The organism is Paenarthrobacter sp. TA1.8 (assembly GCF_048595705.1).
Taxonomy (GTDB): Bacteria; Actinomycetota; Actinomycetes; order Actinomycetales; family Micrococcaceae; genus Arthrobacter; species Arthrobacter nitroguajacolicus.
This window is the reverse complement of sequence record NZ_CP184287.1, coordinates 1-56,814: the sequence shown is the minus strand read 5'-3', so window position 1 is coordinate 56,814 and position 56,814 is coordinate 1. Positions and strand designations below refer to the sequence as shown.

Annotated in this window: 53 protein-coding genes and 3 tRNA genes (1 of these 56 only partly in view); 26 read left to right on the top strand and 30 right to left on the bottom strand. The window is 61.7% G+C overall.

Going from position 1 to position 56,814, the window contains the following annotated elements:
- Positions 1-407, bottom strand: partial view of an alpha/beta hydrolase gene (locus tag ACNAOT_RS00280; RefSeq protein ID WP_420179565.1) — the start only. It extends 415 nt beyond the left edge of the window; 407 of the gene's 822 nt are visible here — the first part of the coding sequence; the start codon lies at positions 405-407; the stop codon falls past the left edge of the window.
- Between the two features lie 110 nt (positions 408-517).
- Between ACNAOT_RS00280 and ACNAOT_RS00275 the strand changes: the two genes are divergently transcribed.
- The 3 genes from ACNAOT_RS00275 to ACNAOT_RS00265 all read left to right on the top strand — a co-directional run bounded on the left by ACNAOT_RS00275 (position 518) and on the right by ACNAOT_RS00265 (position 4,290).
- Positions 518-1,624, top strand: a complete 1,107-nt coding sequence (locus ACNAOT_RS00275; RefSeq protein ID WP_091464366.1) for a GTP pyrophosphokinase — start codon at positions 518-520, stop codon at positions 1,622-1,624.
- A 23-nt stretch (positions 1,625-1,647) separates the two neighbouring features.
- Entirely contained in the window at positions 1,648-3,144 is a 1,497-nt protein-coding gene (locus ACNAOT_RS00270; RefSeq protein ID WP_420179564.1) for a SulP family inorganic anion transporter, read from the top strand.
- A 150-nt stretch (positions 3,145-3,294) separates the two neighbouring features.
- The gene (locus tag ACNAOT_RS00265) at positions 3,295-4,290 is read left to right on the top strand and encodes a bile acid:sodium symporter family protein (RefSeq protein WP_420179563.1); all 996 of its coding nucleotides are present in this window, start codon (positions 3,295-3,297) and stop codon (positions 4,288-4,290) included.
- Here the strand turns inward: ACNAOT_RS00265 and ACNAOT_RS00260 are convergent, their stop codons facing one another.
- Entirely contained in the window at positions 4,291-5,295 is a 1,005-nt protein-coding gene (locus ACNAOT_RS00260) for a LacI family DNA-binding transcriptional regulator (protein ID WP_420179562.1), read from the bottom strand.
- Positions 5,296-5,423: 128 nt separating this feature from the next.
- Here ACNAOT_RS00260 and ACNAOT_RS00255 point away from each other — a divergent pair, with 128 nt between their 5' ends.
- Entirely contained in the window at positions 5,424-6,677 is a 1,254-nt protein-coding gene (locus ACNAOT_RS00255) for a D-arabinono-1,4-lactone oxidase (protein ID WP_420179561.1), read from the top strand.
- 2 nt (positions 6,678-6,679) lie between these two features.
- Here ACNAOT_RS00255 and ACNAOT_RS00250 read toward each other — a convergent pair whose 3' ends face one another.
- The 4 genes from ACNAOT_RS00250 to ACNAOT_RS00235 are packed head-to-tail and all read right to left on the bottom strand — an operon-like array spanning position 6,680 to position 12,294.
- Entirely contained in the window at positions 6,680-8,443 is a 1,764-nt protein-coding gene (locus ACNAOT_RS00250; protein WP_091464354.1) for an acetyl/propionyl/methylcrotonyl-CoA carboxylase subunit alpha, read from the bottom strand.
- A gap of 7 nt (positions 8,444-8,450) precedes the next feature.
- Positions 8,451-10,133 carry a 5-oxoprolinase/urea amidolyase family protein gene (locus tag ACNAOT_RS00245; protein ID WP_420179560.1) on the bottom strand — a complete coding sequence of 561 codons (1,683 nt, stop codon included), beginning with the start codon at positions 10,131-10,133 and terminating at the stop codon, positions 8,451-8,453.
- A gap of 6 nt (positions 10,134-10,139) precedes the next feature.
- Complete coding sequence (locus tag ACNAOT_RS00240; RefSeq protein WP_364308615.1) at positions 10,140-11,489, bottom strand: MFS transporter; 1,350 nt, start codon at positions 11,487-11,489, stop codon at positions 10,140-10,142.
- A gap of 46 nt (positions 11,490-11,535) precedes the next feature.
- Positions 11,536-12,294: a LamB/YcsF family protein gene (locus tag ACNAOT_RS00235; RefSeq protein ID WP_420179559.1), complete on the bottom strand. Its 759-nt coding sequence runs from the start codon at positions 12,292-12,294 to the stop codon at positions 11,536-11,538.
- A gap of 109 nt (positions 12,295-12,403) precedes the next feature.
- Between ACNAOT_RS00235 and ACNAOT_RS00230 the strand changes: the two genes are divergently transcribed.
- Positions 12,404-13,102, top strand: a complete 699-nt coding sequence (locus ACNAOT_RS00230; RefSeq protein WP_091464346.1) for a GntR family transcriptional regulator — start codon at positions 12,404-12,406, stop codon at positions 13,100-13,102.
- On the opposite strand, the gene ACNAOT_RS00225 is transcribed toward ACNAOT_RS00230, so the two are convergent.
- The gene (locus ACNAOT_RS00225) at positions 13,103-13,828 is read right to left on the bottom strand and encodes a LysR family substrate-binding domain-containing protein (RefSeq protein ID WP_179018038.1); all 726 of its coding nucleotides are present in this window, start codon (positions 13,826-13,828) and stop codon (positions 13,103-13,105) included. It abuts the gene before it with no gap.
- Between the two features lie 33 nt (positions 13,829-13,861).
- On the opposite strand from ACNAOT_RS00225, the gene ACNAOT_RS00220 reads away from it, so the two are divergent.
- Positions 13,862-14,311, top strand: coding sequence for a DUF5997 family protein (locus tag ACNAOT_RS00220; RefSeq protein ID WP_062072297.1), 450 nt, complete (start codon positions 13,862-13,864; stop codon positions 14,309-14,311).
- Between the two features lie 68 nt (positions 14,312-14,379).
- Here the strand turns inward: ACNAOT_RS00220 and ACNAOT_RS00215 are convergent, their stop codons facing one another.
- Complete coding sequence (locus tag ACNAOT_RS00215) at positions 14,380-14,763, bottom strand: VOC family protein (RefSeq protein WP_420179558.1); 384 nt, start codon at positions 14,761-14,763, stop codon at positions 14,380-14,382.
- A 401-nt stretch (positions 14,764-15,164) separates the two neighbouring features.
- On the opposite strand from ACNAOT_RS00215, the gene ACNAOT_RS00210 reads away from it, so the two are divergent.
- On the top strand, positions 15,165-15,728 hold the full coding sequence (locus tag ACNAOT_RS00210) for a hypothetical protein (protein ID WP_420179557.1): 564 nt from the start codon (positions 15,165-15,167) through the stop codon (positions 15,726-15,728).
- A gap of 68 nt (positions 15,729-15,796) precedes the next feature.
- On the opposite strand, the gene ACNAOT_RS00205 is transcribed toward ACNAOT_RS00210, so the two are convergent.
- The 3 genes from ACNAOT_RS00205 to ACNAOT_RS00195 all read right to left on the bottom strand — a co-directional run bounded on the left by ACNAOT_RS00205 (position 15,797) and on the right by ACNAOT_RS00195 (position 19,647).
- Positions 15,797-17,302, bottom strand: coding sequence for an APC family permease (locus ACNAOT_RS00205; protein WP_364308610.1), 1,506 nt, complete (start codon positions 17,300-17,302; stop codon positions 15,797-15,799).
- Between the two features lie 23 nt (positions 17,303-17,325).
- Positions 17,326-18,186, bottom strand: coding sequence for a universal stress protein (locus tag ACNAOT_RS00200; RefSeq protein WP_420179555.1), 861 nt, complete (start codon positions 18,184-18,186; stop codon positions 17,326-17,328).
- Between the two features lie 84 nt (positions 18,187-18,270).
- Positions 18,271-19,647, bottom strand: coding sequence for a flavin monoamine oxidase family protein (locus ACNAOT_RS00195; RefSeq protein WP_091464333.1), 1,377 nt, complete (start codon positions 19,645-19,647; stop codon positions 18,271-18,273).
- A gap of 106 nt (positions 19,648-19,753) precedes the next feature.
- Here ACNAOT_RS00195 and ACNAOT_RS00190 point away from each other — a divergent pair, with 106 nt between their 5' ends.
- On the top strand, positions 19,754-20,482 hold the full coding sequence (locus ACNAOT_RS00190; protein ID WP_091464330.1) for a TetR/AcrR family transcriptional regulator: 729 nt from the start codon (positions 19,754-19,756) through the stop codon (positions 20,480-20,482).
- A gap of 11 nt (positions 20,483-20,493) precedes the next feature.
- Here ACNAOT_RS00190 and ACNAOT_RS00185 read toward each other — a convergent pair whose 3' ends face one another.
- A complete protein-coding gene (locus tag ACNAOT_RS00185) occupies positions 20,494-21,177 on the bottom strand; it encodes a hypothetical protein (protein WP_420179554.1) in 684 nt (227 codons plus the stop codon).
- Positions 21,178-21,349: 172 nt separating this feature from the next.
- Between ACNAOT_RS00185 and ACNAOT_RS00180 the strand changes: the two genes are divergently transcribed.
- Positions 21,350-22,477 carry an L-talarate/galactarate dehydratase gene (locus ACNAOT_RS00180; RefSeq protein ID WP_420179553.1) on the top strand — a complete coding sequence of 376 codons (1,128 nt, stop codon included), beginning with the start codon at positions 21,350-21,352 and terminating at the stop codon, positions 22,475-22,477.
- A 10-nt stretch (positions 22,478-22,487) separates the two neighbouring features.
- Positions 22,488-23,186, top strand: coding sequence for a FadR/GntR family transcriptional regulator (locus ACNAOT_RS00175; protein ID WP_420179552.1), 699 nt, complete (start codon positions 22,488-22,490; stop codon positions 23,184-23,186).
- Between the two features lie 152 nt (positions 23,187-23,338).
- Here the strand turns inward: ACNAOT_RS00175 and ACNAOT_RS00170 are convergent.
- Positions 23,339-23,421 (bottom strand) — tRNA-Leu (locus tag ACNAOT_RS00170).
- 373 nt (positions 23,422-23,794) lie between these two features.
- Between ACNAOT_RS00170 and ACNAOT_RS00165 the strand changes: the two genes are divergently transcribed.
- Genes ACNAOT_RS00165 through pknB form a run of 7 tightly spaced genes read left to right on the top strand, consistent with a single transcriptional unit; the run spans position 23,795 to position 33,363 of the window.
- On the top strand, positions 23,795-24,544 hold the full coding sequence (locus tag ACNAOT_RS00165; RefSeq protein ID WP_420179551.1) for an FhaA domain-containing protein: 750 nt from the start codon (positions 23,795-23,797) through the stop codon (positions 24,542-24,544).
- Between the two features lie 5 nt (positions 24,545-24,549).
- Positions 24,550-25,029, top strand: coding sequence for an FHA domain-containing protein FhaB/FipA (locus tag ACNAOT_RS00160; protein ID WP_024818875.1), 480 nt, complete (start codon positions 24,550-24,552; stop codon positions 25,027-25,029).
- Between the two features lie 3 nt (positions 25,030-25,032).
- Entirely contained in the window at positions 25,033-26,727 is a 1,695-nt protein-coding gene (locus tag ACNAOT_RS00155) for a PP2C family protein-serine/threonine phosphatase (protein WP_420179550.1), read from the top strand.
- Positions 26,724-28,154: an FtsW/RodA/SpoVE family cell cycle protein gene (locus ACNAOT_RS00150; RefSeq protein WP_420179549.1), complete on the top strand. Its 1,431-nt coding sequence runs from the start codon at positions 26,724-26,726 to the stop codon at positions 28,152-28,154. The genes ACNAOT_RS00155 and ACNAOT_RS00150 overlap by 4 nt, the downstream gene beginning before the upstream one ends.
- The gene (locus tag ACNAOT_RS00145) at positions 28,151-29,608 is read left to right on the top strand and encodes a penicillin-binding transpeptidase domain-containing protein (protein ID WP_420179548.1); all 1,458 of its coding nucleotides are present in this window, start codon (positions 28,151-28,153) and stop codon (positions 29,606-29,608) included. Before ACNAOT_RS00150 ends, ACNAOT_RS00145 begins: the two co-directional genes overlap by 4 nt.
- Entirely contained in the window at positions 29,605-31,446 is a 1,842-nt protein-coding gene (locus tag ACNAOT_RS00140) for a protein kinase domain-containing protein (RefSeq protein ID WP_420179547.1), read from the top strand. Before ACNAOT_RS00145 ends, ACNAOT_RS00140 begins: the two co-directional genes overlap by 4 nt.
- Positions 31,447-31,455: 9 nt before the next feature.
- Entirely contained in the window at positions 31,456-33,363 is a 1,908-nt protein-coding gene (gene pknB / locus ACNAOT_RS00135) for a Stk1 family PASTA domain-containing Ser/Thr kinase (protein ID WP_420179546.1), read from the top strand.
- 98 nt (positions 33,364-33,461) lie between these two features.
- On the opposite strand, the gene ACNAOT_RS00130 is transcribed toward pknB, so the two are convergent.
- The 3 genes from ACNAOT_RS00130 to ACNAOT_RS00120 are packed head-to-tail and all read right to left on the bottom strand — an operon-like array spanning position 33,462 to position 35,101.
- Positions 33,462-34,103 carry an aminodeoxychorismate/anthranilate synthase component II gene (locus ACNAOT_RS00130; RefSeq protein ID WP_054808446.1) on the bottom strand — a complete coding sequence of 214 codons (642 nt, stop codon included), beginning with the start codon at positions 34,101-34,103 and terminating at the stop codon, positions 33,462-33,464.
- Positions 34,100-34,270, bottom strand: coding sequence for a hypothetical protein (locus tag ACNAOT_RS00125; protein ID WP_178994679.1), 171 nt, complete (start codon positions 34,268-34,270; stop codon positions 34,100-34,102). Before ACNAOT_RS00125 ends, ACNAOT_RS00130 begins: the two co-directional genes overlap by 4 nt.
- Positions 34,271-34,273: 3 nt before the next feature.
- Entirely contained in the window at positions 34,274-35,101 is an 828-nt protein-coding gene (locus tag ACNAOT_RS00120) for a class E sortase (RefSeq protein WP_420179545.1), read from the bottom strand.
- Between the two features lie 155 nt (positions 35,102-35,256).
- On the opposite strand from ACNAOT_RS00120, the gene ACNAOT_RS00115 reads away from it, so the two are divergent.
- From ACNAOT_RS00115 to ACNAOT_RS00085, 7 genes are all read left to right on the top strand, one after another.
- A complete protein-coding gene (locus tag ACNAOT_RS00115) occupies positions 35,257-35,511 on the top strand; it encodes a cell division protein CrgA (RefSeq protein WP_017199768.1) in 255 nt (84 codons plus the stop codon).
- A gap of 45 nt (positions 35,512-35,556) precedes the next feature.
- Entirely contained in the window at positions 35,557-36,066 is a 510-nt protein-coding gene (locus ACNAOT_RS00110; RefSeq protein WP_420179544.1) for a methylated-DNA--[protein]-cysteine S-methyltransferase, read from the top strand.
- Positions 36,066-36,593: an RNA polymerase sigma factor gene (locus ACNAOT_RS00105; protein WP_091464299.1), complete on the top strand. Its 528-nt coding sequence runs from the start codon at positions 36,066-36,068 to the stop codon at positions 36,591-36,593. The genes ACNAOT_RS00110 and ACNAOT_RS00105 overlap by 1 nt, the downstream gene beginning before the upstream one ends.
- Positions 36,593-37,222, top strand: a complete 630-nt coding sequence (locus ACNAOT_RS00100) for a methylated-DNA--[protein]-cysteine S-methyltransferase (protein ID WP_420179543.1) — start codon at positions 36,593-36,595, stop codon at positions 37,220-37,222. Before ACNAOT_RS00105 ends, ACNAOT_RS00100 begins: the two co-directional genes overlap by 1 nt.
- Positions 37,219-37,935, top strand: coding sequence for an alpha-ketoglutarate-dependent dioxygenase AlkB family protein (locus tag ACNAOT_RS00095; protein ID WP_420179542.1), 717 nt, complete (start codon positions 37,219-37,221; stop codon positions 37,933-37,935). The genes ACNAOT_RS00100 and ACNAOT_RS00095 overlap by 4 nt, the downstream gene beginning before the upstream one ends.
- Positions 37,936-38,038: 103 nt before the next feature.
- Positions 38,039-38,638 (top strand): DNA-3-methyladenine glycosylase I, encoded by a 600-nt coding sequence (locus ACNAOT_RS00090; RefSeq protein ID WP_091464289.1) that lies wholly within the window; start codon positions 38,039-38,041, stop codon positions 38,636-38,638.
- A gap of 732 nt (positions 38,639-39,370) precedes the next feature.
- Positions 39,371-40,012, top strand: a complete 642-nt coding sequence (locus ACNAOT_RS00085; protein ID WP_420179541.1) for a GyrI-like domain-containing protein — start codon at positions 39,371-39,373, stop codon at positions 40,010-40,012.
- Here the strand turns inward: ACNAOT_RS00085 and ACNAOT_RS00080 are convergent.
- Together ACNAOT_RS00080 and ACNAOT_RS00075 are read right to left on the bottom strand one after the other, a co-directional pair.
- A complete protein-coding gene (locus ACNAOT_RS00080; protein ID WP_091464287.1) occupies positions 39,999-40,853 on the bottom strand; it encodes a rhomboid family intramembrane serine protease in 855 nt (284 codons plus the stop codon). The genes ACNAOT_RS00085 and ACNAOT_RS00080 overlap by 14 nt on opposite strands.
- A 21-nt stretch (positions 40,854-40,874) precedes the next feature.
- Complete coding sequence (locus ACNAOT_RS00075) at positions 40,875-41,417, bottom strand: peptidylprolyl isomerase (protein ID WP_017199760.1); 543 nt, start codon at positions 41,415-41,417, stop codon at positions 40,875-40,877.
- Between the two features lie 154 nt (positions 41,418-41,571).
- On the opposite strand from ACNAOT_RS00075, the gene ACNAOT_RS00070 reads away from it, so the two are divergent.
- Together ACNAOT_RS00070 and ACNAOT_RS00065 are read left to right on the top strand one after the other, a co-directional pair.
- The gene (locus ACNAOT_RS00070; RefSeq protein ID WP_420179540.1) at positions 41,572-42,546 is read left to right on the top strand and encodes a hypothetical protein; all 975 of its coding nucleotides are present in this window, start codon (positions 41,572-41,574) and stop codon (positions 42,544-42,546) included.
- A 143-nt stretch (positions 42,547-42,689) separates the two neighbouring features.
- On the top strand, positions 42,690-43,565 hold the full coding sequence (locus ACNAOT_RS00065; RefSeq protein WP_420179539.1) for a glycosyltransferase: 876 nt from the start codon (positions 42,690-42,692) through the stop codon (positions 43,563-43,565).
- Positions 43,566-43,583: 18 nt separating this feature from the next.
- On the opposite strand, the gene ACNAOT_RS00060 is transcribed toward ACNAOT_RS00065, so the two are convergent.
- The 12 genes from ACNAOT_RS00060 to dnaA form a co-directional block, all read right to left on the bottom strand.
- The gene (locus tag ACNAOT_RS00060; RefSeq protein ID WP_091464279.1) at positions 43,584-44,492 is read right to left on the bottom strand and encodes a DMT family transporter; all 909 of its coding nucleotides are present in this window, start codon (positions 44,490-44,492) and stop codon (positions 43,584-43,586) included.
- 135 nt (positions 44,493-44,627) lie between these two features.
- Positions 44,628-44,703 (bottom strand) — tRNA-Ala (locus ACNAOT_RS00055).
- A 70-nt stretch (positions 44,704-44,773) separates the two neighbouring features.
- Positions 44,774-44,893 (bottom strand): DLW-39 family protein, encoded by a 120-nt coding sequence (locus tag ACNAOT_RS00050; protein WP_217639245.1) that lies wholly within the window; start codon positions 44,891-44,893, stop codon positions 44,774-44,776.
- A 47-nt stretch (positions 44,894-44,940) separates the two neighbouring features.
- Positions 44,941-45,014, bottom strand: a tRNA-Ile gene (locus tag ACNAOT_RS00045).
- Between the two features lie 113 nt (positions 45,015-45,127).
- Positions 45,128-45,844, bottom strand: coding sequence for a DUF3566 domain-containing protein (locus ACNAOT_RS00040; RefSeq protein WP_420179538.1), 717 nt, complete (start codon positions 45,842-45,844; stop codon positions 45,128-45,130).
- On the bottom strand, positions 45,841-48,510 hold the full coding sequence (gene gyrA / locus ACNAOT_RS00035; RefSeq protein ID WP_420179537.1) for a DNA gyrase subunit A: 2,670 nt from the start codon (positions 48,508-48,510) through the stop codon (positions 45,841-45,843). Before gyrA ends, ACNAOT_RS00040 begins: the two co-directional genes overlap by 4 nt.
- A gap of 63 nt (positions 48,511-48,573) precedes the next feature.
- Positions 48,574-50,652, bottom strand: a complete 2,079-nt coding sequence (gyrB, locus tag ACNAOT_RS00030; RefSeq protein WP_091464274.1) for a DNA topoisomerase (ATP-hydrolyzing) subunit B — start codon at positions 50,650-50,652, stop codon at positions 48,574-48,576.
- Positions 50,653-50,988: 336 nt separating this feature from the next.
- Positions 50,989-51,543, bottom strand: a complete 555-nt coding sequence (locus ACNAOT_RS00025; protein WP_054808852.1) for a DUF721 domain-containing protein — start codon at positions 51,541-51,543, stop codon at positions 50,989-50,991.
- On the bottom strand, positions 51,530-52,723 hold the full coding sequence (recF, locus tag ACNAOT_RS00020; RefSeq protein WP_420179536.1) for a DNA replication/repair protein RecF: 1,194 nt from the start codon (positions 52,721-52,723) through the stop codon (positions 51,530-51,532). The genes ACNAOT_RS00025 and recF overlap by 14 nt, the downstream gene beginning before the upstream one ends.
- A gap of 23 nt (positions 52,724-52,746) precedes the next feature.
- Complete coding sequence (gnd, locus tag ACNAOT_RS00015) at positions 52,747-53,631, bottom strand: phosphogluconate dehydrogenase (NAD(+)-dependent, decarboxylating) (RefSeq protein ID WP_091464270.1); 885 nt, start codon at positions 53,629-53,631, stop codon at positions 52,747-52,749.
- Positions 53,632-53,696: 65 nt separating this feature from the next.
- On the bottom strand, positions 53,697-54,821 hold the full coding sequence (gene dnaN / locus ACNAOT_RS00010; protein ID WP_011772783.1) for a DNA polymerase III subunit beta: 1,125 nt from the start codon (positions 54,819-54,821) through the stop codon (positions 53,697-53,699).
- 574 nt (positions 54,822-55,395) lie between these two features.
- Entirely contained in the window at positions 55,396-56,814 is a 1,419-nt protein-coding gene (gene dnaA, locus ACNAOT_RS00005) for a chromosomal replication initiator protein DnaA (RefSeq protein WP_017199749.1), read from the bottom strand.

Below are 56,814 nucleotides of genomic sequence, written 5' to 3'. Positions count from 1 at the left end.
ATATCCGAAAGCCGCTGCCGGCCCGCAGCCCAGACGGCCAAGTGGCCGCCGGCCGAGTGACCGAGCGCCACTACTTTGCCAAGTTGAAGGTCGTGGACACCCGCGATCTCGGACAGATGGTCGATGCCGGCCAGGATGTCCTCGAAAGTATGGGGCCAACCACCACCATTACCGGCCCGCCGGTACTCGAGGTTCCAGGCGGTAATACCGTGCGCTGCGAGGTCGCGCGCCAGGGGCTCACCGAGCTCAGCGCCGTACTGTGAGCGCCAGTATCCGCCATGGATCACAACGGCGATTCCACCGGCGACGCTGGACGCGCCGCGATGGTTTCCGTTGGACGGTTCAGGTATGAAGAGTTCGCCCCACTGACTGGGGTGTTCGCCGTAGCTGTACTTGTGCCGCAACATTGCGCCCTCCTTTGTACTGAGCCTATCGTGACGTTTCGGAAGTTTGGCTAGAGGCACCCCGACGGCGGGTGGCTCAGTTGGGTGTCGGACCCGCCCCGTAAGCTGGGGGCATGGCAAGCAATTGGGACAGCCTGGACCAGGCTCAGCGCGACGCAGTGGATGCGAATGTGGCGCTCTATGAGCGTGTTCGCCCCGCCCTGAAGCGGGTCACGCGCGATGTGCTGCTCACTTTGCGTGACATGTTGAACGACGCAGAGGTCACCCCTTTGTTTGTCACGGGACGGACCAAAACGGTCGAGTCGTTCCGCGAAAAGATTTCCCGTACGGATGACCCCTTGGAGCCGGGTGGGCCTCGTGTGCTCAAGTTTCCGGACCCCTTCCGCACCTTGAACGACATGGTGGGCATCCGCGTCATCACCAAGCTACCCGCGGAAAACGCTGCGGTGGCCAACATCATCAAGCGCCAGCGGCAACTCTTCGATTGCCGTGGCGACCGCGAGAAGGACATTGGTTCCATTGAGTCAGGAACCTATGGCTATTCCAGCCGGCACCTCATTCTGCGCACCATCCAGAACGAGGCCGTGAAGGAATACCAGCACGTCTTCAACCCGGAGATGCCTGCCAATGGCAGCTATTTCTTCGAGTGCCAGATTCGTACCGTGTTTGCGCACGCCTGGAGCGAGATCGAGCACGATATTCGCTTTAAGGCGGAAGACCCGCGGGCCTGGACACCGCATTTCGACCGCCAGTTCACGGCCACCGCGGCCATGTTGGAAACCGTGGAGAGCGCCTTCGCCGATCTTCACGAACGCTACGAGGAAGTCCGCGGCTACTGGGATCTCGAGGGCGATGGCGGCATGCCGTTGACACCCAACCGTGTCCGGGACGTCTGGCGTACGCTTCTGCCGCACGTTGACCGTAAAGTTGATGACGACTGGGGATGGGCTGCCGAACTGCTCGCCGCCCACGGACTCACCAAGACCGTGGAGCTTGCGGGTCTGCTGAGCGCCAACCGCATCACCGAGGTCCGCAAGGCCTTGGACCACCGATACTCCCCCGGTCCGGACCGCCTCTTGGATGACCTCCTGCTGTGGCAGTACGGAACCGAACACATTGATCTCACCGCTGAGGCGCCCGACGTCGTCCCGCACCCGCGGCGCGACAGCCTCCAGCGGCGCCTTAAGCAGATTGAGCGCTACCGACAGACTGCGCCCTAGGACAACTGCACCTGTAAGGACCCATGACTCCCGAGCAACTCATGTCACTACGGGCGACCTTCCGCTCGCCCCGCCGCCTGCTGACCGAATCCCTTGCGGGACTCGTGGTGGCTTTGGCTTTGATCCCCGAGGCGATCGCGTTCTCGGTGATCGCCGGGGTGGATCCGCGCATCGGCCTCTTCGCGTCCTTCACCATGGGCGTAGTCACTGCCATCGTGGGCGGGCGGCCGGCCATGATCTCCGCGGCGACCGGTGCCGTGGCCTTGGTAATCGCACCGGTGATGAAAGAACACGGGCTGGATTATCTGATTGCCACGATCATCCTGGCTGGTATTTTCCAGATCATCCTGGCGGTCCTGGGCGTCACCAAGCTGATGCGCTTCATCCCGAGGTCCGTCATGATCGGCTTCGTGAACGCCTTGGCCATCCTGGTATTTATGTCCCAGATGCCCGAGCTCTTCAACGTGCCGTGGATGGTCTATCCGATTGTCATTGTGGGCTTGGTGATCGTGTTCGGGCTGCCCCGCATCACCACGGCCATTCCTGCACCGTTGGTGGCAATCGTGGCCATCACCCTGGTTACCGTGCTCGGAAATATCGATGTTCCGACAGTCAGCGACAAGGGAGAACTCCCTGATAGCCTGCCCGGATTCTTCCTGCCGAACGTTCCCCTGAACCTGGCGACGTTCCAGATCATTGCGCCCTTCGCCCTGTCCATGGCGCTGGTGGGCCTGCTCGAATCACTGATGACAGCCAAGCTGGTGGACGATATCACGGACACACGTTCCAACAAGACGCGCGTTTCCTGGGGCCAGGGTGCCGCGAACATTGTCACGGGCTTCCTTGGTGGTCTGGGTGGTTGCGCAGTAATCGGCCAAACCATGATCAACGTCAAGGGCTCAGGGGCTCGCAGCCGGCTCTCCACGTTCCTGGCCGGCGTGTTCCTGCTGGTGCTCGTGGTGGTCCTGGGTGATGTTGTGGGCCAGATCCCCATGGCCGCTCTCGTGGCCGTGATGATCTTCGTCTCGCTGATCACCTTCGACTGGCACTCCGTCCGCATCTCAACGCTCAGGCGTCTGCCGAAGTCCGAGACCGCGGTCATGCTCATCACCGTTGCCGCCGTGGTGGCGACGCACAACCTCGCGGTAGGTGTCGGCGTCGGCGTCTTGACCGCCATGGTGCTGTTTGCTCGCCGGGTGGCCCACTTCGCAACTGTGGAGCGGACGGAACTCGAGCTCAACGGCGAAGTTGTCGCGACGTACACGGTGGACGGCGAATTGTTCTTTGCCTCGTCCAATGACCTGTACACGCAGTTCGACTACGCGAAAGATTCCTCAGAAGGCATAGATCGAGTGATCATCGATCTGCATGGCTCACACATCTGGGACGCCTCAACGGTGGCAGTGCTGGATTCCGTGACCGAGAAGTACCGGAATCACGGCCGTGAGGTGGAGTTCATAGGACTCAACGAGGCCAGTATTCGTATGCGCGAACGGCTGGCGGGAAAGCTCAACTCCTAACCCAAGTAGGTCGCAGTTAAGGCCGTTTTGAGCGCTCAAAACGGTCTTAACTGCGACCTACTTGGGTACAAACAGCGGTCATCTGACATATACGCTCCCCTGCAAGTAAAGAATTAGTAGTGCCCACCGTGCGGGTGTGAGCATGGATGAATGCTTGAGGCAACCAATTCACCAACGAAAACCGAAGAACCCACTGCTCCCGTCAATGCAGCGCTTGCAGCTGAAGCCAAGATTGCGCGTATCGCGGTCACAGTGTTCCCGCTGTTGGTGGTGGTTGCAGGCATTCTGGGGTTCCTCATCCCAGACCTCTTCAAACCGATGGGCGTCGCGGTTCCCTACCTGCTTGGCGTCATTATGTTCTGTATGGGCCTCACGCTGACCCCGCCGGACTTCGCTTCGGTGGCCCGGCGTCCGTGGGCTGTGGCCCTCGGCATCGTGGCGCATTATGTGATCATGCCCGGCGCTGGATGGCTCATTGCCGTGCTCCTGCAGTTGCCACCCGAGCTGGCCGTTGGCCTGATTCTGGTCGGCTGCGCGCCCTCCGGCACCGCTTCGAACGTCATGGCATTCCTGGCCAAGGGCGACGTTGCTCTGTCTGTAGCTGTTGCCTCGGTCTCCACATTGATCGCGCCGATCGTGACCCCCGCGCTGACTCTCTTCCTGGCCGGGTCCTTCCTCCACATCGATGCCGGCGCCATGGTGTTGGACATCGTAAAGACCGTGCTGCTGCCGGTGATCGCAGGGCTTGTGGCCCGGCTCTTTCTTTCGAAGCTCGTCGCAAAGGTTCTCCCGGCACTTCCGTGGGCGTCCGCCGTCGTGATTTCACTGATCGTGGCGATCGTCGTGGCCGGTAGCGCCAGCAAGATCGTTGCCGCGGGCGCGATTGTGTTCCTGGCGGTAGTCCTCCACAACGGTTTCGGCCTGGGCCTCGGGTACTTGGCCGGCAAGCTCGGCCGTCTGGACGACAAAGCACGCCGGGCCTTGGCATTCGAGGTGGGAATGCAAAACTCGGGCCTTGCCGCGACGTTGGCCACCGCACACTTCAGCCCCTTGGCAGCGCTGCCGTCGGCCGTGTTCTCGCTGTGGCACAACATCTCGGGGGCGATCGTGGCCGCTTGGCTGGCACGGCGTCCACTGAAGGACTAGCTAGCCCTCCGTCGTGCCGCGGCGGTGCAGCTTCCACGGTGACGCAACCCGGATGCCCTCGGCCGGGGTGGTTCCCGCCAACCGGTCCAGCAGCATCCGGACAACCTGCTCGAAGATCGGGTCCGGCCCAACAGTCGTCAGAGCCGGATCGTAGTCCTGGCCCTCTGTGGAATTCCCGACGCCGACGATCTGGATGTCCTCGGGAACGCGGAGGCCAAGGCGGTAGGCGGCACGGATCGTCTGCAGCGCTTCCATGTCGTCGGTGCAGAGGATGGCCGTGGGTCGATCCGGGAGTTGGAGCAATTCCAGGGCGGACTGATAGGCAGTGGCCGGGCGGTGATGTGAAGTCCTAACCAAGGACGCGTCCAAGGGAATGCCCGCCTTCTCCAGCCCGGCTGCGTAGGCGGCAAAGCGGCTCTTGGGTCGCCCAGCCGGGTCAGCTCTCCGGATGCAGGCAATTCTGCGGTGCGACGCCGTGAGGAATTCCATGCAGTCCGCGAGCCCGGAGTCGGTCTCGGGGGCAAGGACATCGAATCCAGCAGGCTTCATGGTGCCTGAGATGACTACTTGGGCAACGCCGCGGCGGGCCAATTCAGTGACTGCTTCGTCCTCGGACCTTGCTTCAGGGAAGTAGCCAATGATGACGCCGTCGGCGCCCCCGGACATCATGAACTTCCGCCAGTCGTCGCCCAGCAGGATCACCGGTTGATAACCGTGTTGCGGCAGGATGTCGGCCGCGGCAGTGGCGAGTGCGCGATCCCAAGGCCATTCAAGGTTTCCGATTGCCACGGCAACCACGTCCGTTTTGCCGCGACGCATTCCCCGCGCGGCTTGATTGGGCACGTAACCCAGTTCCTTGACCGCTGCCAGAACCCGGTCCTGCGTGGGCTGGCTGATCCGGGTGGTGCCGCCATGACGGCCGGAAAGCACATAGGAGACAGTGGTCAGTGATACGTCCGCCGCCATCGCAACATCCCGGATGGTGGGTTTGGATCCCTTACTCACGTTGCGACTCCTGGTAGACAGCGGATTTCTTGAACTCTATCCGCAACCGCGGTGGACTCCCCTTGACGCAATTAGTTGTGAACGTTAACAATTGCGGGAGTCTACAAATACAAGCGGGAGATCATTCAATGAAGAACTGGGCAGGAAATCTTGAGTATTCGTCTGCGGACGTCCAGCGGCCCACTACTGTGGAGCAACTGCGCGAGCTTGTAGCCCAGGCAACGCGGATCAAGGCCCTGGGTTCCCGGCACTCCTTCAACACGGTCGCCGACACCGACGGTACCCACCTCCTGCTCGATGCCCTCCCCCAGGAAGTTGTTTTGGACGCCGCGAAGGGCACCGTCAAAGTCAGCGGGGGCATCAGCTACGGAGCCCTCGGCCGCGCGCTTGAGGAACAGGGATACGCCATCCACAACCTCGCCTCCCTCCCACACATCTCCGTCGCGGGTGCCATCCAAACCGGCACGCACGGCAGTGGAGTCAACAACCCCTCCCTGGCTGCCGCCGTCGTTAGTGTTGACCTGGTGCGCGCCTCCGGCGAGCTCGTCACCCTCACGGCGGACGACGACGAATTTCTCGCCAGCGTGGTGGGAATGGGCGCACTTGGCATCGTCACAGGGCTGGAGCTCGCTGTCCGGCCGAGCTATGAGGTACGACAGCGCGTGCTCACCAACTTGTCCTGGGAGGGCGCACTGGCGAACTTCCAGGCCATCGCTTCGAGTGCTTACAGTGTCAGCTTCTTCACCGATTACACCGGCGACACCATTCCCCAGGTTTGGCTCAAGGCACTGGACACTGAAGCTCCGCTGCCTGACTTGTTTGGGGCAACCGCTGCAACGGCTGCCATGCATCCCTTGCCGGACATGTCCGCGGAGAACTGCACCGAGCAGCTGGATGTGGCCGGCAAGTGGCTTGACCGTTTGCCGCACTTCCGCCACGAATTCACGCCCAGCAACGGCGAGGAGCTGCAAAGCGAGTTCCTCTTGCCGCTGGAACAGGCGCCGGCCGCGCTGCAGGCTGTCCGGGGACTGGCCGACAAGCTCGCACCGCTCCTGTTCGTCTCCGAAATCCGCACCGTGGCCGCTGATGAGTTCTGGCTTAGCCCCTTCTACCAGCAGCAAAGCGTGGCACTCCACTTCACGTGGAAGCCGCTGCAGGCCGAGGTAGAAGCGGTGCTCCCGGAGCTCGAGGAAGCCCTCCGTCCGTTCGGTGCGCGCCCGCACTGGGGCAAACTGTTCACGCCCAGTCAGTACGACTTCGCTTCTCTCTATCCGCGGTTCGAGGATTTCCGAGCTTTGGTTCAGGCCAATGACCCAAGTGGGAAGTTCCGCAATGAGCTGCTCGACAGCGTGCTGGGAATCTCCGCCGCGACGCACGCCTAGCGCTACTCGATGTGAGCCAGCACGGCGCCGGCAGTGACAACACCGCCGGGCTCTGACAACACCTCGGAGAGAGTGCCTGAACGGTGTGCCGAGACCTGGGTCTCCATCTTCATGGCCTCCAGTACCACCAAAGGATCCCCGGCTGCTACGTCAGTGCCGGGTTCCACCAGCCACTTCACTACGGTCCCGGCCATGCTGGAGACGAGGGCGGATTCTGCGGGAGAGTCGCCGGTGCCTGAGCCGGAACCCGGCGCATCGGTCGGAGTCGTAAAAGCAGGAATGCCCTGCCCCGAACGCGCCCAGCCGTCCAGGAGGTCCGCGGGAAGTCCTACGGCGAGCCGCTTGCCGTCCACATCAACGGTGATGGTGCGTCGCTCCCCTTCCGGGGCGACCACGTTGTATTCGGGGTCCACAGGGATCTGGTCTGCGAAGTCCGTCTCGATCCACCGGGTGTGAACCCGCATTCCGGCAACGGACGTGAAATCTTCGGACTCGAGGACCGCGCGGTGGAACGGCAGGACCGTCGCGAGCCCCCTGATATTGATTTCGGCCAGGGCACGCCGCGAGCGGCGAAGGGCCTGCTGCCGGTCAGCGCCAGTGACGATCAGCTTGGCCAACAAAGAATCGAATTGCGGCGCGACAAACGAGCCCGAACGAACTCCGGTGTCTACACGGATTCCCGGGCCTGTTGGCACCTCAAAGAGTTCCACTGTCCCCGGGGAGGGCAGGAAGCCGCGGCCCACGTCCTCAGCATTGATGCGGAACTCGAAGGAGTGTCCTCGGGCGACGGGATCTTCCGTAATGCTCAGTGGCAAGCCTGCAGCAATTCGGAACTGCTCTTGGACGAGGTCGATCCCTGCAGTTTCCTCAGTGATGGGGTGCTCAACCTGGAGGCGGGTGTTGACCTCAAGGAAGGCCACTGCTCCGTCAGCGGAGACCAGGAACTCCACGGTTCCGGCACCGTAATAGCCGGCTTCACGCACGATTGCTTTCGCACCGTCGTAAATTTGCTGGCGTTGCGTGTCACTGAGGAAGGGTGCGGGAGCCTCTTCCACGAGCTTCTGGTGGCGACGTTGGAGGGAGCAGTCGCGGGTGCCCACCACAACAACGTTGCCGAGCTTGTCCGCGATGATCTGAGCTTCCACATGCCGAGGCCGGTCAAGGTACTGCTCCACGAAGCACTCGCCACGACCAAAGGCAGCCACTGCTTCCCGGACTGCAGAATCGAAGGCCTCTTCCACTTCGGCGAGCTCCCGAACCACCTTCAAACCCCGGCCGCCGCCGCCGAAAGCAGCCTTGATGGCAAGTGGAAGTCCATGTTCCTCCGCGAAGGCCCGGGCTTCCGCAGCCGAGGACACTGGTCCGTCGCTGCCCGCAACCAACGGAGCACCTGCGCGGACAGCGATTTCGCGGGCCGTGATCTTGTTACCCAACTGGCGGATCGATTCCGGTGAGGGACCGATCCACTCAAGTCCGGCGTCGAGCACTGCTTGTGCAAAGTCCGCGTTCTCGGAAAGGAAACCGTACCCGGGGTGGACGGCGTCCGCGCCGGACTCCGCGGCAACGGCAAGCAGCTTCGCGATGTTCAAATAGGTGTCAGCCGGCGAGTTTCCGCCCAGGCTGAAGGCTTCGTCGGCAGCACCAACGTGCATGGCATCGGCATCGATGTCTGCGTAAACGGCGACTGAGAGGATGCCGGCGTCGTCACAGGCTCGGGCGACGCGGACAGCGATTTCGCCGCGGTTCGCGATCAGGACCTTGCGCATCAAATACTCACTTCTCTGGGGTCTTCGTAAAAGGCGTGATGAACTCTGGGGAATCCGGGACGAGCCGGAAGCGGATCTTTCCGCCAATGGGGACCTGCGCGGCGAGATCAAGGTGCTCGTCGCGCACCACGCCGATCACGGGGTATCCGCCGGTGATGGGGTGGTCCGCCAGGAAGAGCACGGGGAGTCCCGCGGGTGGGATCTGGAGCGCTCCCGCCATGGTGCCCTCGCTGGGAAGCTCACCCTGGCGGGTTCGCTTCAGCGGCGTGCCATCCAGTCGCATGCCCACACGGTTGGACTGCGGAGTGACCAGCCATTCCTGGTTGCAGAGGGAATCCAGGGCTTCCTGGTCGAACCAGTCGGCACGCGGCCCGGGAACGATGTCCAGCACCGTGACTCCGTCCCCCGGGAATTCAGGTTGCAACTCAGGACTGCCAACAGCCGTGGATGCCGTAGCGCCACCCACGGCCACGACCTGCCTGACTGCCAATGGTGCCGGCCCGATGCCGGACATCGTGTCCGCCGAGCGACTGCCCAGCACCTCAGGAACGTCCACGCCGCCACGGATCGCCACATAATTCCGGAATCCCGACTCCGGAGCGCCCAAGGTGAGTACCTCGCCGTCGAGCAGCGCGAAGGGTGCGGCCATCGGGGCAGTTCGCTTCGCACCCGGCTGGACGTCGTCGTCGGCCCCGTCACCGGGCTCAAACCACGACGGCGACTCGATAGTCAGCGTGGTCGGCGCACCTGTCACAGCAATCACCTGGTCGCCAACAGCTTCCACCGTGAGCCCGCCACTTACGGATTCGATTGCTGCGGCAGACGAAGCGTTACCGACAAGCCGGTTGGCCCGCCGCAACGATGCCCTGTCCAGCGCACCGGCAGCGGACACCCCCAGTGGACCGTAGCCTCGGCGCCCGAGATCTTGGATCAGGCTCTGCGCACCCGGATTGAGAATCCGAAGACCGGACTCAACGTGATGCTCCCTTTCGGGTTCACGCGCCGGGGCGTCACCGCTCGATGGTGCTTTAGCTGTCACCACTTCGCGGACGGCCCGGTACTGCACGCGATCGCCAGGACGAACCAATGCAGGTTGGGAACGGTCCAGATCCCACATCCGGGCCCCTGTCCGGCCGATCAGCTGCCAACCTCCCGGAGAACGGCGTGGGTAGACGGCGGAGTATTGTCCACCGAGAGCCACGGATCCGGCGGGCACCGCCGTGCGCGGTGAAGAGCGGCGGGGAACCGTGAGGGCCTCATTTTCGCCCACCATGTAGCCAAAACCGGGTGCGAAGCCAGCAAAGGCCACTGTCCAGATTTGTCCCGTGTGCGCGGCTATGACGCCGTCCACGCTCAGCCCGGTGAGCTCCGCAACATCGGCGAGGTCGTCGCCGTCGTACACGGTATCGATGACCACAAGACCAGAGTCGCTGGCGATCAGCGGAGCAAGCTCCAACTCCAGGAGCCGCGCGCCAATGGCACGGGTTGCAGCCGCCGACTCGCCGACCACCATGACAGTTTCCGCGGCGGCCAGAACGTCCACTTGGCCGGGAAGCGGGGACTTGTAGAGCATGTCCTGAAGGGCAAGGACATCCTGCAGGCTGTTCAGTTCGGCCAGGACGGCACGGGTGCCGACGGGCCTGACAGAGCGAACCCTTTTCGCGGTGGCGGTTTGCATCACGGTTTCCATCTTTCGCTACGCCGCCGGCTGAGCGTGCGTCCCCTGCACCAAACGGACATCTTCTTCCGGCTTGGGGTCACGGCCGAGGAGCATGCCCACGATCGTGACAACAGCTGCGACGAGGATGTATACGGCGATCAGGTACCAGCCGCCGCCAGCGGCACCGTAGAGCGCTGTGAAGATGATGGGAGCAACGGCTCCACCGATCACACCAGCCAGGGTGTATGCCAAGGAACTGCCGGCGTAGCGAAGGCGGGCCGGGAACTGCTCGGTGATGAATGCGGCCTGCGGGCCATACATGAAGGCGTGGAGTGCCAAGCCAATGACGGTACCGATGGTCAGCATGGCTACGGACTTGCCCTGAATCATCAGGAAGAACAGCGGGATATAGGCGGCGGTAGCTGCTGCCGCGATGCCGTAGACCCAGCGACGGTTGAAGCGGTCCGTCAGTGCACCTGCCGCCGGGATCAGGAACAGCTGGAAAGCCGAGCCGATCAGGATGGCGGACAGCACGTTGCCGGTGGTCATGCCCAGTTCTTTGGTGGCATAAACAGCGACGAACACCGTGAACAGGGCGTAAAGGATATCCGGGCAAACACGTGAGAGCGCTGCTGCGACCAAGGCCTTGGGCTGGGTGGTGAAGACTTCCTTGATGGGAGCCTTGGGACGATCTCCGTGGGCCTGGATGGCCTTGAAGACCGGCGTTTCCTCAAGCTTGAGTCGGATGATCAGGCCGAAGACCACCAAGAGTGCAGAGGCCAGGAAGGCTACGCGCCAGCCCCAGGAGAGGAAGGCCTCTTCGCTGAGGGAAGCGGCAAGAATGGCAAGAACGCCGTTGGCCATGAGGTTGCCGGCGGGCGGGCCGATCTGGGCCGCGGAGGACCAGAATCCGCGCTTGTTGGGGTCACCGAATTCGCTGGAAAGCAGCACTGCGCCGCCCCATTCGCCGCCAACGCCAATGCCCTGCGCCAATCGCAGCAGCACAAGGATGGTGGGTGCTGCGACTCCAATCACTGAGTAGTCAGGCAGTGCACCGATGAGGACCGTAGCCACGCCGATCAGGACGAGGGTGAAGACCAGAACGTATTTACGGCCGATCTTGTCGCCCAGGCGGCCGAAGATGACGCCACCAATCGGTCGGGCCAGGTAACCAACCGCGAAGGCCGAGAAGGACAGCAGCAACGCGACGAATTCGTCATTGCCCGGGAAGAAGATCTTGGGGAACACGAGGGCCGAGGCCACCGAGTAAATAGCGAAGTCGTAGTACTCAAGCGACGTGCCGGTGAGGCTGGCGACGTACGCCTTGATGGCACCGGGCGGCGGCTTCCTTGTCGCTGCCTTGGGTGCATTGTTGGTGCTGGTCATGATGTCCTCCGGGGGGATGAGGGATGGTGCGGGGAGCCCAAGTGGGCTAGAGGAACGAGCCGACTCCGACGCCGGCATCGCTCAGAGCAGACTTCACAGCGGTGGCCATCGCGACGGCACCGGGTGAGTCACCATGCACGCAGATACTCTCTGCGCGGATTTTTAGGAGGGAACCGTCGATGGTTCTGACGGCTTGTTCAGTGGCCATTCGCAGGACGTGCTCTGCTACTTCGGCTGGATCGTGCAACACGGCCCCGGCTTGGGAGCGCGAGACGAGCGTTCCGTCCGGGTTGTAAGCGCGGTCCGCGAATGCTTCGGAAACGCCCCGAAGGCCTGCTTCCTCCGCGAGGCGCAGGACCTCGGAACCGGGGAGGCCAAGAATCGGAAGGTTGGGGTCAACCGATTTCACGGCCTCCACCACAGCGCGGGCCTGGGCAGTGTGCTTGACGATCGCGTTGTAAAGGCCGCCGTGCGGTTTCACGTACTGAACGCTGGCTCCCGAGGTGGCCGCCAACGCCTGCAGCGCGCCAATCTGATAAACCACGTCATCAGCCAGTTCCATGGGGTCGATGTCCATGAAGCGGCGGCCGAATCCAGCGAGGTCGCGGTAGCCGACATGGGCGCCAATAACGACGCCGGCCTTGGCCGCCTTTTCGCAGGTGCTGCGGATGACGCTGGGGTCGCCAGCATGGAATCCGCACGCAACGTTGGCACTGGAGACGGACTCGAACATGGCTTCGTCATCGCCGAGTGTCCAGCGCCCGAAGGACTCGCCGACGTCGCTGTTCAAATCGATGATTGCCATGATGTGATCCCTGCCTCGTGATGTGCGTTACATCCAGCATGCACCATTTTGCCGGATTGTTCAACGATCCAGCGATCCTGGTTTTCGGCAATCGTGTATTTTTGGTGTCATGGCCAGTGCAGATCAGGGAAGAAACGAACATGTTGGCCTTGATAGCGCGCGGGCCCGGGTACGGATGAAAGTTCCGTCCGTTGCCGAGAGGGTCGCCGAAGAACTGCGCTACCAGCTGGCCGAAGGTTTCCTTGTCCCGGGCGCCAAGCTGACGGAAGCCACCATTGCTGAGGATCTGGGCGTCTCCCGGAACACGGTCCGCGAAGCATTCGCCGAGCTGGCTGGGGAGCGGTTACTTCTCCGCCAGCCCAATAAGGGCGTTTTTGTAGCCACCCTCGAAGCAGGCGATATCCACGACGTCTACACGGTTCGCCGCGCCATAGAGGTCAGTTCTATCCGAGCGGGCGGTTCCCCGGAGCGCATTGCCGCCGTCAGGGCCGCCGTCGAAGAAGGTAAGCGCGCGGCTGCAGCCAACGACAACGAGGGCCTGGGCAGCGCCAACCAGCATTTCCACGGGGCCATCGTCGCCTTGGCCGAGAGCAACCGGTTGAACACGATCATGGCGCAGATCCTGGCCGAAATGCGGCTCTACTTCCACAAGGCCACAATGAACGCCCACTTCTACAGCGATTGGCTGAAGGAAAATGAGCAGATCTGCTCAGCATTGGAAGCGGGCGAGCTGGAGCGTGCCGGGGACCTTCTACTGGCCTACCTCAACCGTTCAGAGCAGCAACAAAGCGCCATCCACGGCGAGTAGTCAGCGTTTGCCCTTCTTGCGTGAACCCTTGCCGCGACCTTTGTCCGGGTTCGGGGCGTAGCGCTGCGCAACCGCGGGCTTCTTGGGGCCACCGCCACGACGATCAGGCTTGGGCTCCTTCTTGGGCTTTTCCTGCTGAGCCGAGGGTTGGCGAGAACTCTGGGCTGTCCGCCCGCGCACTATTCCGATGAACTCTTCGATCACCGGGCTGTCGGTTCCAACCAGCCAGGCCAGGCCGATCTGCGTCCCCGGAGCCCCTGTCAGACGACGCATGACCGTGTCCTTGACGTTCAGGTGCCGCGCAACGGACATCGGCAGGATCGCCAACCCGGCGCCGGATGCGACCACCTGGAGGGCCATGTCCGGCCCGCCCATTTCGTCAATATCCAGGAAGTTCTCCTCGGCGAGGTCGTCCAGTGCAACTTCCTCAAACACCGAAATCTCGTGTCCTTTGGGAGCGACCACCACGGGCTGCTCTTCATACAAAGGGATAACGTTCAGGCCTTCGCGGTCCACGGGCAACCGAACGAAGCTAAGGTCAGCGGAACCGTCACGCAACACCGAAACCTGAGCGGCGTCGTCGGACATGAATGAGTGCAACGGGAAGTTGGGCATCCGTTCTTCCCACCGCCGGATCCATTTCCCAGGAGTCACACCGGCAACATAGGCGAAGCGGAGGCCGGCAAGGGGTTCGGTTGTTTCGGCGGAATCTTCAGCGTCTGGCACACACTCACAGTACCGGCCAGATACCCTTGAAGCATGACGTCCTCGAACTCCCAGTCCATGAAGCCGGCAACAGTTGCCAAGAAACTCGGCATCTACCTGCCCGCAACACCCCAGGAGTTCCAGGATTCGTCCATCTCCCGCGAGGAATTCGCCGAACTTCAGGCCAACCCGCCGGAGTGGCTCGCCGAACTGCGCCGCAACGGCCCCCACCCGCGCCCGGTCGTCGCGCACAAGCTCAACATCTCCATCAGCGGCCTCGCCCGCGGCGGCGTAGAGGATGCGCTCACGACGGCGGAAATCACCGAGCTGCTGCAGGCACCGCCGCAGTGGCTGGTCACCGAACGCGCCACACACGCTGCTGTCCGCTCCGAAGCGCAGCGCGTCAAGGACGAAGCTGCCAAGAAGGCCGCCACCAAGGAAGCAAGGGACAACGCTGCCGCAAAGCGTGATGCTCCGAAGACCTCCAAGCGCGATCACGCGTAGTTTTCACGAGCTGTGGCCGGGACCTGCGTCCCGGCCACAGTTGTTTAAGGCCGGGTGCCTAAGCCGGGCTAGTCCTGGTGCAGCTGGATGAAGTTGCCACAGCCGTCGTCGAAGACTGCGCTGACGCCTGAAGGATCCTCGGAGGGTTCACCTTGGAACGTCACACCCGCGGCAAGCAAACGCTCGTACTCGGCCTGGACATCGGGTACGCCGAAGGTGATCGCGGCCAGGCCGGACTCGTGCAGGGCGTTCATGTAATTCGAGGCGATGGGGTTATCGCTGGGCTCCAGCAGCAGCCCTGGCGAATTGCTGTTGTCCGCGCCGGGATCCTTGATGATGAAAAGGTTGTACTCGGGCATGGCCATCAAGGTCTCGAAGCCGAGCGTCTCCGTGTAGAAGACGTGGGCTGCTGCGGGGTCCTTGACGTGGATGCTGCACATTTTCAGTCTCATGCTGCCAAGGCTACGCCCGGGGGTCCGACATCGAAGCACCTCGGGACGACGGCCACGGACAAGCCCGCGACCGTCGTCGAGACATGCTGCACCCCCTCACTGAGGAAGGGTGCGATCGCGGTCAGAGTGCTTGCACCCCGCCCGCGAAGGGGCATACTCTTGAGGCGTGAGCATCAAGGAGTAAGCCCTTGAATCGCACCAAAGAGCGCATCGCGCTGAACAAAGACCCGATTGCAGTCGGGTCTTTTGTTTGTTAACAATGCGGCAGGCTCTTGCCCACTGGCACAGAGTCTACCGAGAGTTGGCTATCCGTTTTTCAAGCACTCCCATTGCCCCTCGCGCCCAAGCAGACACTGCCGCATACTGAATTCAAAGCAGCGAATTCGCCTGGAGGTGGTCCGATGCCCGCCATGATGCTCCTGTGGGGTGTAGCTCTGGTTCTCGCAACCACAGCAACCGCGTATGTCCTGCACAGGAAACTGACACACGGCCGCGGCCAGGAGCCGGACGGGCTCTTCTGGGACGTGTTCGGCGGGTTCGTTGTCATAGCGCCCGCCATTCTCGTCCCTGCCGTGCAATGGGCACCGGCCGGGCTCATCATGGTTTTCGTCGGCATCGCCACTGCGGCAGGAACGCTGTTAAGCATCCGCAAAGTGGAGCGCATCCACGCAGCTGAGCCCCGCCGTCGTGCTGGTTTCCCGGACGACGCAGCCCGCCACGAAAGGATCCTGGAGCAGTGGCGCCAGTACGAGCTCGATCCTGCGCGGACCATCGATTTTCCGGCCATGACCGACGTCAGGACTGCCGAAACAGCGGCTCTTACGCGGGCCATGCGCGAGGCGGATTACTGCAAGGTGACAGCAGGAACTGACTACCGTGCCGCCGTCGAGCGACTCGCGGAAGCCCTCACGGCAGCCGAACGGGCAGCGGGCGTCCCAACGGCCGCCCTCCCCTCGCCCAGATGACACTTAATGACCATCCCAGCGAGCAACATTGGTATTAAATGCCACCTCGGCGGGAGGTCGGGAGAAAACTACAGAACCTTGCCCTTGAAGAACTCAGGACGCAGGCGATACATCACCAACATGACCACCACGCCGAGCAAGATCACGCCCATTCCCAGCACGAACACCAGGCCCACACCGCCAACGGACGAGCCCGAGCCATACTCCGGGTCCATCGAGTCCATGGCGGTCTTCACGAACATGACCAGCAGGATCACGCCTCCCAACAAAGGGGCCAGGAACTTGAAGAAGAACGCCCGGACGCCACTAAACGCTGATGCCCGGAAGAACCAGACGCAGGCCAGGGCGGTGATGCCGTAGTAGAAGCAGATCATCATTCCCAAGGCGGTGATGGTGTCCCACAGCGCGTTCTCCGACACGGTCCGGGTGATCACGTAGAAACCGGCGGCAGCGATCGCAGCCGCGATCGTCGCGAAGCTGGGCGATTTGTAGGTGGGGCTGATACGGCCAAAGCGCGGCGAGATGGCGCGGTAGTGACCCATGGCCAGCATGGTGCGGGCGGGTGAAACGAACGTCGACTGCAGGGACGCCGCCGAGCTGCTCAGGATGGCCAACGACATGAGGATGGCGAACGGACCCATCACGGGACCGGCAAGCACGGCGAAGATACTGGACTGGTTCTCCGGGTTGCCGGCACCCAATCCGGTCTCCCCCACGCCCGCGAAGGAGAGCGTAGCCAGTGCAATGGTCATGTAGATGATCACGATGACCAGCACAGTGATGGTCGCTGCCCGGCCCGGGGTCTTCTCGGGGTTCTTCGTCTCCTCGTTCATGGTGAGGGTGACGTCCCACCCCCAGTAAATGAAGATCGAGAGTGACACACCCGCGGCGAACGAGGAGAAGGAGTCCACGGCAAACGGGTTGAACCAGTCGGGCGAAATTGCGGTGGCGTCGAACGCCGTCCCGTTGGATACGTGCACAAACGCTGAGACGGCAAACCAGCCGAGGACCAGTAGTTGGAAGGCCACCAGCACGTACTGGACGCCTTTGGTGGTCTCCATGCCGCGGTAGGAAATCCAGCACGCCAAGGCAATGAAAACCAGCGTGGTGGCGATGTTCAGCGGCAGGATCTTGCTGAGCTCCCCTAGTTCCGGGTTACTGAAAATCTGCGCGAGCATCAGGTAGAAGAAGTCCACGGCGACGGCGGCGAGGTTGGATAGCACGATGATGGTTGCCGCGATCAGCCCCCAGCCACCCATCCAGCCGATCCATGGACCAAAGGCGCGCGTCGCCCACGTAAAGGAGGTGCCGGCGTCGGGCATTGCGTTGTTCAGTTCGCGATAGCCAAGCGCTACCAGCAGCATGGGGATGAAGCCCACCAGGAAGATGGCCGGCAGATGGACGCCAACCTCGGACACGGTGGGGCCCAAGGCAGCTGTAAGCGTGTAAGCGGGTGCGATGCAGGAAACACCAATCACGACGGCGCCGATCAGGCCCACCGATCCGGCTTTCAGCCCCTTTTCACTCAGGGATGGTGTTTCTTTCGACTGGACCGTCTTTGGTGCAGTTGACATGGGTTTTGCCTCTCAGGCGATTGCTAGGAGCTTTGTCGCGTGTAGTCGCGGGGGACCACGATCATGGGGACGGGGAGGGCACGCAGGATCCGGTTGGCGGTGGTGCCAAGGAATGTGGCCCGGTGCTGGGCCAGGCGGCTGGAGCCGATCAACAGGATTTCGCCGTCTTCCCAGTCGAGTCGGTCAACGGCTTCTTCGATGGTGCGGCCCTGCGCGACGACGATCTCAGGTTCCGGCGTCTCCACAGCAGAACCTCCGACGGCGGCAAGCCGCTCTGCGGCATGCATCCAGGCCGCGTCGGCCAACCCAGGCGAGTTACCGCCGTCGAGCGCCAACAGCGAGACGAGCCGCAACGGAAGGCCACGGTCGCGAGCGGACTCGACCGCGACGTCGAGCAGTTCATCAGCGCCCGGACGCGTCCCAAAACCGCAACTCAAACGGGTGATCGGCTCCGTCCGCTGGTAACCGTGGGGGGCCAAAACGACCGGAACCGGCGAAGAATGGAGCAGCGAACCCGCAACGGAGCCGATGGTGAACCGCTTGAACAGGCCACCGTTGGTTGCGCCGATGACCAGGGCCGCGGCGTCCATCTCCACGGCAGCGTCGATCAACGCCTGCGCTTCGGAGTCGCCGCGCCTGATGTGGGCACGGGCGGTGACGTCGGCTGGAACCAGCGCAAGGCCTTCGTCCAACCAGCGCTGCGCCTGCTCGTTGAGGATGTCGTTGTAGCCGGCCTCAGGCGGGTAGACCGCATTGAAGGGGGAATCCTGCGGGATCACCAGGACCAAGTCCAGGCTGACGTCGTGGTTCCTGGCCAGCGCAACGGCAAGGTGAACGGCGTCGTGCCCCCTCGCGTTGGCGGTATAACCCACTACGTAGCGCATGGTGGTCCCTTTCTCGTCTTAAACAGTGGAGCCGGCAGGCCGGGGATGGTGCTCCCCCAGCCTGCCGGTTTAGTGCTGTATGCCTTAGGCGACAGGCACCGCGGCGAGCCTGTTGGCCTCGACGATGCGGGCGGCCGTTGCCTGGCCCATGCGGACGGCGCCATCCACGTGCTGGTAGCCCTCGGCTGCCAAGTCGGATGAGGACCAGTAAATCGGTCCGACGTTCGCGTGCTGGTCTTTGCCGTAGCGGTGCAGGCCACCGAGGTCGTAGCTGGAGGCGTACGCGCCGCGGGTCCACTCTTCGGAGCCCCAGTCGGACTCGTAGTAGACCTCGGGGGTGAGCGCCTTGTCGCCGAGGAAGCCGGCGATGGACTCGAGGATGGCCTTCTTGCGGTCTTCGGCGCTGAGCTCGAACACGGCGTCAGCCTTTTCGTCGGACACGAAGCCCACCAGGGTGCCGCGGGTGTCGCCGTGGTTGGTGTTGTCGTAGACCTCCTGGACCAGCGCGCCTGCGCTGAAGCCCGTGCCGGATAGCCCTTCTTCGCGCCAGAACGGTGTGTCGTACACGGCGTGGACCTTGATGACCAGGCCCAGCGACTGGTGCTGGTGCATCTGGTGCTGGCGGCGCGGCAGCGGCGGCTCAAACGAGACGCGGGAGTACAGATTCGGCGGCACTGCCATGATCACGAACCGCGCATTGACGGTTGCCTGTTCAGACACGACAGTCACGTTGTTGTCGTCCCACTTGATGGTGCGAACCGGGCTGTTAAGTACGACGTCGTCACCCAGCTCTGCTGCCTGCAGCAGCGAGACCTGCTGCATGCCTCCGATGACGCGCTTGTCCAGGATGAAGTCTTCGTCCGTCAGGTGGCTGAAGGACCCGGCTGAGGCTGCCATGAGGACTGCCTGCAGTGCGGAGAAAGCGTGAGCCGGCTTGGTCAGCATGCCACCGGCGATGAAGAGGCCGATGTTGTTGCAGGCTTCCTCGTCGTTGGAGTTCTGGCGGAGCCAGTGGTGGAAGGAGATGGTGTCCAGCTCGCGTGCCTTGGGGTGTGCCCAGGGCTCGGTGGGACCGATCTCGGCGGCGAGGCCGTCCAAAATGGCAACAAGCTTGTCCATCTCGGCCTTGGTGGTTTCGTTCACGGGGAACGTGTCACCGGTGTACTGGGTGCGCTTGCCATCTTCGCCGATGTAGACGGATTCACCGTCGCGGTAGCGCGAGTACATTTTCAGGCCGAGCTCGTCCAGCAGTTCCATGAGCACTGTCTGGTCGGGGGAAACCCACTGGCCGCCGATCTCCAGCATGGCGCCGTCAATGGTGTCGGTCCAGGTGCGGCCGCCCACCCGGTCGCGTGCTTCGAGCACGGCAACGCTGAGTCCGGCCTTCTTCAATTCACGTGCCGCCGTCAGCCCTGACGGTCCGGCACCGACGATCACAACGTCGCGGTCAAGATTCTGCATGATGTCCTCTCCGTGGCCGTCCGTGGTGGCTGACCAATAAATGAATGACGTTCATTTAGTTCCATACTAGCGTTGGAGTCGGCCGCTGTGAAGCCCCGGTGGAATAATGCTGGGGACACAGGCAGCAGAAAGGCCTCCGATGCCCGCACCGACTCCCGCTCCTTCCGCCCTCCCGGCCGGCTCTGTGCGCCGCCGCGCCGGTCGACCGACGGCGGCGGTCCTGGACCAGGACGGGATCACGACGGCGGCGCTTGAGTTGATCAGCAGCAAGGGTTACAACGGGCTCACCATGGCCGCCCTGGCACGCTCCCTTGGCGTCGCACCGTCTGCGCTGTACAACCACGTGGGCTCCAAGGACGACGTATTACTGCTGGTGGAAGACCATTTGGCGGCGATGGTGGATGTCTCCGCTTTTGGCTCGGAACCATGGGATGTGGCAGTGCGTCGTTGGGCATGGTCCTACCGCGACGTATTCTCGGAACATACGCCGCTGATACCCGTGATTGCAGTGCTTCCCGTGGCAAATGCCCCCAAAACCCTGGCGATGTACGAGGCCGTGACTGCGGGCTTCCGCGATGCCGGGTTCCCTGAAGAGAAGATCATCTCGGCGATTGTGGCTTTGGAGGCGTTCGTTTTCGGTGCCGCTTATGACGTCACCGCGCCGGAGGACATCTTCGACGCCGGCAGCCTCGCCGAGCAGGTCCCCAACTTCACCGCCGCCGTGGACCGGCTGGCTGCCGAGGAGCACGCTCGGCCGACCGACGTCGCATTCAACCTGGGACTTGAGGCTCTGATTACGGGGTTCGGGGCACTGCGGGAAGCCGTTTCTGACTGACGCGGGGGTACTCAGCCACCCAGAGGGCTGACGCGAATGCTTATGACGGACGGATCCGGGAACTCATAGGCGATGTCGTAGGTGACCGCCAGGCCGGTGGACGTGCCGGGACCCAGGCTGTGATTGAACAGATCGACTGAGCTGCTGGTCTTGTTGACGTTTTGGAGCCAATATTCTGCGTCGTCGGCGTCCAACCCGTAACGGGAAACCGCGTCACGAACGTCCTTTTCCAGGTCCTCCCATGTGTCGAACCGATGGTAGAAAGTGACCTCCTTAAAGTCTGAACGCGCGGGGTCCGTTACAAATTTGAGGGTGTCAGAGCTTCCAGTAACGGTTCCTTTGGGACCGGCGATGTCGATCTGAATCTCGCGGCCGTCCTGAGCAAAGATCAGGGGGCCTTTCGCAGCGTCCACAGGTAGACCCACGGCCTCCTTTTCGAGTTTCCCCTTTGTCATATCCAGCTTCGCTGTCCCCTGTGACGTTATACGTTCGGCCCCATCGGACGTCAGGATGTCGAATTGGCCGGCATCCGGTGCGGTCGCTTGATTGCCGGAGGCGCCCCCCGAGCAGGCGGACAGGGCAAGGGATAGCGCGAGAGCGGCAATGGCTGCTTTCAGGCTCTTCCGGGCCTTGCCCATGGCGACCGCCTTCCCCGCTGGATACTTGCCCCGCAGATCCTTGTGATAGCCGGCCACTCTTTTTCCTGTTTTTCGTTCTGACACACAGGGAGTCTACGAGCACAGGCGCAGACCGCGCGCAACGTGAACCGCACACTGCGGGTCTTTTAGCGGGCAACCCTCTTGTAGTACAAGTTTTAAACTTGTATCCTAAGTGGCAGGCAAGGATGCCGTCCCCACTAGGAGAACCATGAGCACCGTAGATCTCATCCGTCACGTCAAGCTATCCACCGCAAGGTTGCCCCTCACTGTGCCCATCAGCGATGCCAAAGTCTTCACCGGCCGCCAAAAGCCCATGACCGAAGTGGTGTTCCTGTTCGCCGAGATCACCACGGAACAGGGCCATAGCGGCCTCGGATTCAGTTACTCCAAGCGCGCAGGCGGCCCGGCACAATATGCCCACGCCAAGGAGGTCGCAGAGGGCATCATCGGCGAGGACCCCAACGACATTGGAAAGATCTACACCAAGCTTCTTTGGGCTGGCGCCTCCGTGGGGCGATCCGGTGTGGCAACGCAAGCCCTGGCCGCAATAGACATTGCGCTCTACGACCTCAAGGCGAAGCGCGCCGGGCTCCCCCTTGCCAAGCTCCTGGGCTCTTACCGCGACTCGGTCCAGACCTACAACACGTCCGGCGGCTTCCTCAACGCCACCTTGGATGAGGTCAAGGAACGCGCCACTCGGTCCATCGACGAGGGGATTGGCGGAATCAAGACCAAGGTCGGCCTGCCGGACTCCAAGGAAGATCTCCGCCGCGTCGCCGGAGTTCGCGAGCACATCGGTTGGGACGTCCCGCTCATGGTGGACGCGAATCAGCAATGGGACCGCGCCACCGCCTTGCGCATGGGCCGCCAACTCGAAGAATTCAATCTCATCTGGATCGAAGAACCACTGGACGCGTATGACTTCGAAGGCCACGCGCACCTTGCACAGGTCTTGGACACACCCATCGCAACCGGTGAAATGCTGGCGTCCGTCGCGGAGCACAAGGGCCTCATCAATGCCAACAGCTGCGACATCATCCAACCCGATGCTCCCCGCGTTGGCGGCATCACCCAGTTCCTGCGCCTCGCGGCGTTGGCTGATGAAAGAGGGCTGGGCCTCGCCCCGCACTTTGCCATGGAAATCCACCTGCACTTGGCCGCTGCCTACCCGCGCGAGCCTTGGGTGGAGCACTTCGACTGGCTTGACCCGCTGTTCGAGGAGCGCCTGGAAACCAAGAATGGCCGCATGATCGTTCCAGACCGCCCTGGATTGGGTGTTACCTTGAGCGCGCAGGCGCGGGCATGGACCACCGAATCAGTGGAATTCGGCGCGTAATCTTGAACCCATGAGCCGAAACCTGACCGCGGATCTCGCCGCCGACCTTCGCAACCGCATCGTCGACGGCGTCATCCAGCCAGGTGAGAAGCTCCCCAGCGAAAACACCCTCATCAGCGAGTTCGGGGTGAGCCGGACCGTTGTCCGTTCCGCCCTCACCCGTTTGCAGGCCGAGGGGCTTGTAGAAACCGAACGTGGGCGGGGCAGCTTCGCGCTGACCCCGCCCGCAGACGGACCCACGCCTGCACCAGGAACGCGGGCAGTCGGCAGCATGGAAGAGCGACTGCAGATGCTCGACTTCCGGATCGGCGTCGAGACAGAAGCCGCAGCACTTGCCGCCCGGAACCACACAGAACACCAGCTGAAGGCTACGCACGGCGCCTTGGAGCAGTTCGTTGCGAGCTCAGGCCACCCGGCCCATTCAATGAAGGCCGATTTCGAGTTCCACCGGGCAGTCGCGGCGGCCACCGGCAACCCCTTCTATACGGACTGCATCTCCGCCCTGGGCCAAACCATGATCACCATGCCCCGCCCACGCCTCGTTTCAGGCGATGAGCAAGATTCCCGTAGACGCTTCGAGCAAGTGGTCCACGAACACTCCTCTATATATGCAGCCATCGCGGAGGGCGACCCAGTAGCTGCCGCGGCCGCCATGCGCCTGCACCTAAGCAATTCACGACGCCGCTTCACGGGTTCCGTGGGCAACTGACCTTCCGCCCGCCCGGGACCCGCTTGGTCACCCAGTCCCTGGCTTGTTCGAATCCCCCGCCCTACCACGGTGAGCGGAGCGAACAAGGGCGGGAGTCGCGCCCAAGACAGCAAAAGAGCCCCGGTCCTAAGACCGGGGCTCTTTCAATTGCGTGCGCGAGGGGGGATTTGAACCCCCACACCCTTTCGGATACTGGCACCTGAAGCCAGCGCGTCTGCCGTTCCGCCACTCGCGCGCAACTTCTTTTTCCGGACTCCACTGGTCTCCCAGCTTCGTTTCCTTCAAAAGCAGCGAGATCAAGCATAACGGACATCCTGAGCAAAACACCAATCGGCCGGGAGGCAGAGCCCCCGTCGAGCCTGGCAGAACCCCAACAACAGCTGAACTGAACGAAAATTTCAATCCCCGCCTCCCGCGCCAACAAGGGCCGGGAACGAACTTTTCCGGGTCGCAAGGCGTTGTGGATTAAGGCCATTCCCAGTCAGTCCCAGTAGTATCGGGAAGTGGAAGGGCCGTCAGGCGCATACTTCGCCGTGTGCGCAGACGGAGGAATGGACGGACTATCGGACCAGGCACAACGGGTGCCGCGGCAAGGAAAGGAGAAGGACATGGGTTTGCTGGACAAAGTCGAGCGCGGCATTGAAAAGGCCGTCCGCAACGTCTTCTCCACGGGGTCGCGGGCACGTGTTGAACCAGTGGAGATTGCAAGCAAGCTGAGGCGCGAGTTGGACAACAAGTCCATCACCATCGCAGCCGGGCGGACGCTCGCTCCCAATGTTTTCGACGTCCTGCTCAGCGATGAAGACTTCGCCCGGGCACAGGAATGGGGAACACCCCTCGCCGAGGAACTATGCGACGTCGTTATCCAGCACGTCCGCAGCCAGGGCTACACGCTCCAAGGCGCTGTCCGTATCTCGTTCCGTCGCAGTGACGAAGAACGCGCAGGACATTTCGAAATAAACTCCCGGACCGAGAAATCGTCCGATGACGCTGCTCCTGCTCCACAAGCTCCACGTGCCCATGTTCCTGCTGCCCCGGCACGGCAACCCACCCGCCTCCAGCCCGTGCTGGACATTGGTGGCCAGCGGTATTCCCTCAACGCCCACTCCGTGGTGCTGGGCCGCTCATCCGAGGCCGACATCCTTGTAGATGACACAGGCGTTTCACGGAAACACCTCGAGGTCCGCACGGAGAACGGCGGCACTTGGGCCGTTGACCTCGGCTCCACTAATGGCAGTTACGTCAACGGGCATAAAGTGAACGGCAGCGTGGAGCTGACAGACGGCTCAACCATCACGATGGGACGTACCAAGATTATTTTCCGCCTACTCCCCCAAGCCCCGGGTGGCCACGCGTGAACGACATCAGCGAACTGACCATCACAGCGCTTCGCTTCGGGTTCCTCCTTTTGTTGTGGGTCCTGATCTTCAGCATTGTGACCACCATGCGCCGCGACTTCCAGATTGGCCGCAAGGCCGTAACTGGTGTTCCCACCGCACGCGAAGTCCGGAAGCACCCTGAGCTGGCAGCTTCTCCGCCGCCGGCAATCCAGCATGCGCGCACACTGGTAGTCACGGAGGGCCCCCTCAAGGGCACCACGGTTCCCTTGGCCGCCAGCCCCATCCTGCTCGGCCGCGCACAGGAAGCCACGCTTGTCCTGGAAGATGATTACGCTTCCGGGCGGCATGCGCGCCTGTTCCCGCAGGGCAGCCGCTGGTTCATCGAAGACCTCGGATCCACCAACGGCACCTACCTGGCCGATCAACAGCTCACCCGCGCCTTGCCGGTTGAGCTTGGCGTCCCCGTGAGAATCGGCAAGACGGTCATTGAATTGAGGCCGTAGTCCATGGCCTTTTCCGAGACCCCCAAAGGCCAGGAAAAGCCTGCGGAGCGCCCGCTCATCATGCGCTACGCGGCGCGTTCCGACGTCGGACGGATCCGTTCCAAGAATGACGACTCCGCTTATGTGGGCCGCCATCTTGCAGTGGTGGCCGATGGCATGGGCGGTCATGCCGGCGGCGATGTCGCTTCCGCCTCAACGGTCTTGGACATGATCCACCTTGATCATGACGATTACCCGGAGGGCGCGGACACCGTCCTGGCTGACGAGATCCAGACCGCAAATTCCCTGCTCTCCGAGCTTGTCCACCAGAATCCCAAGCTCTCGGGCATGGGCACCACGGTCACGGCGCTGCTCTTGGAGGGACGCAAGCTCCACTTTGCCCACATTGGCGATTCCCGTGCCTACCGGTTGCGCAACAAGAAGTTTGAGCAGGTCAGCATTGACCACACCTTCGTGCAGCGCCTCATTGACGAAGGCCGCCTCCGCCCGGAGGAAGCGGAAACGCATCCGCACAAGAACGTCCTCATGCGCGTCCTGGGCGACGTCGATGCCAGCCCTGAGCTGGACTTGGATGTCCTGGACGTCGAACCGGGCGAACGCTGGCTGCTGTGCTCCGACGGGCTCAACTACGTAGCTGGCCACGTAGTGGAGCGCATGGTCCGCGAGACCAAGGACCTGCGCGAATGTGCTGAGATCCTGGTGGATCTGACGCTGGAAGCCGGCGCCCCGGACAACGTCACCGTGGTGATGCTGGAGATTGCGGAGGAGACCGACGACGACGTCAACACGGCCGCCGTCGACGTCGTTCCGGCAGCAGCGCTTGCCGCGGTTAACGAGCCCGAGGCAGTCACGGCTACCAAGTCAGCTGATGACCTGGCCGCGGACAAGGCGGAAAAGGACAGCAAGACCGAGTCCCATGCCAAAGCCGCGCGGAATGCCGACGCTGGATCTTCCTTCAGCGCAGGAGATCCGGACGACAAAGAGGACGAGGCTGGATCGTCAGAAGAGTCCACTGAGCCACCCACCTCCACCGACCCACATCTTGGTGAGCATTTGTCGGCTGAAGTACTGCGCGAGGAATTGGCCAGTCGCCCCCACGAACTTGTTGGCGCTGCCGCCACTGCTGCTGAAACGGGCTCCATTCCCACCGTCGCCGGCCGCACCGTCGCACGCAGGGCAGCAACGGTCCTCACGCATAAAGCAGAACAAGACCGTGTTGAGATCGAAGAGCCGGCCCGTCGCCGTGTGCGTTGGCTCATGCCTGCTGTCGCGGCCGTTGTGGTCCTGGGCGTCGTGGTGGGCCTGTGGCTTGGCTATGCCTGGACGCAGACACGCTATTACGTGGGCGAATACGACCAGCGGGTCGCTATCTTCAACGGGATCTCTCAGAGGCTCGGACCCATTCAGCTTTCCCGGCTTGAGGCCGTTACCGATATCAGGGTGGATTCATTGCCGGAATACGGCCAGCAGAGCGTACGCCAGACAGTTCCGGCGGGTGACCTCGACAGCGCACAGGGCATTGTGGAGAACCTGAGGAACACTGGCAGCGCTTCAGCCAACTGCCCGAGCACCCCCGCGGCCACAGCTTCGGGATCCGCTACGCCGACCCCGTCGGCCACTGTGCCCATACCCAGTACGGCTGCCGTTGCCAGCCCCACTCCTTCACCCGTCCCGACTCCCTGTGAGGCGGCCAAATGATGCAGACTGAGATAGCACCCAAACCCCGCCGCAATGTCGAGCTGGTTCTCATCGTTCTGGCCCTTGCCGTCGGCATCGGCGCAAGTGCGTTGGTGAGCATCAACTCGGAGGTCGGGCTGGACAGCGACTTCTGGTTCCAGTCGAGCCTCCTGGCGGTTGCAGCTTTCGCATTCCACATAGTGCTACGACTCCGGGCGAAATATGCCGATCCAGTAATACTTCCGATCGTTGTAGCTCTCAACGGACTTGGGCTTGCCCTGATACACCGTATGGACGGTCCCGCGGACGATACGGGCAACAATCAGCTGCGGTGGACACTCATTGCCATGGCGGTCTCGATTGCCGTGATCTGGTTCCTCAAGGACCACCGCATCCTTCGCCGCTTTACATACATCTCCTTGGCGGCCAGTGCTTTCCTCCTGGTCCTTCCATTGATTCCGGGAATCTCCGCCGGCGAAATCCTGGGTGCGCGCGTGTGGATCCGAGTGGGTCCCATGACGTTCCAGCCCGGTGAAATCGCCAAGATCACTCTCGCCATATTCTTTGCCGGCTATCTATCCTCCAACCGGGACCTGATTCTGTTGGCTGGCCGGAAGATCGGCCCTATGCAGTTCCCCCGGTTCAAGGACCTCGGCCCCATGATCACCGCGTGGCTGGTGAGCATCGGTGTTCTCGTCTTCCAGCGTGACCTTGGATCCTCCATCCTCTTCTTCGGCCTGTTCATCGTGATGATCTACGTGGCTACAAGCCGGATCTCGTGGGTGGTCATCGGCTTGCTGCTGATTCTGGGCGGCGGCTTCATTGCCTCCCAGATCTTCTCCCACGTGGCGTTCCGCATCGACAGCTGGATCAATGCGTTCACGCCTGAGGTCTTCGGCAGGTCTCCCGGAGGTAGCGGGCAAATCGTAGAGGGCTTGTTCGGGATGGCCGACGGCGGACTGGTTGGCACCGGCCTTGGCCAAGGCAGGCCGGACCTGGTGCCCTTTGCCAACAGCGACATGATCGTTGCCCTTATCGGTGAGGAGCTTGGCCTCATTGGCCTCTTCGCCGTGGTGATGCTTTATCTGTTGCTGTTCACTCGAGGCTTCCGTGCAGCCTTGGGCACCCGGGATGCGTTCGGAAAGCTCCTGGCGTGCGGTTTGTCCTTTGCGATTGCCCTGCAGTGCTTCGTCGTCATCGGTGGAGTTACCCGGCTCATCCCATTGACCGGCCTCACGACTCCGTTCCTTGCCGCTGGTGGTTCTTCGCTTCTGGCCAACTGGATAATCGTTGGCCTGCTGCTCATGATTTCCAACACGGCCCGCGGCCCGGTGGACACCACTCCCATGGTCAACAAGCCCCCGGCAAGCAGTAGCACGTCGGGAACACGTAAACCGGCCACGGGCCAGACACCTAGCGCACCAACAGAGGCGGTGAAGCAGCAATGAACCAGGCTATTCGCAGCAGCTGGATGGCTGCCGTCGCCATGTTCGCGTTGATCTTCGGCGCCATCAGCTACGTTCAGGTCATTGGCGCTGATGACCTCAACGCCAATCCTTGGAACCAGCGCGCCGTTCTGGCGTCTTTTTGCAATGAGCGTGGCTCCATCATTGTGGGTGGAAAACCTGTAGCTGAATCAGTCACGGGAACAGAATCCTGCGCATTCCAGCGTCAGTACAACCAGCCGGAGCTTTACGCCGGCATCACCGGATACTTCTCCAAGTTCTTTGGTTCCACCGGCCTGGAGCAATCCATGGGGGAAACCCTGGCCGGAAACTCCGACCAGTTGTTCCTGGATCGCATGAGCCAGATGTTCCTGGGCAAGGAACCAAAGGGCGCATCTGTGGAACTGACCTTGGACCCTGCCATCCAGCAACTGGCCTACGACCTCATTCCCGAGGGGCAGCGCGGTTCCATTGTGGTCACCAACCCCAATACCGGCGCTATCCTCGCGATGGTTTCCAAGCCGTCATATAACCCCAACTTGATTGCCTCGCATGACCGCACCACGGCTGAGGCCAACTATGCTCAGCTGAACCAGATTCCGGGCATCAACCTGAACCAAAACGTCAGCGGCCCTACGGGTAACCTGCTCTCGCCCGGATCGGTCTTCAAGCTCATTGATACCGCGGCTGCGTTGAACTCGGGCAAGTACAACAAGGACAGCGAGCTGCCGAACCCCAGCAGCCTGCCCTTGCCTGGCAGCAGTGCCAGCCTCCCCAACTACGCCGGCGGTAACTGCAACGTTCGCGAAACAGCGTCCTTCGCCTTTGCCTTGGAGCAGTCGTGTAATACTCCGTTTGCCAGCATCGCACTGGACCTCGGCCAGGATGCCATCCGGGAGCAAGCGCAGAAGTTCGGCTTCGGCGAAAACTTTGGCGACCAGCTTAAGCTCCAGCAGGCCACCAGCGTCTTCCCGGAGGACCTGGACCAGGCCCAGTTGGCCCAGTCGTCGGTGGGTCAACGCGACGTGAAAGCCACACCGCTGCAGATCAACCTGATGACGGCGGCCATCGCCAACGGCGGCGTGCAGATGAAGCCCAACCTGGTTGAGGCCATCCGTGCACCCGATCTGCGCGTTATCAACGAACCCAAGCCTGAGGCGCTCCGCACCAGCACCACGCAGCCCATCGCGACCCAGATCACCGAGTGGATGACCAGCGCCGTGGATAACGGTATCGCCCGGGGCGCAGCCGTTCCCGGCGTCAAGGTGGCCGGTAAGACCGGCACGGCCGAGCTCGGTGATTCAGGTTTGAACAACTCATGGTTTACCGGGTTCGCCCCGGCAAACGACCCGCAAGTAGCCGTCACCATTGTCATGGAGAGTGTTGACGTGCAAACCGGGGCCCAGCTAACCAGTCCGAACGCAAAGAAGATTTTTGAGGCGGTGTTGAATAAGTGAGGCCTACTTCGGGAATCACACTCGGCGGCAGGTTCCAGCTGACCAGTCGCATTGCGATTGGCGGCATGGGCGAGGTCTGGAAGGCCAAGGACCAGATCCTCGGCCGGATCGTTGCCATCAAGGTGCTCAAGGAGGAATACACGGGTGACCCCGGGTTCCTTCAGCGGTTCCGTGCCGAGGCGCGTCACACCGCCCTCCTCAACCACGTGGGCATCGCCAACGTCTTCGATTACGGCGAGGAAGCCGGTTCGGCCTACCTGGTCATGGAACTCGTTCCCGGACACCCCCTGAGCGGCATCCTCGAACGGGAGCAGGTGCTCTCGCCGGACATGACGCTCTCCATCATCTCGCAGACAGCGCGTGCCCTTGCCGTTGCGCACGCACAGGGCCTCGTCCACCGCGACATCAAGCCGGGCAACCTGCTGATCACGCCCGACAACCGCGTCAAGGTCACCGACTTCGGCATTGCCAGGTTGGCTGACCAGGTGCCGCTCACACAGACCGGCCAGGTCATGGGCACCGCCCAGTATCTGGCGCCTGAGCAGGCAACCGGCCAGACCGCCACGGGTTCTTCGGACATTTATTCGCTCGGCGTCATCGGCTACGAGTGCCTCACCGGGCACCGTCCGTTCTCCGGCGAATCCCAGATTGCCATTGCCCTGGCCCAGGTGAATGACGCACCGCCGCCCCTTCCGGAGACGCTGCCCACCCCCGTGCGGGCACTGCTGATGTCCATGCTGGCCAAGGATCCGAAGAACCGTCCGGCCAACGCCATCAAGCTGGCCGAAGCCGCGGAAGCCATCCGCAACGGTGACATCGCCACCGCCCACGCCGCCGTGCCCGGCATGCTGTTGTTCGAATCCAATACCGGACCCATCACTGCGCCGGTGGACACCGCAACGGCACCCACCGGCGTCGTTACCTCGCCTTACGGCAAGGAACAGTCGACGACGGCGACGTCCGCACTGCCGGTGCTCGGCGCCGGGGCTGCAGGGGCTGCTCTTGGAGCCGCCGCCGCGTCTTCGGATAACCCCCTGACGCGTGCAAACGCGCTGGAGGCCGAACGTCAGCTCAACGACGACGAAGTGGTCTACACCGAAGAAGAGAACTTCGACGATGCTGAACCCGAGCGCAAGAAGCGCAGCCCCTGGACCTGGCCCCTTGTTGCCCTGATTCTCCTGGTTCTGTTTGCTTTGGTTGGTTTCCTGATTTCGCAGTCAGGTTTCTTCTCGCCGAGCCCCGCGCCCACCGAGTCAACCACCACGAGCCCCAGCCGGAGCGCGAGTCCTACCTCCACGTCAGCTACACCTACGCCGCGGCCCACAGAGACCTCAGAGGCACCGCAGCCCACGCAGTCGGTTCCCCAGAAGATCAACATCATTCCCGAGCAGTACGTTGGCCAACCCTTCGAGACTGTCAGCGCGCAACTTCGGGCATTGGGCTTTGGAGTGAACGGCCAGGAGGTCTTCGACGACACAGCCGAGGCAGGAATCGTGACGACTCTCAATCCCACCGGACCTCGTGAACCTGGCGAAACCATCACCGTCACCTACTCCAAGGGCCCCGAATTGGTCGCTGTCCCCGCTATCGGAGTCGGGGTTGACGAATCGCGGATTCGCCAAGCCATCGAAGGAGCCGGTCTTTTGTGGGTTGCCGGAGAACCCGTGAACGGTGCCATCGGGCAGCAGCCGGGAACGTTCGTCCGTTCCTCACCGGCGGCTGGAACCCAGGTCCCGGCAGGCTCCACAGTCACTTATTACCTGTCCAAGGCACTGGTTCCGGTTGATCCCGGCTCGTCGAGTGCCACCCCCAGCGGCTCCGGCAGCCCGAGCGACTAAGTAAACGCCATGTCAACGTCACGTCCAGGTCCTGCGCATCGAGAGGAGAGCACACCTGTGTCCTCCCAGCGCATCCTCAATTCCCGCTATGAACTTGGCGAGCTGATCGGTCGTGGCGGCATGGCGGACGTCTACCGGGGAACGGACACCCTGCTGGGACGGACCATCGCCGTGAAGGTGCTGCGCGCGGACCTTGCGCGGGATCCCCAGTTCCAGGCCCGTTTCAAACGCGAAGCCCAGGCTGTAGCGGCGTTGAACCATCCCTCCATCGTGGCCATCTTCGATACCGGAGAATACTCGGTTCCGGGAGGTCCGGGCGAGGACGTACGTGTCCCTTACATCGTCATGGAGTACGTGGCCGGACGCACCCTGCGGGACATGATCAAGGCGAACGAGCTTGGGGTGGAGGACTCCATCGGCTTCACTTTGGGGGTCCTTGGCGCTCTTGAGTACAGCCACCGGGCCGGCATCGTCCACCGGGATATCAAACCAGCCAATGTGATGGTGTGTACCGACACCGGCGAGGTGAAGGTCATGGACTTCGGCATCGCGCGTGCCATGGCCGATTCCGCCGCCACCATGACGCAAACACAAGCCGTGGTGGGCACAGCGCAATACCTTTCGCCGGAGCAGGCCCGTGGTGAAACGGTGGATGCGCGCAGTGACCTCTACTCGGCCGGTTGTCTTCTTTTCGAACTGCTGACAAGCCGGCCTCCGTTCATCGGCGACAGCCCCGTATCAGTTGCCTACCAGCACGTCCGCGAGACCCCGGACCTGCCCAGTGCCCACAACCCGGAAGTCACAGAAGCCTTGGACTCAGTCCTGGTAAAGGCACTGCAGAAGAGCCGGACAGATCGCTTCCAGGACGCTGCCGCCTTCCGCCGTGCGCTGCGCGCGGCCAGCAACGGCATTCCCGTGCCGGCAGTGGCGGCCAGCGAGGCCCCTACCGACCCCAACGACCTCGTGGAACCCGAAGACCCGGCAACAGAGCTTTTGAGCACCACGGCCGTGGGCTTCCTCGATGCCGGGCAGTTCAAGGACGAGCCAGTTGATCAGCCCCAGGAAGAGTCTCTTCCCTTGGGCCTCCCACCCGAACGTGAGCTGCCGGCGCGCCAGAAGTCCCGCCGTCGTGCCTGGGTTGCCACCTTGGTGATTTTCACCATTCTGGTGCTGGCAGGGGGTGGCTTCTGGCTCTACAGCCTCATGAACATGCAACCGCCGCCCCCGGCGAGAATAGCCGTACCGGTAGTGACCAACATGTCGGAAAGCCAAGCAATTCAGGAACTGTTCACGGCCAAACTGAAACCCAAGTCCGTGCGTGAGCCCAGCGACACCGTGGCCAAGGACATGACCATCGGAACGACGCCGATTGCCGGCGCAATGTTGGAACAGGATGCTGAAGTCATCCTCAAAATTTCCAGCGGTCCCAGCTCAGTGACCATCCCGGCGGACATCGTGGGGCGCACTGAACCCGACGCACGGGAAGCTTTGCGCAGGCTTGGCATCACCGGTGAAGTGGTGACCGCTTTGACCCACAGCCCCACGGTCCCCGCAGGCGTTGTGATCAGCACGGCTCCCGCCCCTGGTGGCGCCATAGCCGTGGATTCCAAGGTGGAGCTGCAGGTTTCAACGGGCAAGGTCCTCATGCCCCAGTTGATCGCGTTGCCCTTGGCTGAAGCCGAAGCGGCGCTCAAAGCCAACGGACTCACCATGGCAGTGGTGGAGCAAGAGAACTCTCAAGTTGCGGCGGGAACAGTCACAGCTCAGAGCGACGCGTTCAACACTGAGGTGGCCCAGGGCAAGGTGGTAACTGTCACGGTGGCCAAGGCCCCGGCACCACCGCCCACACCCACCCCGACGCCAACAGAGACCGAAAAACCGACCCCGACGCCGAAGCCCACGGCAAGCAAGAAGTAAGGGGGCTTCGGCTGTCGCCGCTGGCACCCGGAAGCGGGCGTCTAAGCGAGGAACGAGCGAGCCCGCAGAGGGTGTCAGCGGCGGCAGAACTGCCTCACCTACTGCTTGATCAGCGGGCTCAGCTTCGATGCACGTGCGGCTGCTCCGGTCATGCCCAGGGACTCCAACCAGTTGCCCAGCATCTGATACCCGCCTTCGGTGAGCACCGATTCCGGGTGGAACTGGACGCCGCATAGGGGCGCGGTCTTGTGCTGCAGGCCCATCACCACTCCGTTGGTGGTCTCGGCGGTGATTTCCAAGACGTCGGGGATGGAGTCCCGTACTGCTGCGAGTGAGTGGTAGCGCGTCGCTGTCACTGGCGAGGGCAGGCCGGCAAAAACGCTCTTCCCTTCGTGCCGGACGGGCGAAGTCTTGCCGTGCATAAGCTCCGGCGCGTGAGTCACCACACCGCCATAGGCCTCGGCGAGGGCCTGGTGTCCCAGGCAAACACCGAACATGGGCTTGGCGGCCTCGCCACACCATTTGATGAGCTCAATGCAGACGCCCGCTTCTGCAGGGGTTCCCGGGCCAGGGGAGACCAGCACACCGTCGCGGCTTGCTGCGAGCTCGGTGGCCTCGGCAAGTGTCACGTCGTCGTTGCGGACCACCGTTGTCTCGGCACCGAGTTCCTGGAGGTATCCCACCAGTGTGTAGACGAAGCTGTCGTAGTTATCCACTACAAGGATTTTTGTTGTGCTCATGGCTGCTGCACTAAACCAATCGTTGAGTCGGTCAATGTGGTGAATTGGGAGAACCACGGGAAGAGGAATTCGACCATCAGTACCAGGGCTACGCCCACCAGCACCAAGGATGTCAGGATCCGCACCCACAGGGGGCCAGGCAAATGACGAAAGATCCACGCGTACATCCGTTACCCCTTTCCGTGAGCCCGGGCTACTTGGGCGGCGATTTCCGACGGCGGTCCGGCTGAGGCGGGTTGCCAATCATCCAGCATGGAGTAAGCAATGATGCGTTCCTGTGCCCCAAAGCGCGGGTTGCAACTCGTCATGGTGAGGATACTTTCCGTGGGCTGGACACCCGGTTCGGTGGGAACGGGCATCAAAACGTCCGTCCGGTCCGGGAGGACGATCTGGTTGTTACGGAAGACGTAGGTGTAGTAGCCGTCTGCGGTCTGGATGTAGATTTTGTCGCCGGGAACCAGGGTGTGGATGTTGTCCAGTACGGCACCGTGGGTTTGACGGTGTCCGGCCACAGCGAAGTTCCCGGGCGCGCCTGGCATGGAGGTGCTTCCGTAGTGTCCAAGTCCCAGGGTGTCCAGGACGTCCGAACCGGTGCCCTCAATGATGGGGCGAGTGTAGTCGGGGCCGAAGCGGGGGATGTACATAATCCCGATCATTCCGGCGTAGGCAGGTGCCGGCGCGACCACAGGCGGTCCATAATCCACAGGTGCGGCAGGTGCTGCCGGAGTTACGGGGCCGGAGAACTCCTGTGCGAAACTCTTGACCGCCTCAGTTTGCTTTGCGTCCGCTTGAACGTTGGTCCACCACAGTTCCCAACCCACAAAGAGCAGAAGAACAATGCCTGCAGTGATGAGGAGTTCGCCCAGGATCTGGCTGATTTTTCGGATGACGTCCGATGCCCGGAGACGCTTCCGCGGGCGCAGTTCCTGTCCTTGGCGGGCGGACGGCATGGCTGAAGCCGCCGTCTGCTGCTGATGCGCCACAGGGTCTCCTTGCATAGGGCGCGGGCGGCACGGGCGGACCCAGGTTGCGGCTAGACTTGACAGCTAGAACCAACCCGGAACGCCGTGTGGCCGTTAACCGCTGGAAATTTCCTTCCTGCAGGATATCAAGGCTGGCGGAACGGGGATTAACCGAACAGCCAGGAGGATCCGTGCCCGAGTCCAAGCCCCGCAAGCGGCCTGCCCGTCAGGCCCAGCAAACTTCCGCAGCGCAGCAGTACAAACCGAACCCGGTCTGGTACAAGGCTGTTATGTTCGGCCTGATGATTCTCGGCCTTATCTGGATCATCACGTTCTATATCACTGAGGGCCAGCTCCCAATCCGCGAGTGGGCCTCGTGGAACATCGTGGCAGGCTTCGGGATCGCCATCATCGGCTTCCTTATGACCACTCGCTGGCGCTCCTAGGAATTCAGCACCTCACATTTCCGTGCCCGTGAACGTCTACAGGATATGAACAGCCGGCACACCACCTTGGATTCCCCGTTGGGGCAGTTAACGCTGACTGCCCGCGGGGAATTTTTGACGGGCATCTTCTACGAGGGTCACTGGCATATGCCCCCGCCGGACTACTTCGGAGATCCCGCAGGAATCAAGGACCCGGTTTTCGCGCGGGCCCAAACCGAGCTCGGCGAGTATTTGAACGGTCATCGGACAGTTTTCGACGTCCCTTTCGAAGCCTCTGGCAACCCCTTCCAGGAGAAGGTCTGGGATCGACTCAAACATATTCCCTTCGGCGAAACCGTCAGTTACGGGGAGTTGGCGTCGGAGTTGGGGGATCCTCATCTTGCCCAAGCTGTTGGGTCCGCCGTTGGACGCAACCCCATAAGCATCATCATTCCTTGTCATCGGGTGGTGGGACGCAACGGACAACTCACCGGCTACGCGGGTGGCCTTCGCAACAAGCGCTTCCTCTTGGAATTGGAAGAGCCGGCAGAAGTGCGGGAGGGCAAGCTTTTCTAATGAAGCCAGGGCAAATGGGCAACAAGAAGCCGTTCGAAGCAGTGGTCCGGGAACAAGGTGCCACTGTGCTTCGGGTGTGCCGTGCAGTTCTCGGTGTGCATGACGCCGATGACGCGTGGTCAGACACATTTCTGGCCGCCCTGCAGGCCTACCCCACCCTCCCTGCAGGGGCGAACGTTGAAGCCTGGCTGGTCACCATCGCCCATCGCAAGTGCATCGACCATGTGCGTGCCGGTACCCGCCGCGCCCTTCCGGTGGACCACCCACCCGAACAACATTCCAGCCTCGGCATTCCCGGTGACGGGCATGAGGAATTGCTCGACGCAATATCGAGCCTTCCGCCGAAGCAACGACAGGCCGTCGCTTATCACTACCTTGCCGGCCTTCCCTATAACGATGTTGCTGCCCTGTTGGGGGGCACCGCCGAGGCTGCCCGCCGTGCCGGGGCTGACGGTGTTAAATCACTCCGCTCCGCTCTTGCGGCACATCAGTCGCTGGCTCACACATCCTCGAAAGGCGATATCTGATGACCCTCGAACTCAGCCCCGATCACGCCGAGGTAGTTTCGCTCCTGCACCCCCTGGATGCAGGACTCGAACCAGCCATCGCCAGCCTCCACGCCCGGTTGGCCCTGGATGCTCAACTCACCCACACCCTGGACATCGCTTACAGGGTTGTGGACTCTCCTGTGGGGAAGCTGCTCCTGGCCGCGACAGATCGGGGAATCGTCCGCGTCGCGTTCGAGCTTGAAGACCACGACTCCGTCCTGCAGCTCCTGGCCAACACTGTGAGCCCGCGCATCCTTCAGGCACCAGCCCGATTGGACGATGCCGCCCGGGAACTCGACGAGTATTTCAAAGGCACCAGGACCGAGTTCGATCTCACGCTGGATTTCCGTTTGTGCCGGGGTTTCCGCCTCAACGTCCTGCGCCACCTGCCTCGGATCCCTTACGGCAGCACAGCCAGCTATGCCCAGGTGGCCCAGGCAGCTGGCAGCCCCAACGCGGTCCGGGCAGTCGGAACCGCTTGCGCCACCAACCCTTTGCCCCTCATTGTGCCGTGCCACCGGGTAGTGAAGTCTGATGGCAGTTTCGGCGGCTACCTTGGTGGAAGCGAGGCCAAACGCGCACTGCTCCGCCTTGAGGCAGCGGCATGAGTGACGACGCCCTGTTTCCGCTGGAACTTCTGCAGCCGGAAGGGCACGACGCCGGTCCGCGCCTCGTCGCACCCGGCGCCGTCCATGTGCCTGGTTGGCTCACGCTTGAACAACAACGGTGGATCGTGGCGCGCTTTGGTGAGTGGACGCAAGGACCGGTTCCCCTGCGTGCCGCCACCCTCCCTGGCGGACACCAGATGTCGGTAAGGACTGTGTGCCTTGGTTGGCACTGGCAGCCTTACCGGTACACAAGGGAAGCCACGGACGTCAACGGCCGCCCCGTGCTCGATTTTCCGGACTGGATGGTGCGTTTGGGGCGGCAGGCAGTGGAAGCGGCCTACGCCTCCGGGGTTGAAGATGACGAAGCCCTGATCAAGCTGGCCAAGGATTACACACCCGATGCCGCGCTGGTGAATTTTTACGACGACGGTGCTGCCATGGGCATGCACCAGGACAAGGACGAGCGCTCCAACGAACCCGTGGTTTCTCTCAGCATCGGGGAGTCCTGCCTCTTTCGCTTTGGCAACACTCGGACACGGACCAAGCCATATACGGATGTTGAACTTCGCTCCGGAGACCTCTTCGTCTTTGGAGGACCATCACGTTTCGCGTATCACGGCATTCCCAAAGTCCTCCCAGGAACGGCACCGGATGGTTGTGGCCTCTCACAGGGACGGATCAACATCACCATGCGAGTTACGGGCTTGTCCTGATGCCGCGGAGCCATCACAAGAATGTCAGAGGCACCGGGCACACTAGCCCTGAAGCTGAATTACCGTCCCACCGCCTTGGCGGTGCGGCTGCAGAGGAGCATGCATGAGCCCGGATAACGGCACCATCGTTGGTCAGGATGGGCTGGCGCGCCCCCTATGGGCCTCCTCGGATCCCCTCCTGCAGGCGTATTACGACCACGAGTGGGGAATGCCCGTCCGCGATGAGCAGGGCATGTATGAGCGCATCAGCCTCGAAGCCTTCCAAGCCGGTCTCTCCTGGGCCACCATTCTTCGGAAACGGGACGCTTTCAGGAAGGCCTTCCTGCACTTCCATCCGGAAAGTGTCGCCGCCTTCACCGAGGCTGACGTGGAGCGCCTCATGCTTGACGCCGGGATTGTGCGCAACAGGCTAAAGATCAATGCCGCGATCACCAACGCCAAGGCCACCATTGCCCTGCGCGAAGAGGGGGGCCTGGTCGAATTCGTGTGGTCGTTCCAACCCGAGAGTACGCCGGCTCCCAGCTCCATGGCGGACATCCCCACCACATCCCCTGAATCGATCGCGTTATCCAAGGCACTCAGAAAGAAGGGCTTCGCTTTCGTGGGCCCAACCACCATGTATGCGCTCATGGAAGCCGTGGGCATCATCGACACTCATTTGGTGGATAGCCACCGTCGCGGCACCTCGGGAGTTTGGGCCTGAGCCTCCGCCTGCCTCCGAGGTGAACGTCTTGAGCTAGTCCACAGCTCTTGTCCACAGAAGTGCGAAACTTTATCCACAGGCGTGGATAACTTCTGTGGACATCCACGCACCTAAGGGATAAATCAGCGCCAACCCGCCAATCCGGGCCAAAAGTCTGAACGGCCATACTTTTACCCACTGTGCACGACGCTGTGGATAGTGCCCCAATCTTCACCCAGAGTTCAACGATCAGGGATTGCCCGATTTGCCGCGGATAGTTTGAGCGAGCGTTGAACCTGCCCCACCCGGGTCGGGAGCTCCACAGTCCGAGCGTAGACGTTGAATAACTTACCCACTTAACAACAGCCCCGTACCCACAAGTTATCCACAGATGGGGATAAGGAGTGGGTATCCACTCTTGGATCGCTGGTTTGCCGGGCTTTGGAGCCCTTTCTGCAGTCTGAACTACAGCTGTGTAAGTTATTAACACTGTTGATAAGCCTGTTGATATTCGCCTCCCCACGAGCTCATTAACAGGTTTATCCACAGCCGTCACGAAAATGCCCAGTTTGTCCACATATCTTCACCCAACGGGGACAAAGTTATCCACAGGTGTGGAGAAATGCATGCCTTTCGGGGGATATCTACCGCTTTGGCGAGCGTGCGGACGATTAAAGGGGGTAACTACACTCATGTAAGTTACGCACAGTGTGGATAAAAGCTGTGGATAACTGCTGGGAGTACCGTGAAACCATGAAGAGCGACTTCAAGAAGCAGATCCCCAGCTACACGGCCAAGCACGGCCAGTTCTCGGTAGTCACAGTGCCCACCTTGCAGTTTTTGATGATCGACGGTCACGGGGACCCCAACACGGCACAGTCTTATAGGGACAGCCTGGCTACGCTGTATCCCGTTGCCTACAAGCTCAAGTTCTTCAGCAAGAGTGAACTCGGTCGGGACTATACGGTGATGCCACTCGAGGCTCTGTGGTGGTCGGATGACATGAAGTCATTCACCAGTGCCAGGGATAAGTCACGCTGGGACTGGACGCTGATGAACATGGTCCCCGACTGGATCACCCAGGAGCACCTGGACATGGCGCTGGAGATAGTCGCCAGGAAGGGCGAGGCTCCGCTTCTGAAGGCGCTTCGCCTAGAGCCGGTCCATGAAGGTTTGAGCGTACAAACGCTACACATAGGCCCTTATGACGATGAGGGACCAGTGCTCGAGGAGATGCACAACAAATTCATACCCGAGAAATCGCTGACTATGATCGGCAGGCACCATGAAATCTACCTCGGCGATCCCCGCCGTACCGCACCGGAGAAACTTAGGACCATCCTGCGACAGCCGGTCAAAAGAATGACGGAAAAGTGGCTCGCTAGCCAGCGGTGACGCGGAACCAGGTGGCCACGGCCAAGAGGCCTGCCACCAGAACCAGCCCACCGGTCTGCAGCAGCGCCTGGTTCTTACCTCGAGGGGCGTAGGCAATGGCGGCGGCTGCGAGGCCGCCGGTGATCAGTCCGCCCAGGTGTGCTTGCCAGGCGATGCTGGGCACGAAGAAGCCGATGGCGCCATTAATGGCGATCAAGACCCACAGTTGCTTGGTCTCTCCACCTCGATGGCGCTGCACAACAAGCATGGCACCGAACAGGCCGAAGATGGCCCCGGACGCACCAACGACCCCCACAAGGGGCCTGTCCGGAGTCAGCAACAGGAAGCCCACTGAGCCACCAATTGCGGAAATCAAGTAGACAGCCAGGAACCGGATCCGCCCGAGCAAAGGCTCAAGGGCTTGTCCGAAGATCCACAGCGTGTACATGTTCAGGACTATATGAAGCAGGAAGCCTTGGGAATGCAGGAACGCTGCCGTGACCATGCGCCAGGGCTCACTGACTGCAAAGATGTTGGCGAACGCGAAGTTTTCGAAGACCGCGTCGCCGGGCACCATCCACTGAAGGACATAAACCAGGGCGCATAGGCCAATGATCACGTACGTCACCAAAGGCCGGCCCACTGCCAAGGCTCCGCCATACGGGGAGCGGTATGTCGGCGTCGTACGTTTTTGTTCGTTGACGCAGTCAACGCATTGGAATCCGACGGCGGCCGCCCGCTGGCACTCGGGGCACGCAGGGCGCCCGCAGCGCTGGCACCGCACATAGGAGGGCCTGTCCGGGTGCCTGGGGCACACCGGAATATCAGCGGACGGCTCTGCCGACGGAATTCCGTAACTCATGGGCTCAGGTTCAGCGTGCGGCTAGAGCTGTTCGATGTCGATGCTGTTGATGACAACGTCCTCAACCGGTCGGTCACCCATGCCGGTGCGGACGGACTCGATTGCATCCACAACCTTGCGGGATTCCTCATCCGAGACTTCGCCGAAGATGCTGTGCTTGCCGAACAGCCAATCGGTGTTCACAGTGGTGATGAAGAACTGTGACCCGTTGGTGCCCTTGCCCATCTGAATGCCTGCGTTGGCCATAGCAAGCTTGTACGGAGCGTTGAAGGTCAGTTCAGGGTGGATTTCGTCGTCGAACTGGTAGCCCGGGCCACCCACGCCGCGTCCAAGGGGATCGCCGGCCTGAATCATGAAGTCCTTGATGATCCGGTGGAAAATGGTGCCGTTGTAAAGGGGCGTACCGGTCTTGTCTTCGCCGGTTTCCGGGTGGTTCCAGGACTTTTCGCCCGTGGCCAGGCCAACGAAGTTGGCGACCGTCTTGGGGGCGTGGTTGCCGAAGAGGTCAACCTTGATGTCGCCGAGGCTCGTGTGGATCGTTGCTTTTGCGGTTGCGATGGTCATGGGAACATTCTTCCATGCAGGGTCAACGGCCGTCGGGCTGTAAAGCCGGTTCCGCGCTCGGTGAAATCCGGGACGAACTCGAACAGATGAATAGCCGGTGTTCCACAAGCGACGTAGGCTAGCAACAAACGAGCATGTGTATCGGGAGGTAGTTGTGAAGAAATCAGACCGTATTGCCCGCGAACTCGAACAATCAGTCACGGCCGGTGTGGATAACGCCCGCGACTGGGCTGCACCGCGTGTGGAAGCAGCCGTCAATTGGGCTGTTCCGCGTATCCAGCACGGCATTGACACCGCTTCCCCCAAGATCCAAGAGGGGCTGAAGTCCGCTGCGCACAACCTCGCCGACGGCGTTGCAGTTGTTACGCCGCGGATCCAGGACGGGTTGGCGCACCTCGCGCCGAAGATCCATGACGTAGTTGAAGATGCGACACCCAGGATTCAGGAGACGCTCAACAAGGCCACCCCTGCTCTTGGTCATGCAAGGGACAAAGTGGTGGTGGAATATTTGCCCAAGCTCTCGGAGCAGTTGGGCCAAGCTTCCGTAGCTGTCCATCACGTTCTCGAGAACGCTCCCGCACAGGTTGACGCCGTGGCGCAGAAGCTGGTTGATTCCGGTGTTGTCCACAGCGTCCAGGAGCAGGCTCAGGCCACCGGCAAGCAGATCAAGGCAGTTACTGACCAGGCCAGCAAGGCGGTTTCCACCGCGCTAGCCAAGGAACAGCCCAAACCCAAGAAGCGCGGATGGTTGATCGTCACGGTCATTGCTGCCGCGGCGGCCGCAGGCGTTGCTGCTTGGAAGGCTTCCAAGCCGGTTGAGGATCCGTGGAAGACGCCTTCACCGGTCACACCCACGCCCGCTCCTGTTCCTGCAACGAGCACCACTCCGTCCCCGGCCGATGCCTCTGCGTCGGTCACAGCCACAGTTGCTGAGCCCAAGGCTTCGGACATCACGCCCGAGGAAGCCAAAGCTGAAGTAGAGCAGGCAACCAAGGACGCTTTCAAGAACGTTGAGGATTCCACCGACAAGGTGGCAACCGATGCCAAGACTGCCGTCAAGAACATTGCGGCCAGCCTCCATAAGGACACTGATGGCAAGGACTCCGACGCCAAAGGTGCACAAAACTAAGACCTGACCTACAGCCTCACACAAGGGCTTGCAAGTCAATCATCTGAAGGGATCCGGGCAGTTGCCTGGGTCCCTTCAGTGTTTGCCGGCTCGTAACCAAAGCCTCCATCGGACCTACCGCCCCGGGTGTTAGATTTGAGGTGATGTCAGCCGATAGACCCTTTGCGGGTGCCCTCCAGGATGTCCCGGAACCGCCGGGAGTGTCCATCGTCATCCCGGCGTATAACGAGGAAAGCGTCATTCGCCAGTGCCTCATCGCGGCCATCTACCAGTCAGTTCCAGCCGAAGAGATCATCGTGGTGGATAACCTCTCCACGGATCGCACGGCCAGGATCGTGCGCCAGATGCAGCAGGAATATCCCGAGAGCCCCATCATCCTCCTGCGGCAGGGAGACACCCAAGGCTTGATCCCGACACGTAACCATGGCCTGAACAACGCCACAGGTGACGTGGTGGGCCGCATCGACGCTGACTCCGTTCTTGAACCGGACTGGGTGGAACAGGTCCAGAAGGCTTTCATTGACCCGTCCGTCGCGGCAGCCACGGGTCCGGTGGTCTACTACGACATGCCCATGCGCCGGTTCGGGCTAAAAGCCGACGACAAGATGCGGCAGCTAATGCTCCGCTTGGCCAAGCACCAGTACCACTTCCTCTTTGGCTCCAACATGGCACTACGCCGCACCGCATGGGAAACCATCCGTGATGAGGCCTGTCTGGACCCCAAGGACGAGATGCACGAGGACATCGATCTTTCGCTGCACTTGTTCGAGCACGACCTCAAAGTGCAGTACCTTCCGCAGATGGTGTCCGGCATGTCTGCCCGGCGGCTTGAGGACTCGCCGCGGGACTACCGCTACTACGTCCAGCGTTTTGATCGGACGTACAAGGCCCACAACGTCAAGAAGATGGCTCTGAAGGCGCCTATGGTGGTGTTCTTCTCGGTGTACTTCCCGGCCAAGTTACTGCGTGCCATCCACACGGCCAACTCTGCGCAAGGGGCCCGCCGCGGCGGTGCTTAAACGCCCGACGCCGGTACCTCAGTCTGTGCCAAGCCCGGCTAGGCGCTGGTCCGGTTCCGGCCGCCCGCGCCGCTGACCGGCAACCACTACGGCCAGTCCCACCAGGATAAGCGACAAACCCGCATATGTGCCGGCCGGCAGGGTCTCGTTCAGGAAGACGGCTGCCAGGAAGGCAGCACCTGGAATCTCCAACAGGATGATCATGGACACCAGTAACGGGCTCATGGTGGCTAGCAGGTGGTTGAACGCCGTGTGCCCCACCAGCTGCGCACATACGGTGATGGCAATAATGCCAAGCCAACCGCCGGCGTCGAATCCTGTGAGCGGCTGAGCGCTGAACAAAGCCAGCACGGCCACTATCCCCGCGCACATTCCGTAGCACAGGGTGGTGTACGTCCCCGTACCCATGGACTGGCGCGCCTTGCCGCCCGCCAGCGTGTAGAGACCGGCCAAGGCGCCGCCAGCGAGTGCCAGGAGGTCGCCCAGCAGCGCTTCCGGGGATGAACCCATGTCGAAGCCGGTAATGGCCACAACACCGCCGAAAGCGATGCCCAAGCCCACGAGGACCGGCCACCTGTGCCGCGTACCCCGGAACAACTGGAAAACGGCGATCCACCCCGACTGCAGGCACACCAACGCGGTGGCGGCGGCAACGGACGTCAGCTGCAGCGCGGTAATGAAGCACGCAAAGTGGAACGCAAGAGCCACGGCCGCTACAGCCGACCAGCCGAATTCACGCCGCGTGATCTTCCCGAATGCTTTCGGCTCCCGGATGACAACCGGGCCCGCCATCACCACGGCACCGATAGCGTTGCGCCAGAACGCGATGGCCAAGGCTGTCACTGAAGTGGCACCGAGCGTGCCCGCTATGAGTGGTCCGGAGGACGCCACGCCAAGGACACCGAGCGCAGCAATGAGAAGGTTCACGGATCTACCCTAGTGCGGCGGGCAGGCTCGGCAGTTCCCGGGCAGTCAGTGCATTTCCCGTTGGTGTATGACACGCATATGGGGACGGCCCCTAAATGCAAAAGTCCCGGTCATTTCTGACCGGGACTTTTCTTATGGTGGAGGCACGGGGACTCGAACCCCGAACCCCCTGCTTGCAAAGCAGGTGCGCTACCAATTGCGCCATGCCCCCATAAGAAGCAACCCGTCAATCATACCCCATGTCCGGACTGGTATTTACCAATCCGTACCGGGCTCCTCGGCTAGTCCACCGTATCGGTCGACTTGCTCCAGACATCCTTCCGGGCTTCGGATTCCTGCGCCTTTTTATAGACCAGGACACCTGCGATTGCCGCTGCCACTACTACCAGCAACTTCTTCACAAGCACCTCATTCCGGTTCAGTTTTACCTGAACCTCTTTCGGTTCCGTGGGCGTACCAGGACTTGAACCTGGGACCTCTTCGTTATCAGCGAAGCGCTCTAACCGCCTGAGCTATACGCCCCGATGCCTCATCGGGCCGAGATATGACTGTACAGCACATCCCGGCCCGATCTCAAATCGAGGCATTTCCCCGGATGATTTCCGCCATTTTCGGCGTATTTCCGGGGATTTTCGTTAGTCGTCGGTCAGGGTGACGCCAACGCCACCAACCAACGTTGCGGAAATGTTATACAGCACGGCCGAAAGCATGGACAGTGCAGTCAACAGGACCACGTTCACCACGGCGATGATGGTGGCAAACGATGCCACTTGGCCAAGCGAAGCAATCTTCTTCAGTTCGAATCCACTGCCTTCGGAGCCTGCCAAAGTGCCAAGAAGGCTATCCACCTGATTGAAGATGCCTGTGAGATCCAGCACAGTCCAGAGGACGATCGCTGCAACGACAGTAACGATGCCCAACGCAACAGAGAGCAGGAATGCCATCTTCAGCACCGACCAGGGGTCAACCTTGCTGACAAGGAGGCGCGCGCGGCGGACCTTTGCTTTCGGGGCCGGCTTCACAAGTCCGGGACCACCCTGGGCAGGGCGCTGGGCAGGCGTGCCTGCAGGGCGCTGCCCGGGAGCACCGGTAGGCCGCTGGCCTGGAGCACCTGCGGGACGCTGAGCGCCGGTGGCGGGACGCTGGCCGGAAGCACCGGGAGCACCGGTAGGCCGCTGGGTGGAGTTGGTGCCGCCTGCGGGACGTGCTCCGGCTGCGCCGGCGCCGGAAGAACCGGTTCCGGGACGCTGCTGGGGCCGTGCAGGTGTTCCTGCCTGTGCGCTGCCCGAGGGCTGCCGGAGTCCGCCGGGGACACCTGTGCTCGGCTTGGGATATGAGTCGGAATTACTCACTCGTTACCTCCGGTATTGTCTTCGTTCAGCTCCGCGCCCGTTTCGATTTCCGGGTCTGCGTCGTTTTCCGTTTCGTCCGTCACGGTCGCCTCGGAGGCGCCGTCGTTTGCAGCCAACGTTACGTCATCGTCGAGTCCGTCCTCTGACTCTTCTACTTCCAAGCCGCGTTCGCTGTTGCGCGCAACCTCGATAATGCGATCATTCTTGTCCGGCTTGGCAAAGATGACGCCCATGGTGTCGCGGCCCTTGGCGGGGACGCCGGTCACGGCCGAGCGCACCACCTTGCCACCCTCCATGACCACCAGGACCTCGTCCTCTTCCTGCACGATCAGTGCGCCAACGAGGTCACCGCGGTCTTCAGCAAGCTTGGCCACCTTGATGCCCAAGCCGCCACGGCCCTGCAGACGGTATTCGTCCACTGCGGTCCGCTTGGCGTAGCCGCCCTCGGTCACGATGAACACGAAGGATCCGTCCTGGACTACGTCTGCGGCGAGCAGTTCGTCGTCTTCACGGAACTTCATACCGGTCACACCGGACGTGGCGCGGCCCATGGGACGCAAAGCATCATCGGTGGCCGTGAAGCGGATGGACTGGCCCTTGCGTGACACCAGGAGCAGGTCATCGGTTTCGCTGACCAGCTGGGCCGAGACAAGTTCGTCCTCATCGCGCAGGTTAATGGCGATGACGCCGGCCGTACGGTTGGTGTCATAGTCCTCCAACCGTGTCTTCTTGACCAAACCGTTCTTGGTGGCCAGCACCAAGTAGGGAGCCTGCTGGTAGTCCCGCAGGTCAAGGACCTGGGCGATATGCTCATCCGGCTGGAACGCCAGCAAGTTGGCAACGTGCTGGCCCTTGGCATCGCGGCCGGCTTCTGCCAGCTCGTAAGCCTTTGCCCGGTACACGCGTCCAAGATTGGTAAAGAACAGCAACCAGTGGTGCGTGGTAGTGACGAAGAAGTGCTCCACAACGTCGTCACCACGCAACTGCGCACCCTTTATGCCCTTGCCGCCACGCTGCTGCGAACGGTAGTTGTCGCTGCGGGTGCGCTTTACGTAGCCGCCACGGGTGATGGTGACAACCATTTCCTCTTCGGGGATCAAGTCCTCCATGGACATGTCGCCGTCGAAACCCATCAGGATGTGGGTGCGGCGGTCGTCGCCGTGCTTGGCCACAATCTCTGCGAGTTCTTCACTGATGATCTGGCGCTGCCGCTCCTCCGAAGCAAGGATCGAGTTGTATTCCTCGATCATCGACTCGAGCTCAGAGTGACGGTCCTGGATCTTCTGGCGTTCCAGTGCGGCCAGACGGCGCAGCTGCATGTCCAGGATTGCGCGGGCCTGGAGTTCGTCGATCTCCAAGAGTTCCATGAGGCCTTCACGGGCAGCCTCTGTGGTGTTGGACGCGCGGATGAGGGCAATGACCTCGTCCAGCATGTCCAGTGCCTTGAGGAGTGCGCGCAGGATGTGCGCCTCTTCCTCGGCCTTGCGCAGACGGTAGCGGGTGCGGCGTGCAATGACGTCCATCTGGTGCGCAACCCAGTGTCGGATGAAGGCGTCAAGGCTCAAGGTGCGCGGAACGCCGTCGACAATTGCCAGCATGTTCGCCGAGAAGTTGTCCTGCAACTGCGTGTGCTTATAAAGGTTGTTGAGTACAACCTTGGCCACGGCATCGCGCTTCAGCACAATTACCAGGCGCTGGCCGGTACGGCCGGAGGTTTCATCGCGGAGGTCGGCAATGCCGGAAATCTTGCCGTCCTTGACCAGTTCGGCAATCTTGATGGCCAGGTTGTCCGGGTTGGCCTGGTACGGGAGCTCGGTTACCACCAGGCACGTGCGGCCTTGGAGTTCCTCCACGTTGACCACGGCCCGCATGGTGATGGAGCCTCGGCCGGTTCGGTACGCGTCTTCGATGCCCTTGTGGCCAAGAATGGTGGCGCCCGTGGGGAAGTCGGGGCCCTTTATCCGCAGCAGCAGCGCTTCGAGGAGCTCTTCGCGCGTGGCGGTGGGGTTTTCAAGCGCCCACTGGACGCCTTCGGCAACCTCGCGGAGGTTATGCGGCGGAATGTTGGTGGCCATACCGACGGCGATACCTGAGGAGCCGTTGACCAACAGGTTGGGGAAACGCGCCGGCAGGATGGTGGGTTCCTGGTTCTTGCCGTCGTAGTTGTCCTGGAAGTCGACGGTTTCCTCGTCGATGTCGCGGACCATTTCCATCGCCAGCTGGGCCATCTTGGTTTCGGTGTAACGCGGTGCAGCAGCACCGTCGTTGCCGGGCGAACCAAAGTTGCCTTGGCCGAGTGCCAGCGGGTAGCGCATGGTCCAGTCCTGGATCAAGCGGACCAGGGCATCGTAGATCGCCATGTCGCCGTGCGGGTGGTACGTACCCATAACGTCGCCCACAACGCGGGCGCACTTGTTGAAAGAGCGGTCGGGGCGGTATCCGCCGTCGAACATTGCGTACAGAACGCGGCGGTGCACCGGCTTAAGGCCGTCACGGACATCCGGGAGGGCGCGGCCGACGATAACGGCCATGGCGTAGTCCAAGTAGGACCGCTGCATTTCCGTCTGCAGGTCCACCTGTTCCACGCGGTCGGTCAGCACATCGCCCTCGAGGATGACGTCGTCAGCGTTGGATTCCGCCGGGACTTCGGGAGTTTCGTCACTCATAATCTAAGGTTTCCGTTTCAGGTATATGTCAGTTCTGGAATATTCAGTTGCCCTTGTGGGCCCCTAGATATCGAGGAATCTGACGTCCTTGGCGTTCTGCTGAATGAAGTTACGGCGCGATTCGACGTCCTCGCCCATCAGGACGGAGAAGGTTTGATCGGCGGCCAGTGCGTCATCCATGGTGACCTGCAGCAGGGTGCGCCGATCCGGGTCCATGGTGGTGTCCCACAGCTCCGTGTAGTCCATCTCGCCCAGGCCCTTGTAGCGCTGGATGCCGTTGTCCTTGGGCAGTCGCTTGTTCATGCTGGCACCCTTGCGGATGGTTTCATCGCGTTCGCGGTCGCTGTAGACGTAGTCGTGGGCGGCGTTGGACCACTTGATCCTGTACAGCGGCGGCTGGGCCAGGTACACGTAGCCATTCTCGATGAGCGGACGCATGTAGCGGAACAGCAGCGTCATCAGCAGCGTGGTGATGTGCTGGCCATCTACGTCTGCATCTGCCATCAGGACGATCTTGTGATAGCGAAGCTTGGAGATGTCGAAGTCCTCGCCGATACCCGTTCCGAAGGCGGTGATCATTGACTGGACTTCAGCGTTGCCCAGCGCCTTGTCCAGGCGGGCACGCTCAACGTTCAGGATCTTGCCTCGCAGCGGCAGGATAGCCTGGGTCTCAGGGTTACGCCCACGCTTGGCAGAACCACCGGCCGAGTCACCCTCCACAAGGTAGACCTCGCAACGTGAGGGATCCTTGGAAGAGCAGTCAGAGAGCTTGCCGGGCATGCCGAAGGACTCCAGCGGGCTCTTCCGGCGGGCGTTATCACGGGCCTTGCGGGCAGCCATGCGTGCCTGGGCAGCCGAAATGGCCTTACGGATGACATCGCGGGCGGGTCCGGGATTCCGCTCCAGCCAATCACCCAGCTGGTCCGTGACAACGCGCTGTACAAAGCCCTTTACCTCGGAGTTGCCCAGTTTGGTCTTGGTCTGGCCTTCGAACTGCGGCTCGGAAAGCTTCACCGAGATAACGGCCGTCAAACCTTCACGGATGTCATCGCCGGTAAGGTTGTCTTCCTTTTCCTTGATGATGCTCTTCTCCCGCGCATAGCGGTTGATGAGCGAGGTCATCGCGGCGCGGAAGCCTTCTTCGTGCGTTCCACCCTCATGGGTGTTGATCGTGTTTGCGTAGGTATGGACACTTTCCGAGTAAGCGGTGGTCCACTGCATGGCAACCTCGACGGCGATGTGCCGCTCAGTGTCTTCGGTTTCGAAAGCGATAACGTCCTCGTGGACGATTTCAACCTTCTTGCTCGAGTTCAGGTGCTTGACGTAGTCCAACAGCCCGTCCGGGTATTGGTAAACGACTGTGCGGTGCTCGGCTGCGACTTCGCCTTCCGTTGCCACGGCATCCAGATCGAGATCGTCGTCCCCGTCACGGTTAACCGGGCGCTCATCCGTCAGCGTGATCCGCAGGCCCTTGTTGAGGAAGGCCATCTGCTGGAAACGTGCACGCAGCGTCTCGAAGTCGAACTCGGTGGACTCGAAGATGGTGCCGTCCGGGTAGAACGTCTGGGACGTCCCCGTAACGTCAGTAGCCTCGCCCTTGACGAGTTCGCCCTGCGGCTTGCCGCCGTCGGCAAAGGTCATACGCCAAACGTGACCCTGGCGGCGGACTTCCGTGTCAACCCGGCGCGACAGGGCGTTGACCACGGAAATACCAACACCGTGAAGACCACCGGAAACGGCATAGCCGCCGCCCCCGAACTTGCCGCCGGCGTGCAGGATGGTCATGACCACTTCAACGGTGGGCTTGCCCTCGGTCGGGTGAATGTCCACGGGGATGCCGCGGCCATCGTCCACAACGCGGACTCCACCATCAGCGCGGAGCGTGATTTCGATGTGACTGCAGTAACCAGCCAAGGCCTCGTCAACAGAGTTGTCCACCACTTCATAGACCAAGTGGTGCAGGCCGCGGGGACCGGTTGAGCCGATGTACATGCCGGGGCGTTTGCGCACGGCTTCGAGACCTTCCAGCACGGTGATATCGCTGGCACCGTACTCCCTGGGCGCCTCCGCGGGCGTGTCAGGCTTGGGAACAGTCTCCTCTTCGGGCTCTACTGCCAAGGTCTCTGCATTGTCGTTAGCCACAGGCGCTTTCGACTCCTCTGTACTCGATGTCGGCCGTTCCCGGAGCTGCCCACGGCGAACCGCGGCCGCCAACGGGCACGTGACTGATTGCGCCGATTAGTCCGACGAAGGGGTCCCCAATGCCACAGGAGTGGATTCAGGACCCGACGACGTTTCACCGGCGCTCAGTGATCTACGCCAATTCTATCGTGGAAACGCGTGAATCCTTGCAAATACGGGGGCAGCCGAGAGCTGAATATGGCCGTAGGAGACCGCTGGCCCTATCTTCAGTGGCCCTATGGTGGTCCCGACGGGGGCCTATACGACTCTGGGGCGTTGAAACGCCCTGCACGCCGTTTAGCCGTAAGTGTCCCTCGGTCCGCGACCGTTAACGCTGCGTCCGCCTTTTCGCCAACTTGGAGCTGAAGGTCCAAGCACCTGAATGCTCGTTACCACTCCTTCTCCCAGTTCATTGCGGAACATCTCCAGGAGGCTGGTGCTCAGCAGCCGCAGTTGTGTAGCCCAGGCCGTGGAGTCGCAACGAACGTGGAGCGTGGTGTCGGTGAAACTCTCGGGCGTGCAGTGAGCGGAGATGTCCGGCCCAACCAGAGTCTCCCACTCCGCCATGACCGAGCCGACGGCCACAGGAGATGTCCAACCGCGTTCGGCCACCAAACGACCTACTACTTTTCCAAGTCCCAAGGGATCACGGCCGCTGCCGTGGAATTGGGTGAAGCCCCTGGTATCCCGCAGCCCTTTGCGTTTCGGAGCGGATCCAGGCCTCGGCGCGCGTTGCCGTACTTCACCACGGGCAGCTGCGGCTTCGCGCATCCGGTTCAAGGCCGCTTGGGCAGCGTCAATCTCATCCGGCTCACGGCCGGGCTGAAGTCCGTCGTGGCTATCCTTCGCCATCGATGCCTCCCGGAACAACGGTTACGCGCCGTCCGGCCAGCTCCTCGGGGATATCGGCATCGACGGCGGCAGTCACCAGTACTTGCTCAGCACCGGCGACGATTGCTGCCAGTTTACGCCGCCGGTGGACATCGAGTTCGGCGAAAACATCGTCCAGGATGAGGATGGGCGCAGTGCCACCGGTCCGGGCGTCATCCAGCATCACATAGTAGGAGGCCAGGCGCAGTGACAGGCACATGGACCACGTTTCACCATGGGACGCATAGCCCTTGGCGGGGGCCTGCCCCAGCACGAGTTCCAGTTCGTCGCGGTGCGGACCTACCAAGGAGATACCGCGTTCGAGTTCCTTTTTCCTGGAGGCTGCGAAGGCCTGGATGTAGCGCTCCGTAAGTTCATCAACGGACAGCACCCGGAGGTCATCAACCGACGCCGAAGGCTCCGTTCCCTGCTCGGCCGGCCCGCCGTCGTCGTCAAGTGCGCCCTGAATGGTTGAGCGGTAGACGGCTCCAGCGTCCTTGGAACCATCAGTAAGTTGGGCATAAGCGCTGTTCAGGTGGGGACGCAAGCGCTCCACAAGTTCCAGGCGTGCATGCAGGAGTTCCGCGCCGGCACGGGCCATGTGCTGATCCCAGACATCCAGGGTTGCCTCATGCCCGGCGGTGAACTTGCCGGCACGGGCCGATTTCAGCAGCGCATTGCGTTGCTTCAACACACGGTCGTAGTCGCTGCGGGTTGCGGCGTGCCGCGGAACGAGGCTCACCAGCAGCTCGTCCAGAAAGCGCCTACGGTTCGAAGGATCGCCCTTGACCAGCGCCAAATCCTCGGGCGCGAACAACACTGTTTGGCAGATCCCCAAAATGTCCCTGGCACGGACCGGGTTGCTGCGGTTGATACGTCCCCGGTTCGCCCGCCCGGAGTTGATCTCGAGCTCGATGACCGTTGACTGCTCGCCACGGACGAGCCTCGCCCGGATCATGGCGCGCTCCGTGCCGAAGCGAAGAAGCGGAGCGTCCGTGCTGACCCGGTGGGAACTCAACGTCGCCAGGTACCCGATGGCTTCCATGAGGTTGGTCTTGCCGATTCCGTTGGAACCCACCAAGACCGTCACGCCGGGGCCGAGTTTCAGGTCGACCTGTGCATAGCTTCGGAAATCCGTCAGCGAAAGATGTTCGAGGTACACGCCGTTTGCAGGACTCCTGCGGCCTAGTTGGCCGGACGGGTGGCGTGTCCGCCGAACTGGTGGCGTAGTGCGGAAACCATCTTCATGGCAGGTGAATTGTCTTCGCGGGAGGCAAAGCGGGCAAAGAGTGCGGCCGTGATTGCAGGTGCGGGCACTGCGTTGGCGATTGCTTCTTCCACGGTCCAACGGCCTTCACCGGAGTCCTCAACATAGTCATCGATCGAGGCCAAGCCCGGATCTTCGTCGAGGGCTTTGACCATGAGGTCCAAGAGCCACGAACGGACAACCGTGCCCTTTTGCCACGCACGGAAAGTCCCCGGAAGGTCCTTCACGATGTCTTTTGCAGCCAGCAATTCGTAGCCCTCGGCGTACGCCTGCATGAGGCCGTACTCGATGCCGTTGTGAACCATCTTGGCGTAGTGGCCGGCACCAACTCCACCAACGTGGACGAAGCTGTCTGCCCGTTCGCCCTCGGGACGGAGTGCATCGAAAACCGGCATGGCCAGTTCAATGTCCTCGTCGGCGCCGCCTGCCATGAGGCCGTAACCGTTCTGGAGGCCCCAAACACCGCCAGATACACCGCAATCCGCGAAGCGGATGCTCTTTTCTGCGAGTGCAGCAGCGTGCTTCTGGTCTTCCGTGAATCGTGAGTTGCCGCCGTCGATGACCAAGTCACCGGGGCTGAGTTTCTCGCCCAGCTCCGTTACGACAGCATCCGTGATGGCACCGGACGGAACCATTACCCACACCAACCGAGGAGTGGGTAATGCAGCGATGAGTTCATCAACTGACCCGACGTCCGTGACGTCGGGGTTGCGATCAAAACCTGTGACCTCAATGCCACCGTTCCGCATGCGTTCCCGCATGTTGAAACCCATTTTTCCGAGGCCGATCAGTCCGATGTGCACAGTGTGAACTCTTTTCTGTGGAGGTGGCGGGAGACGGTACCGGGCTGGGGCCAATTGGCTCGCAGCTAGTTGGGAAGGCGGACCGGCATCACTAGGTAGCGGTAGTCATCCTGGTCTTCGCCGTCTGCTTCAGCCTGGGCCGTGATCATGGCCGGTTTCGGGGCGGTGGTGAAGGAGAATCGAACGTATTTGGTTTCGATGACGCTCAAGCCTTCAACCAGGTAGTGCGGGTTGAAGGCAACGGTGATGTCTTCACCGGAAAGCTGGGCTTCCAGCTCCTCGGAAGCCTGAGCATCTTCACCAGTACCGGCGTCGAGATTCAGTAGTCCTTGGGTGAAGGCAAGACGGACCGGGGTGTTTCGCTCTGCCACAAGTGAGACACGGCGAACGGCCTCGACGAGTTCCTGGGTCTGGACTGTTGCGTGGATCGGCGTGGAGTCCGGGAAGAGTGAACGGATCTTGGGGTAGTCGCCGTCAACCAGAAGTGAAGTAGTGGTCCGTCCACCACTTTCGAAGCCAATGAGGCGGCTGTCGTCGTCAGCAAGCGCGAGGTTGATGTCGCCGCTGCCACCGAGGGTTTTGGCCACTTCGTTCAGGGTTTTGGATTTCACCAGTGCGCTGGTGGAAATGCCCGGGGTGACAGGCTTCCACGGGACCTCGCGCATGGCCAGGCGGTAGCGGTCCGTGGCGAGGAGCGTGATGAGGTCATCCTCGATCTCCATGCGGACGCCGGTGAGGATCGGCAGGGTGTCATCCTTGCTTGCTGCAATGATCACCTGGGATACGGCTTGGGCGAAAGCGTCGCCCGGCAAGGTACCGCTGATCGCAGGAAGTGCCGGAAGTGCCGGGTACTCGGACTCGGGCATGGTGGCCAGGTGGAAGCTGCTTCGGCGGCAGGTGAGAGTGACTTTGCTGCCATCTGTCTCAACTTCCACAGGAGCCGACGGAAGGCTGCGGCAGATGTCTGCCAACAAGCGCCCGGAAACCAAGATGGTGCCCTCAACAGCGATATCCGCGGGGATTTCCAAACGAGCTGAGGTCTCGTAGTCAAAGCTGGACAGGCTAACGGTTCCTGCCTCGGCTTTGAGGAGGAGGCCGGACAGCACGGGTACGGGCGGCCGCGGAGACAACGACCGCGCGGTCCACGTAACGGCTTCTGCCAGGACGTCGCGGTCGACTCTGAACTTCACGGAAGGGTGCCGCCTTTCATTGCTGCTGCCATGTAGTAGCTGCGGCTTCCTGCTTGGAGGCCGCTAAATCTTCGCAGTCCGGCACCGGAACCTGCATGGTCCGCACTTAGCGAACTACAAGCAGACCCGAGGATTGGAGCGCTGCTGACAGCTTAGCCGGAAGATCCGCGATTAACCCATCCCCGTCGGGCAGGCCCCCTCGTATGTGGATAGTCCAGGCTGGCTACGGCCTGGCTCTTGGTCTGTCGTTTGCGGGGCGGGATGGGTGGCAGAACGAGATTGTTATTTGAGGGATTTCAATTTTTTGGGATTCGTAGTGTTAATAACTGCTGTGGAAACTGTGGATAACCCGATCTCGCCGCGTCGTTTCGCGGTTAAGCCCTGTTCACGGATTGTGCGTTAACTGGGTTTTAAACAGGGTGTGGATGGGGACAACTCCCAGGCCGGTTTTTAACGATCCACAGATGGCTTAAGGGTTTTAAGCCCATTAACCGCGCTTGTCCCCTTAAGTATCCACAGGCTTATCCACATGCACCTGTTAATAAGGTATGTAGTGCCGGGCGCGATGTGGATTTCAGGAGTCGCGCTGCTGCTGTTTGATCCGGTTGGTCAGCTCCGTGACCTGGTTGTAGATCACACGGCGCTCGGCCATCAGCTCGCGGATCTTGCGGTCTGCGTGGATAACGGTGGTGTGGTCACGACCACCGAGCTCCTGTCCGATCTTCGGCAAGGACATGTCCGTCAGCTCGCGGCACAGGTACATGGCAATCTGCCGGGCCGTCACCAGGGTGCGTGTACGGGACTTGCTGCAGAGCTCTTCCATGCTGAGCTTGAAGTAGTCAGCTGTCTGGTCCAGGATCTGCTTCGCCGTGATCTCCTGGGCACCGTCGTCGGTGATGAGGTCCTTCAGGACCATCTCAGCGAGAGCCACGTCCACAGGTTGGCGGTTGAGGCTCGCGAACGCCGTGACGCGGATTAGCGCGCCTTCAAGTTCGCGGATGTTGCTGGAGATCTTGGAAGCGATGTACTCCAAGGCATCGTCCGGCGCGGAGAGACCCTCGCTGAGGCCCTTCTTGCGAAGGATAGCGATACGGGTCTCCAGTTCAGGGGGCTGGATATCCGTCAGGAGGCCCCACTCGAAACGGGACGTCATACGGTCTTCGAAGCCGGCGAGCATCTTGGGCGGCTGATCGGAGGTGATGACAACCTGCTTGTTGGCGTTGTGCAGGGCATTGAACGTGTGGAAGAACTCTTCCTGGGTCCGGTCCTTGCCCGCCAGGAACTGGATGTCATCGATGAGGAGCACGTCCACGTTGCGGTACGTGGTCTTGAAGCTGGTGCCTTCGTCATCGCGGATGGAGTTAATGAAGTCGTTGGTGAACTCTTCCGAGTTCACGTAGCGGACCCGGATGCCGCTGTAGAGCCGGCGGGCATAGTGTCCGATTGCGTGAAGCAGGTGGGTCTTGCCCAAACCTGAATCGCCATAGATGAACAATGGGTTGTAGGCCTTCGCCGGAGCTTCAGCCACGGCCACTGCGGCCGCATGGGCAAAGCGGTTCGATGAACCGATCACGAAAGTATCGAAGATGTACTTCGGGTTCAGTCGGCCAAACTCATGCGAGGTACTCGGCGGCGTGGGCTGCGGCTTCGGTTCGGCGAAGTCGGATACTGCGGAGAGCTCGACGGCGGGTTCGGGCTCTGCGTGGACGGGCACCAGATCGGTGTCCACGTCGATTGCACAGCGGATGTCGTCCGAGAAGACATTGCGGAGGGCATCGTCCAAGGCGTCCTTGACCTGCGTCTGAAGGACCTCGCGGGTGAGTTCATTGGGAACGGCCACCAGCAGGGTTGAACCGATGAGGCCCTGCGCCTGGGCGAGGATGACGAAACCGCGCTGACGGGGTGAGACCCGGTCGTCTTGTTCCATGAGGCTCAGCACCCTGCGCCAGGAACTTCCGACAGTGTTGGCGTGGTTGGCTTCGTCTACTGTCAT

Coding starts and splice junctions, on each gene's coding strand:
- ACNAOT_RS00275 (WP_091464366.1), top strand. CDS start 518: ATGGCAAGCAATTGGGACAGCCTGGACCAGGCTCAGCGCGACGCAGTG.
- ACNAOT_RS00270 (WP_420179564.1), top strand. CDS start 1,648: ATGACTCCCGAGCAACTCATGTCACTACGGGCGACCTTCCGCTCGCCC.
- ACNAOT_RS00265 (WP_420179563.1), top strand. CDS start 3,295: ATGCTTGAGGCAACCAATTCACCAACGAAAACCGAAGAACCCACTGCT.
- ACNAOT_RS00255 (WP_420179561.1), top strand. CDS start 5,424: ATGAAGAACTGGGCAGGAAATCTTGAGTATTCGTCTGCGGACGTCCAG.
- ACNAOT_RS00250 (WP_091464354.1), bottom strand. CDS start 8,443: ATGCGCAAGGTCCTGATCGCGAACCGCGGCGAAATCGCTGTCCGCGTC.
- ACNAOT_RS00245 (WP_420179560.1), bottom strand. CDS start 10,133: ATGGAAACCGTGATGCAAACCGCCACCGCGAAAAGGGTTCGCTCTGTC.
- ACNAOT_RS00240 (WP_364308615.1), bottom strand. CDS start 11,489: ATGACCAGCACCAACAATGCACCCAAGGCAGCGACAAGGAAGCCGCCG.
- ACNAOT_RS00235 (WP_420179559.1), bottom strand. CDS start 12,294: ATGGCAATCATCGATTTGAACAGCGACGTCGGCGAGTCCTTCGGGCGC.
- ACNAOT_RS00230 (WP_091464346.1), top strand. CDS start 12,404: ATGGCCAGTGCAGATCAGGGAAGAAACGAACATGTTGGCCTTGATAGC.
- ACNAOT_RS00220 (WP_062072297.1), top strand. CDS start 13,862: ATGACGTCCTCGAACTCCCAGTCCATGAAGCCGGCAACAGTTGCCAAG.
- ACNAOT_RS00215 (WP_420179558.1), bottom strand. CDS start 14,763: ATGAGACTGAAAATGTGCAGCATCCACGTCAAGGACCCCGCAGCAGCC.
- ACNAOT_RS00210 (WP_420179557.1), top strand. CDS start 15,165: ATGCCCGCCATGATGCTCCTGTGGGGTGTAGCTCTGGTTCTCGCAACC.
- ACNAOT_RS00205 (WP_364308610.1), bottom strand. CDS start 17,302: ATGTCAACTGCACCAAAGACGGTCCAGTCGAAAGAAACACCATCCCTG.
- ACNAOT_RS00200 (WP_420179555.1), bottom strand. CDS start 18,186: ATGCGCTACGTAGTGGGTTATACCGCCAACGCGAGGGGGCACGACGCC.
- ACNAOT_RS00195 (WP_091464333.1), bottom strand. CDS start 19,647: ATGCAGAATCTTGACCGCGACGTTGTGATCGTCGGTGCCGGACCGTCA.
- ACNAOT_RS00190 (WP_091464330.1), top strand. CDS start 19,754: ATGCTGGGGACACAGGCAGCAGAAAGGCCTCCGATGCCCGCACCGACT.
- ACNAOT_RS00180 (WP_420179553.1), top strand. CDS start 21,350: ATGAGCACCGTAGATCTCATCCGTCACGTCAAGCTATCCACCGCAAGG.
- ACNAOT_RS00175 (WP_420179552.1), top strand. CDS start 22,488: ATGAGCCGAAACCTGACCGCGGATCTCGCCGCCGACCTTCGCAACCGC.
- ACNAOT_RS00165 (WP_420179551.1), top strand. CDS start 23,795: ATGGGTTTGCTGGACAAAGTCGAGCGCGGCATTGAAAAGGCCGTCCGC.
- ACNAOT_RS00155 (WP_420179550.1), top strand. CDS start 25,033: ATGGCCTTTTCCGAGACCCCCAAAGGCCAGGAAAAGCCTGCGGAGCGC.
- ACNAOT_RS00150 (WP_420179549.1), top strand. CDS start 26,724: ATGATGCAGACTGAGATAGCACCCAAACCCCGCCGCAATGTCGAGCTG.
- ACNAOT_RS00145 (WP_420179548.1), top strand. CDS start 28,151: ATGAACCAGGCTATTCGCAGCAGCTGGATGGCTGCCGTCGCCATGTTC.
- pknB (WP_420179546.1), top strand. CDS start 31,456: ATGTCAACGTCACGTCCAGGTCCTGCGCATCGAGAGGAGAGCACACCT.
- ACNAOT_RS00130 (WP_054808446.1), bottom strand. CDS start 34,103: ATGAGCACAACAAAAATCCTTGTAGTGGATAACTACGACAGCTTCGTC.
- ACNAOT_RS00125 (WP_178994679.1), bottom strand. CDS start 34,270: ATGTACGCGTGGATCTTTCGTCATTTGCCTGGCCCCCTGTGGGTGCGG.
- ACNAOT_RS00120 (WP_420179545.1), bottom strand. CDS start 35,101: ATGCAAGGAGACCCTGTGGCGCATCAGCAGCAGACGGCGGCTTCAGCC.
- ACNAOT_RS00110 (WP_420179544.1), top strand. CDS start 35,557: ATGAACAGCCGGCACACCACCTTGGATTCCCCGTTGGGGCAGTTAACG.
- ACNAOT_RS00105 (WP_091464299.1), top strand. CDS start 36,066: ATGAAGCCAGGGCAAATGGGCAACAAGAAGCCGTTCGAAGCAGTGGTC.
- ACNAOT_RS00100 (WP_420179543.1), top strand. CDS start 36,593: ATGACCCTCGAACTCAGCCCCGATCACGCCGAGGTAGTTTCGCTCCTG.
- ACNAOT_RS00095 (WP_420179542.1), top strand. CDS start 37,219: ATGAGTGACGACGCCCTGTTTCCGCTGGAACTTCTGCAGCCGGAAGGG.
- ACNAOT_RS00090 (WP_091464289.1), top strand. CDS start 38,039: ATGAGCCCGGATAACGGCACCATCGTTGGTCAGGATGGGCTGGCGCGC.
- ACNAOT_RS00085 (WP_420179541.1), top strand. CDS start 39,371: ATGAAGAGCGACTTCAAGAAGCAGATCCCCAGCTACACGGCCAAGCAC.
- ACNAOT_RS00080 (WP_091464287.1), bottom strand. CDS start 40,853: ATGAGTTACGGAATTCCGTCGGCAGAGCCGTCCGCTGATATTCCGGTG.
- ACNAOT_RS00075 (WP_017199760.1), bottom strand. CDS start 41,417: ATGACCATCGCAACCGCAAAAGCAACGATCCACACGAGCCTCGGCGAC.
- ACNAOT_RS00065 (WP_420179539.1), top strand. CDS start 42,690: ATGTCAGCCGATAGACCCTTTGCGGGTGCCCTCCAGGATGTCCCGGAA.
- gyrA (WP_420179537.1), bottom strand. CDS start 48,510: ATGAGTGACGAAACTCCCGAAGTCCCGGCGGAATCCAACGCTGACGAC.
- ACNAOT_RS00025 (WP_054808852.1), bottom strand. CDS start 51,543: ATGGCGAAGGATAGCCACGACGGACTTCAGCCCGGCCGTGAGCCGGAT.
- dnaA (WP_017199749.1), bottom strand. CDS start 56,814: ATGACAGTAGACGAAGCCAACCACGCCAACACTGTCGGAAGTTCCTGG.